Below are 51,075 nucleotides of genomic sequence, written 5' to 3'. Positions count from 1 at the left end.
GGCCGGATGTGCGGCCGCACTTCGAATTGCGCTGTGAGGCCGGATCCGTTCGCCGTCACAGTTTCCACGGCGCGGTGCAGCGCGCGGCTCGTACCATAGGTGAACGACAGATAGTCGCCGGCGGAGATGACCTGGCCAGCGGCGAGCCCCGAGAGCGCTAAAGCCTTGTTGTTGGCGTTCACGGATGCCAGGGCGCCATTGTTTGCGCCGGTGCCGTCCGGATACTGCCGCGGGTTCGGCCGGCGTACGTCGAACGCCTCGAACGTGTTGATCACGCCATCGAGCGCGTCAAAGGCGGCTTCGTAGGCGAGGGCGTCGTCGTTGGCGATCGGACCGGTGGTGTAGGTTGCCACCCACAGCGCACTGCCGAAATCCTTGCCATAGGCCTTGCCACCGGCGGTCCGGCTCAATTCCTGGCGCGACATCGGTTGAAACACTTGATCGGCGAAGCCGGGCGCCATGAGCGTGGTAAGCGGGAAGGTGAGGGCCATTATGCCAACCTCCGCGCCTTGGCCTTCATCGCAGCCGCGCCGAACGCCGGGCTCTGCGCAAAGCTGGAAATGCCGCTCGCTGCCTCACGCTGCGCCACATCCTTGACGTAGGCTTGCAGATTGCCGTTCTGGTCGACCTCGACGCCGACGGTCACATGAACACCTTGCTGACCGCCGCCGCCCGCGCCCGAGCCGTCGACGTAGCCGCCGGACGCATAGCCGCGCATGCGATCGAGGTTGCGCACGCCGATGCGGCGGGTGGTCACCGCGTCCATGACGTATTCGCCCTTGTGGACGATCCCGGCCGGTTCGAACTTGCCACCGGGGCCAGTGAAACCGCCGCCGGCAAAGCCGGGACCGTAAAACGCGCCGCCCGTGTTATTTGCCAGGGTGCTTGCCGACGCCGCCTGCGCGGCCGCCCCGCTGCCGCCGCCACCGAACAGACCGCCGAGAATGCCGCCAAGCCCGCCGCCGGATCCGCCGAACGCCGCGCCCCAAAGGTTTTGCGCGGCCATGTCAGCAAGCTTACTAGCGATCGAATTGAGCGCGCTTTGACCAGCCTGCTTGAACGCATCCCATGCCTTCGCGCCGTTGCCGATAGCGGACGTAAAAGTCTGAATCGGACCCTGTACCAGGCTCGAATAGGCGAACCGAAGATTGTCGGTGTTCTGCGCCGCCTGCCCGAGCGCCGCGGCGTTCGCTCTGATCGAGGCAATGTCCGCTTCCGAAAGCACGCGGCCGTTGCGCTTGGCTTCATTGAGCGCGTTTTGCATGGCGGTATATTCGGCCGTCGCGCCGGCCGACATGCCAATCGTCGCGGCATTGATCTTTTCGGCGTCCGTTTGCGCCTTGATCTGCGCGACGCCGTTCACCTGCTCGCGGGTGAGTTGCTTTATGACGTCGATGCGCTTCTGATCGACCGACACGCCCTGCAAGCGCGCGGACTGCACCGCCAACTCGACTTGGCGAACGGCTTCGCTTGCGGTGATCGTTTGACCGTAAAGGGCGAGTTGCTGTTGCTGCAGCGAGATTTGCCGCTGCACGACGACGGGGTCGACAGTCTTCGGACCGGGCGGCGCGGTCGTTCCACCCGTGATCATGACACGCGTAGGAGCCTGACCCTGTCCGCTGAAATTCGCGCCGTTCAACGCTAACCCGGCGCCGATACCTGCCGCTCCACCGACCGCTGCGCCGATTGGACCGGCGATTGCGCCGCCGATCGCGCCGGCACCGCCGAGCAACAAGACCTGCAGCCACGGCGGAATCTTAATGTCCGAAATGGCATTGGCCACGTCGAGCATGGCGGACTTGAAGGTGTTCACGAACTTGGTAGTTGCGCGGTTCCACTCTTCGTCGAATTTACGCGCCGACGCGATCAGTTTGCCTTCGGCGCTCTCATTGAACTGGACCGCCGCTTGCTGTGCCGCCTTGATACCGTCCTTGCCTTGCGACAGGAACCGAACCCAATCCATCGTCGCGGGCAGGCCGGCGCGCTGCAGGAGTTGCAGCCGTTCCGTGTCGTTGCCGGCGTTCTTGATCAGCTCGGCGACGTTCTCGAAAATGGATTGGAAATCCTTGGCAGACTTGCCATTCGCGCGCAGGAACTCGCCAAGCTGACCCATTCCGTGCTGCGCCTGGTAAACATCGCCGCCGAACTGGCCCATAGCCTTAAAGAAATCATCTTGACCGATACCCTTGAACGACGCGGCTTGTTGCAGTGTGTGCAGATTGCCGGTCGTCGTGCCGATCGCGCGGGACACGTCGTCGAACTGCTTTGCCATATTGGCAAGCGATTGAATGGCGACCAGACTTCCGGCACCGAGTCCGATGACGCCCAAAGAGAGGAGTCGCACCGGCGTCAACACGCTGGCGATGCCGCCGGCGATCTGCTTGAACGCGCCGCCGACGGTCCCGGTCTTGCTCGAACCGAATATGTCGGCGATCTGCGATCCCTGTTGAAACAGAACGGTCAGTGGCGACTGTCCGCCTGCAAGCGACACGCCGACGTCCTGCAACTGACGGGACAGGTTGATCATCTCGTGCCGTGCCAAGGCGCCAGATTTAGCGATTTTTTCGCTGCTTTTACCAATGCCGTCCGATGACTTGCCGAACTCATCACCTAGGCCCTTCGCGGCCTCGCCTGCACCTTCGATCTGTTCCTTAAAACCTTTCCCGGCACCCGCGATGAAACGTCCCTGCGCATCCCGCAGTTTTTCGACTCCCTTCGCGGCAGCATCAGCGGATTTTTGCACTGCGTCCGTCGCGACCGCCGCCGGCTTCGCAGACGCCGCCAGCTTGTCGCTCGCCTGTGCCGCGGCATTGGCTGATGCCTGAAATTTATTGAGCGCCGTCGTTGCTGCAGTTGCCTGCGAGCTGTCAATGGCCAGTCCTAATCGTGCGACGTCAGCCATTGGAGAACAACGCCTTGAACAAAGCGGGGGTCACTTCATGCGTCGATTGAGGCACTGCGGGCGCTTCCGGCTCGTCCTCGCCTCCGAAGAACTTGAACAGAGCATTCCACGGCGCGTAGTCGTGTTTATTGCGGGTGTTGATCGCACGGGCGAGGGCTTCCATGGGCATTTGCTGCACTTCGTCGTAGGTGTAGCCGCACACACCCATTCCCTCGTTTTCCAGCCACTCCCAATAATCGGAGTGGCTTATGCTTCCCCCGCGTCGTCGCCGTCCTTGGCGGCTTCGACCGGCTTGCCGCCGTTCGCCAGATAGGTGACGAACATGGTCAGCGGTCCCGTCAGATTGACCGTGCCGGTGCGGTAAACCTTGTCCTCGACGTCCACCGGCTTTTTGCCGGAACCGAACGCCACGACACCGACATAGGTTTCGAGGTCCAGCATGCCGAGCTTGGCGATGACTGCCTGATAGCCGTTGCCGAGCGCGTTGATGCTTCGCGCCGCCGGCAAACTGCAACGGAGCGTGACTGGCTTTCCGTCGAGAACGATTTCGACTTCACCCACCGCAGCATTTGCCATTACAGGGAAACTCCCGGCGCGAACGGCCGCAAATTGAGCACGGTCGTCGACACGGCAATGCCGAGCTGCACGACCGTTTCGCCGGCGCTGAGATCGGCCGACGGCTGGATCCCGCCGGGTGTCTCCGAGAGGTAATAGGCCGTGCCCGGAACGAGAGTTGCGCCAGGAACGAACGCGGGGTCGCTCTTGACCACCGTCAACGGCTGGCCATTGGACGACGCATGCAGTGCGATTCCGTAGTAGCTCCTGACTTCGCTCGGCGTGCCGTTGCTATCGGACAGCTTGAACAGGCCGGTCGCCGCTTCCTTGTACACCGGCTGACCGGCGGTAATGGTCGCGCCGGCCTTGCCGGTCTCGGTGATCGCTTGACCGCTGGCCGCAACGTTGGCTGCGGTAATTACGAGGTCCGCCATGTATCAGGCTCCTATCGCGGCTGCGGCTTACGCCGCGGCCTTCTCGACGATGTTCGAGTTGATTTCGAGGGTGGCGTTCAGGTTGCGGATCGTGTTCGCCGCGCCGCCGGCCGCCTCCGCACTCATCGCCAGTGCGACGAAATAGTGCTGCGTCGGATTGGTGCCGCCGGACGGCATGTCGTTGTAGTCGATCCGGAACGCGTAGTTGTTCTTGTTCGACGGCGCGGCGGCCGCGATGAGCGCGATCTGGCCGGGATCGTTCTTGATCTCGGCGAACACGTTCTGCATCGAGCCGGCGTTGCTGGTGCCTTTCTGCTTGGCGTCGCGGCCGCGGTTGATCAGGCTGGTGGTGATCACCTGCGCGGTGTCGCCGTGGGCGCCCATCTGCGACCAACCGTCGATTTCGGTCCAGGTCTGTCCGCTGAAATCTGCCTGCACGAAGTCGGTCGACTTATCGGACAGAACACCGCCGATGTAGATGCGGCAACCAGCGACGGGAAAGAGGGCCATGGCGACTCCTACTGCGTGAAGGTCCGGTAGCGAACGCTCACCGGGATTTTGATGTATGAATCGTCCTGACGAACGGACGATGCGATTTGCGGCGGCTCGTAGACGTCAACCTGCACCGAGCCGTTCAAGAGGCGCGTCCCGCGCTTGAACCAAGCTGCGACCGCATCGGCGATCTGCAGCGGCTTGATCTCGCCATTCTGCTGCTTGTAGACGACATCCACCTGCAAAATGCCGGAATGCTCGTCCCAATCCGAAATCCCGATGCCCTGCGTCGGCGCGCGAAGCAGCCACGCTTGCAGGTACGTGTCCGGCTTGTCGGTAGCGGGCGGCGCCGGGAATGGAACGTTCGGCCACGCGACTTGCAGGGGAGGCGAGAGCGTCAAACCTTGCAGGCGCGTCTGTAACGCCTCTGCAATTTGCGCTTCGATACCCACTGCGGACATACGAGGAATATAACACAGGAATGTTGACTGTCAACATAATGAAACGCAATGAAGTGGCTGTGCAGGGAGTTAGTCCGGCAATTCCGCAGCCGCCTTGTTCACGATACCGTTGAACTCGGCGATCGTGAGCCTCACCATCCCATTTGGGCTCTGCTTCGACCAACCGAATTCTAAACGGTTAATGTAAGGTAAATTGGCAACGAGGTACACGACGTCACCAGCCTTCGCCGGCGCGACACCGACGTTGATGCGCGCAATGGTCTCCGCGCCGGTCTTGTCCAGGTGGTTGACTTGTCCGCTCGGGATCGAGCCAATTGCGCACTGCCAGGCACCGCGCGCACGCCCTGTATCGACAGGCGTCTTAATGACCACGCGCGAAAACATGTCGAGCGCTACCTTGCGCAAAACTAGGTCGGCGTTGCCCTTAGCCTTTTCAACAAACGCTGCAATCTGAGCAGTAAAGACGTTGCTCGTGCTCACTTTCGCGCCTGTACGTCAAACACAACCACCAGCCCGGCCGGCGCGATTGGATCCGCCTTGACCACCTGGCGCTCGACGCCGCCGACCACAATCGCATCCGGCGGTGCCATTGACGTGATACCGACGCCCGACAGCGGCCCGGCGGCGATCAGCCAGCGCTCATCCGTGTCGAGCACGGTCCCACGCTGCATCTGCTTCATGGTAAATTCGACCTTGGCGCCCTTGGTCGCGTAATCGGTCGTCGTGGTCGTCGGATCGAAGGGCGGGCCGCTCGTGGTCGTCCGGCGCAGAATGACGGCCTGGCCGAACTTGGAGATAAGCCGGTCCGCCGTGTCGCGCTTGGCGCCATAGTCGAACGTGTCGCTCACGCCGCCGGCTCCCACGGTTTCAACTGCACTTCCGCCTTGACGATGGCGCGGGCGTCTTCCTTCGAGCGCTTTTCCACGTGAATCAAATGCTTGAGCCGATCGAACGTCCATTGGATTTCGGCGGCGGACAGCCCGGAAACATCGGCAAGCAGCTTCACGCCGTTGAACGTGCCGTCACCGTTCGCGTATTTGTCCATGGCGCTCACGACCGCACCAGCCGCACATTGCCGGCCGCCGAACCCGGCGTGCTCGTCACCAGTCCGCCCAAATAGCCTTCAATGGCCAAATAGCGGTCGATAGCCGGAGCGCCGTCTGCCCAAGTCGTGCTTGTGGAAATCGGCCCGACCGTTTCCGAGAGACTGCGAATCTGGCCGCCGCGCACCAACTGCGGTTCCAACGTCACACCCGACAGCGACAGCAGCGCGGCTTCCATGGCGGCGCGCTTCACCTGAACAGGAACGGTCGTCTGATCAATTTGCCACCCGTTCTCGTCGTAGAGCGGATACAAAACCGCCGCATAACGATACCCACCGCGAGCGCCATCGATGCGCGGCCAGGCGAGCGCCTGTGCCTGTGTCGCGGTTATGCCGCGCCAGCGTTCGCGATAGGCGTTGTCGAGATACTGCGTACCGAGCCGCGCCGCGGCTTCCTTGGCAGCGTCGGTGCCGGTCCAAGCGGTAATACCGCGCGCGGAAAAATATGTGTCGGCTTCGGCGATCGAGAAATAGGAGTCGGCGTTGGGATCGCCAGGGTTGCTGTTCAGGCTCATGTTCTGCAGCCCTCCGAAACCTGCGCGATCATCCAATCTTCCAGTTCGAAATCGTCCGCGAAATCGAATTCTTCGACGTCGATCATGTACGACCGGCGCCGCCGCCGTTGGCGAAGAATGCGGGGACGCGTAGCAGTGCGCCGCGCCCGCATGGTCGTTACTTCTTCGCGGCCGCCAGGGCCTTCTCGATTACCTGAATCGCCTGCGCCTTGTTCTCGACGGCGCGGCCGCCGGAAACGACTTCGGCGATCTTGCGCAACTCGGCGCCGTCCTTCTCGCGCCAGTTCTTCGGCAGATCGAGCGGATCTGCGGGCGGCGGCGGCAGAGGTGCGGCGGGTGGCGGGGGGAGCGGTGCGACCGGATCGGCGAAAAGCTCGTGTTTCTCCGGATCGAAATCATCCTTATTGATCTCGACGAAATCACCCTGCGACTCGGGATGGGTCGACTTGATCTTGACAGTCGGTACGAACATCAAAACGGGGTTCCTTGGGTAAAACGGGGCGCACATGTTGCATGCGCCCCGTTGGATCGGTGGATTAGCCGAGCAGGATGCCCGAGTGGCGCGGAGCGATCATCTTGACGCCCCAAGCCAAGTTGACCTCGTACCGAACCTGACGCTTCTGCTTGTACACGCAGAACTCGAACGCCAGACCGGACACGGGATCCGCAATGACCATCACGTCGTCGGCCGCGTCGCCGCCTTCCGGCATGGCCGGCGCGCGGGTGGCGAGCTGGATTGCCGAACGGGCGAAGAACATGTTGCGGGTCGCCGCACCGACGATGGTGATCGCGGTAGCCGCCGCCGGAATGGCCTTCTGCAGGCCCGGCTCGGCGATAACGATCGTTCCGCCGTTCGACGTGTCGGTGTCGCCCGTCACGACCAGATACTTTTCGGCGTCACCCGCGAACGAAATGATATCGCCCGCCAGGATGGTGCCGGTACCGGCCGCAGCCAGAGTGATCGACGTCGCGCCCTTCGCATAGCCGGCGTTGTTGGTCGTAGCCGCCGCACCGGTACCCGGAACGAACGTCTTGACCACCTGCGCCGACTCGTGGACCGCCCAATTCTCGACGGTGCCGATCGAACCGGTGCGCAGCAACACGTCGCTGCCGGCTTCGTTCGCCTTGAACAGGGTCGACTGCTTGCCGCGGATGTTGGCGGCCGCGAGCGAGCCGAGAACCATGTGGCGATCGGACTTCGGGGCGCCGTTGTCGTCGAGAATGCGATAGGGCTGCGCGAAGTCGGAGAGGTCGCCGGCAGTGCCGAACGGAGCGGTTCCGGCGACGCCGTAGGCGCGGCTGGTGTTCAGGTGCAGCGCGGCCAGGTCGCTTTCCACTTCGTTGGTCAGCGTGCGGAGCGCCTGCGCGATACGGTCGCGGTTGATCGTCGCGAGCGTGCCGGCATTCTGCAGACCCTTGGTTTCCTCGCCGGTAATGCCGAACGGCACCGAGCGGGCCTTGGTAATCTGCATCTGCACGTTGAGGATCGTCTGCGCGGGCGGCGAAGCGGCAACGTTACCGACCGTCAGGTCTTCCGCTGCCATCGGGCCGACGACCGGCGAAGTGACGTTCTCGCCAACCGCGGCGCGCTCGGCCGAAGAATCACGAGAAACGGCCGGAATGAAACCGACATTTTCGCGGGAAACCACGTCCATCGCCGCATAGATGTCCGGCACAAGACCGCTAAGAGTGAGAATAGCCATAGTGCGTCTTTACTCCGTAAAGGGTATGCGGCCGATGCCGCGGGGTTGCCTCAGTCGACGACCTTGAACCCTTCCTTGATCTTGTCGGCGCGGGCCTGGTGCCCGAGCGCGTCAAAATCCTTCCGGGAGATCGTCTTTCCACCGGCATCCCGCCGCTGGCTCGGATCCTTCCCGGACCCGCCGCCCGTGCCTTCGAAAAGGGACGGGAAACTTTTCTGCGCCTCTTTCACGAGGTCGTCGAACGTGGCCAAGCCACCCGAACCGCTGCCGACCATCGGCGTCTTGCCGTCGGCTTCCAGAATGGTCGCGGTCGCCTCGCCGGCATCGTCAAACTCGATCTTGACGCGGTCGCCGATCAATCGCGGCAGCGCGGTCAAGCCTTCTGCGGACGCCTTCGCCTTGGTGAGCGCGGTCGTCAAACTCGTGTTCACGATGGCCCGTTTGGCGATGCCGAGCGCGCCCTCGCGCTGCTTGGTCGCCGTTTCGATGTGACCGTCGTATTCCTTCTTCTGATCGCCGAGTTTCTTCGCCAAAATCTCGTCGAACTTCCCGGCCTTCTTCAGCGCTTCTTCGGCCTTGACCCGCTCCGCTTCAAGCATCTGCTCGATTTCGTCCGGCGACTTGCCGAGCTTTTCCCACGATGCGATCTTGTCCTTGACCGCCTTGTTCAGTCCTCGCTCCGATTCGAGGGCCTTTTTCAGTCCGCCAACATCGGGCACATCGAAGTCGAGAACGTATTTGCCTTCTTTTTCGACGTAGGCGCCGCGAGCGGTTTCGGGAATTGCGTCAAGAGAATCGTAAGATTGGGCCAGAGCCATCAAGCGTCTCGCTTTAGGAAATCCTGCATCCCGCAGGCAGGGAAACGGCCGACGTCGCGCCAGCCTGAACATTTAGCGTCCGCGACTATATCACAACGCAATGTTGACTGTCAACATTACCGGCGTAAGGCTTTTTCGCGGAGCTGTTCGGTGGTAAGAGGGCGGCCGGACTGGTCGAGCAGATCGCGGAAGGTGATCTTGCCGCGGCGCCAGAGGTCGGCTTTTTCGACACCTAACGCTTCGTCTTGTCGAGCGCGGGACTGTTTTCGCAGCCATTCCTCGTAGTTGGTTTTTGCCGGGACTTGGCCATCCATACTTGCGCGGGTCGTCTGCGGAATTTCGTCCGCATCGATGCCTAGTTCACGCCATGACTTCAGAACCGGAACGCTCGTGCTGCGGCATTGCCAATGGGCGGCGCCCGGACCTAAGCCCCATGGCGGGCCGCCGTCCTTCGGCTTGTGTTCGTCGTCGTTCGTGTAGACATGACCATCGTGCGCTTTGCAGATGTCGGACGTGCGCAGATCGAGCGTGGCGTGCCACTGCAACCCGCTGATGATGTCGTCGTTCTTTTCGTACATTGCCGTGCGGGCGGCATTCGCGGCGGTCTGCACCGACGTTCGCACCAGGCGTTCCGCGGAACTGCGCGAAACGTCCATGATGCCGGGTTGACCGTCCTTGCCGCGGACGCGCGCGATCAGGTCGGCGTTCGTCTCGCCAGCGGCGACGCCGATCCGCATCTGGTCAGCGAACCGGTCGACGAGCCCCGTCGCTTGGCGGGACCACCAGTCTTTCGACGGCGCGCCCTGGATAAGGACATCACTGGCGAGCGTCTCCAAGCCCTGGCGCGTAAGCCCGCCGGTGACAAGGTCGATCTGCACCGCGTCGTTGATCGCGTGGCCGGTCCAGACCGCTTCCTGGTCAATAATCTCGCGGATTTCCTGCGCCATGAGCACCGACGCGCCGCGGTAACTGGCGCGGACCGCCGCGCGGACGGAGTCGAGTAGCTTTTCCAGTCGGCGCCGCTGTGCCGACGTCTGCCCGACGCCGGTCGGATCGGTCTTGGCGATTGCAGCGACCAATTCGCCTTCCAGATCGGCCAGGATCGCAAGCACCTTGTTTCGGGTACCGGCTTCTAGCCGCAGCAAGTCGACCGCCCGTTCGATATAGAGGTCGACCAGCGTTTCATTGGCAGAGGGTAGGGTGGTGGTGACCATGGCTTATTCGGCCGCCTGTGCGGCCGGCGACGAGAGGTCCATTCCCTTGCCGGGCGGGACGCCGTTCGATAGGTCCGGCGCCTCGCTTTCAATGCGGCTTGCCACGGTCTCCGGATCAACGTCCTCTGCGAAGATACCGCGCCGCTTTCCTTCGTTGACGTAGGTTTCATTGTCGATTTTGCCGGCAATGCGGGCCTGCGTGATCGATTGCCAGGTGGCGAGATCTCCAGTGATGCCAAACTCTTTGTTGACGACCACAGACCCGCCGGCCAGTGCGGGAAGCCCGGCAAACTGCGCCATGAACCCCAACGCCGCTTCGAGCGCGTCCTGCAGCGCGGTCGCCATCATGGCTAGGGGGCTGTTTTCCTTCGCGTTGTCGCGGATCTCGCCCGTGGCTGTCTGTCCCGGCTTGTCGATGAGCAATTGCAAACCGAGATTTTGCATTTGCGCTTCAAGATTGGCCAAGTCCTTGTCGCCCGCACCAATCGCCGCGCCGGTATGCTCGACGTAAGTCAATTTGGCGTTAGGGTCGGTTGCACGGATCATTTCCGACACACCAACGACGATTTTGTCATCCGTGCTGAACCCCGCACCGAACAGGATCGGCACGCGTGCGACGTGGAGAATGTTCCGTTGATCGCTGCTCGATTGCCAGTGCGTGATGTTCAATTCCGCCATCTTGGCGAGCGGCGGCGCACCGGTCATGAAGCCGGTTCGATTGATGTAGATCGGCACAAGCGTGATGGAGGGAATGGAAATATCGCCGGACTCGTGAACGATCCAAGTGCTGCTGTTTGCTGGCTTGCGATAGGTCTGCCAGATGCAACCGGTACCGAGTTCATTCAGCGAGACGACGCGAATCTGATCGATTTCTTTTTCACCCCATTCGCCGTCGTCTTCCTTCGCGCATTCTTTGATGCGGATTTGCGTCAGCTTCACCGCACCCTCGTCGATCGTCGTTTTCCAACCGATCAAATTCTCGACGGGAACATAGGTTAGATAGGGGCGCCACTTCGCCGCTTGGTAGTCAGCGAGCGTCGGTGCCGCGCCGTCTTTGCGAGTCGGGGCCGGCGGCGCGTCGACGAAAATATACCCTATGCCAGGTTGCAGTGCGTCCTTGAAGGCATGGCACGCGAACACGTTGATATGCTGTCCGGCGTTGTCGATGTTTTCTGCCCATTCCTTCAGTTGCGGTGCGACGTCATCCTTGAGAATGACGGGCTTAACAAACACCTTGCCGGCCATGTCTTCGACGGTCTTTCCGACCGCATTGAAAAGTACGGTGCGTTTCAGGCGCGCGTCATATGCGCCTTGCGACTCGGCTTCCTCTTTCGGGAGATGTTTTTCGCCCGCGGCGCGCATCGCCTTCGTGCCGGCGACGAGCGTGCGGATCGGCTCGGCACATTCGACCATGTCGGTCTGCGCCTTGATAGGTGTGGAAACATCGGCCATTAGATTCGAAGCTCCTGACGGCTGGTGGTGCGAGCGCGACGCACGTTTTCTGTTGCGTACCTAGCTGAGTCGATCTCGTGATTTTTCTTATCCTCAAGCACATTCGTAATCTCGCCCGTGTGCGGGTCGATCTTGAAGGAATAATGCTCGAATTCATCGACGGTGTGCTTGCACTCGGGATGAATCACGATGTCGTATTGCTGTAGAAACGTGATGCCTTCCTCGACGGAGCCCGGCCCTTTTATTGCCGGCTGCACGTTGAAGCCGTGACGCTTCATGTACGAAATTGTTTCCGGTCGCGCGCTGTCAGCAATGAATGGCACGCGACGTGCGAGTGATCGCCAGTTCGGGTCCTTTGCCTTGGCTTCGCTCCAATCAGGATCAAGCTTATCGAACAGCGCAGGCGTGCGATCGATTTCGCAACCAATCGCCCAAACCTCGCGCCAGATGTAGAGCGTACGCCCTTCGATGAAACAGATCAGACCGACGGTGGGATCCTGAGAGAAACCCCAATCAGCGCCGCCGTAGAGAATCGTTCCGGGCTTCGGCGCAGGGAAATCATCGGCATCAGCAACGCGCCAGTTCTTGAAGACGCGCGCCTGACTGTTCTTTTCGTACTCGCCGCCCCAAACGTGCGCGTACATATCGCGATCACGCTTGAAATCGTAATCCTTGTCGGCCGCCATCTCGGTGCCGTAGAACCATGGATTGTCTTGCCAGTTGGCCTCAACAACGATTGCCCCCGGCGGCGGGGACCATTTATCCTTCGCCCGCAACTCGTGTGACTTTTTCGAGTTGCCGCGCAGGAAGTCGTCGACCGGGTCGTCGGCCTTCCGCGGGTTCCAAGTGAACCAAATTTCCGATCCGGTCTTGCGCATTGTCGGCCGCAGCGTGCGCAGGGACGTTTCCGAAAGCGTCTGCGCTTCTTCGACCCACGCCACGTCATAGCTTTCCAGTGACTTCAACGAATCGGCCGTGTGGTTCTGCATGCCCGAAAAGATGATCAGGCCGCCGCCCGGCGTCTTGATTTCCGCCTTCTGGATCTCGAATAGATGACCAACGCCGAGCGCCTGAATCTTAGACTCGATGACGCGCTTTGCGGATTGCGCTAGGGACTTCTGGATTTCGCGAATGCAGACGGCATGTGTGCCTGGCTCGGCGACGCATTTTTCCACTAGCATTTCAGCAAAACCCCAACTCTTACCGGAGCCGCGGCCGCCGTGGGCACCCTTGTAACGCGACGGGCGCAATAGCGACAGCATCCACCGCGGCGTGGGGATTTCCACAGTACGGCCGCACCGCATCTTGAGGGGACCGGCGGTCATTCCGCCGTCTCCATGGCGGGCTCGGGTGCCTTCGGGTCGATCACGCGACGGACGATCTCGCGTATCGGTTCATCACCTTCACCTGCAGTCGGCAAAGCCGCGCCCCTAACAGAGGCTTTCGGCGCGTACGCTCCGGCCTGTTCCTTTGCAACCTGTTCGTAGAGTTTGGCCGCCAGTTCATGCGAGCCCTGGCCACCGCGATCGCGTACCGATTCCGCCATGAGCAAAAGGTTCACCTGACGACGAATCGGGTTGAGCGCCGGCGCGATTTTCTCGGGGTTCTGCGTAAGGTCATCCACGGCCTTAGCGAAAATCCCGTGTTCCTCCGGAGAGAGAACAACGATGCTCGGGTCACACGAATAGACATCTTCGGGGCGACATGCAGTATCGCGCCAAGCAATGGCGAATTTCGCGCAAATGTCAGCGACCGAATATCCATATGCCAGACGAGTAATTATAAATTCCCGCTGCGCGCTCGTGTGCTTGCTGGCCATGCTCCTTTAACGCTGGCCGAATACGTAGCGGCAAGTATATAGCAGAAGTATGTTGACTGTCAACAATCCGCATCGATGGTCGGAACCGTCCCCACACCCAACATGACGGGCGGGTGGCGCGTTCCGTAAATCCACAACTTCACCGGAGCGCCGGCGGCGATGGCCTGCAGTTCTTCCGGCGTCGGAAACCAGACGGACGACATGAGCAGAGCGCCAGATTCGGTCGGCTCCGCCAGGATGGAGAGCGACGCGCAATTGCCATCGCGATCCTTGTCCCAATTCTCGGGAGCGGCGAGGGTGCAGTTCGCGCCTTCGATGCGACCGGGGATCATGAGTCGCGCAGTTTCTTTAGCCAGCGATCGCAATTGCGCTGGCGCAGATAGGCGCGGTCCCATTCGACGGCGACGCGCACACCTTCCGGTGTTAGCGAAGCATAACCATGGGCGTGCCACGCTAGGCCGGCCCTGCACAGATCGCCGCGACCGTTCTTGGAGCAGATGTTACCGTCCCACGTCGGACCATTGACGTAGAGTTGCCCGAGCACTTCGATTGCGGCGGACGACAGCGGGGTCGTTTGAAATAGTTGTGTGGTGCTCACGCCGTCACCGCCCTTGTCCGGCGCCGGGGCGGGAATCCCAACTCGCCGATATTGCTGCGAATGAACCAGAAGCCCGGAAAGTTCGGGTCCTGGTAGCGCTGCACGGCGATGCCGTGATAGCCGCGGTCACGCCAATGTTGCGTGATGATGTCGACTAGGCGCGATGAGCCTTTGTTGGTGTAGGTGTCAGATTCGAGTCGGGGCATTGCACGTCAGGGGTTTGCTTCGATGCGCAAAGAGTGCCTGACGTAATGTTGACTGTCAACATAAATTATTCGGCGGTCTTTCCGGTTTGATGCCACCGCACGATACGCTCGCGCTCAGCACCATCGATCCCGTTCAACCAGAGTCCAGCTCTCAACGATGTGTTGTCGGCGGCTCTCAAGATCGGTCCGGCGACCAATAACCAGATTCCACCGACGAGCAGAACGACTCCGAAAAGCCAAATCTCGCTCACTGTCCATTCTCCGCCAGGACGCGGTAGGTGTATGCGCGACTGACCCCCAACACTACAGCAATCCGCGCCGGCGCGATGCCCTGCTTGGCCAGCCCGACAATCATCCGCGGCTTGTCGCTGGTGCAGGTGCGCGGCTTGCGCTTCCGATTGGGCCGGTGTTCGCGCAAGATGCCGTAGACGTAGCCGGGTGAGACGGAGAGGGCGCGTGAAATCTCGGCGACCGATTCGCCGCGGTCGGCCAGGGCGAGAATTTGGGCGAGGGTGGTGGTCACGTCAGTCCTTCCACGGGTCAAATTCGCCCTCTCCGGCCATCGCAACGGCGAACGGTCGCAATGTATGCAGCACCTTCACCGTACCGGCATGCTGCGCGAGCACTTCCGGCAAACGGCGATATGCCATCGGACTTTCGTCGAGGTCGGCACCGATCAGCGTCACACCGCGTTCGGTAAGCCAGCGGTCCATTTCTTCGCGAGCGAATCGGCGTTTGGCTTCCTTGCGACCGAACAATCGACCGGCTCCATGGACGGTCGAATAGAGCGACGCTTTCGCCTCCGGACTGTCCATGCCCTCCAAGATTACGGCATCATCGCCCATCGAGCCGCCGACGAACCCGCGCTGACCGGGAAAAGCGGGTGTCGCGCCCTTGCGAACGACCCACAGGTCTTTTCCATCGTGTGTCTCGCGCCAGGCGTAGTTGTGGTGGTTGTGAACGGTCTCGGTGATATTTCCACCGATGATCTGGCGAACGCGCTCAACTACCCATTCGCGACCAGCGTAGGAATAGCGGCCGGCGAGTTGCATCGCCGCGATGTAGCGTCGTCCGAGTTCGGAATCTTCGTCGACCACTGCGGGCGGAACATTCATTCCGTCTTTGCCGCCGGCCGCCTTCAAGTAACGCGTCGCGCTCGTGTGCCCGAGCCCGCGGCTGCCGAAATGGACACCGATCCAAACGAAGCCATCTTCGTCGTGCATCAGATCGACATAATGGTTTCCGGAACCAACGGTGCCGAGTTGACCGACGGCTTTCTGGCGATAGGTTTCCATGTCCGACTCTCGCCAAGCATCTGCGTCATCGAACAACTCGTGTTCTACGCGCTCGACATTGGTGCGACCGACACCGAAGGAAATCGCCCTCGCCACGTCGCGGATGATCGTCGGAACAATGGCGCTGATTTCGTCGAACGGAACGTCGAGCCGCGCCGCCATGTTGCCACAGCCGATGTCGAAGCCCACACCCGAGATGCTGATTTGCTTTTCATAAGCGATCACGCCGCCGACCGGCTGCGCATAGCCTAAATGACCATCGGCACAGATGACGCCCGACACGACATTTCCAACCGACATGCAATTGCGCATTTGCGCGATCGTTGCTTCGTCATGTTCGCCGAACACCTTAAGCGGGGCATTCCGAAAACGCGCTTCCTGCGGACGCAGATTGACGATCTCGGCCGCCGCCGCTTCTGTTTCCCGTGCGAGATGCTCTTTACGTGCAACGTCACGATACAGGCACCAAGCAGGCTGTCCGCGACTCTCACCGACGCGCGAATCGGGGTCAACGCCAGCAGCAAGGCACAGTTCACGCGCTCGGTCTTGATAAGGGTCTTTTCTCATGTGTCACCTGTTCTCGAATTCTGTCACCCTAGCATCCCAATACTGACTGTCAACATATATTTACACTACGCAGCCGCTGCCGGCATCGGCACCGGCAGCACCACGCCATCAACCGTCACCTGCAGCGCACTGGTCAACGACGAGCCATTGCGCTTCAACAGCGCCGCGATCTGTCCAGCCTCAGTGCGCAGCCATCGCGCGTCGATCGCATGGCCAGCCAGCGCCGCAGGCAATTCCCATTGGTCACCGTTGATGTCTGCCAGGATCGCCGTTCCCTCTTTCGAGGACCACGCCTTGCGAATGGGGATCCACCCGCCGGCCTTCTCGCCGAGCGGCCGGAACGCCGCGATCAGCGCCGCGCCGCTCGGGGTCTCCAAGAGTTTCGCGGCTGGTTTCGCTTCGCCCGCGCCGCCGGTCCGCATGTCGTGTTTGCAGTGCGGGCAATCGAGCGTTCCCTTGGCGATGTCCACCAGGCACGCTGGGCACAGCTTGGTCATGACTGCGTCGCAGGACCAGCAAGTGCGTGCGGCGCTCGGAACGCGGGCGCTGCAAGCTTCACACGAAACCAGCTTTAGCTTGGTGTCTTTGGGGCGGATGAAGTCTAGCGGGCCGTGTTGACTGACGAGGTCTGCAAAATCATAGAAAAGACAATCCCTCTTTCCGGCCGCAATGCTCGCCTCGATGTTCCCGCCGATCGTCCGGAGCCCGCGGCCGGCCATCTGAATGAAAAGACCTAGCGACATTGTCCGACGACGGAAGCACACCAAATCAATGCGCTGCGAATCGAAACCCGTGGTGAGCGCTTCTACATTGACCAGGGCACGCAATTGCCCGCGGTTGAATGCGTCGATGATGGCTTCGCGGTTTCGCGTTTTGTCGATGATGGCGGCGGCAGGAATTCCCCATGCGGTGAGACGTTCCGCCATTGCAAGCGCCGCCTTCTGTGACGCTTCAAAAATCAGCCACGCCTTACGGTCTGCTCCGCCGATTTTCATCTGCGCTATGTGAGAGTCCATCAGCGCAATCATCTGATCGTCTTGTGACGCTGCCGTATATTCTCCCGCGTTCTTTTTCAGTTTTGAGACGTCGACTTTATCGCAAGCCTCTGCTGAAAAGGCATTGACCAAATATCCGTCTCCAATTCCGTCAACGATCGAGTATGTGTAAGCGACCGCATCGAAAGGTGCGTCCTCACCTTCGGTCAAGGAGCCGCCCTGCAGACGGAACACTGTTCCAGAGAACCCGGCGATGCGCGCGTGCGGAAAACCACGCAGAAATTCGCGATACATCCCGGACGATGCGTGCGGGATCAAATGCGCTTCGTCTATGAAGATGTTGTGGATCGGACCAAACGCGTGAGCGCTGCGATAGACGCTTTGAATCATGGCACTGATTACAGGCGCTCGCCAGGTGCGCTCACCTAGTTTAGCCGCGTTGATCCCACATTGTAGACCCAAGGTCGTACACGCCTTCCAGTCCTGTTTCGTCAACTCTTGCCGATGAGTCAGAATGAGGCTTCGCTCACCACGGACACAACCGCGCCGAGCCAATTCCGCTATGGTGAGTGACTTTCCGGACCCGACACACATGTCGTCCAACGGGCGTTTGATTCCAGCTCGCCAGGCGTTCTCAATGGCATCAGCAGCCGCAGTTTGATGCGGGCGAAATTGAAAGTTGGTCATTGTCAGATTCCGCCTTTACGCCTCTGTCGCGATGCGAGCAGCGCTGGCGGAATCGCATCGCGCTGCGCCTGACTCCACTTCTTTCCTTTGTGGGCGGCACTCATTCGCGCCCGTTGTTCCGGTGTTCTTTTCTGCCCTGTGCGGGCTGCGGCGGATTTTGCGATAGCTTCCGCCGACATTTTCTTCCCGGTGTTCGCAATGCGTAACTTCTCTATTTCTTCGGGTGTGCGCCTTTTACCTAGCTTCGCGGCGCGCTGTCTCTCACGTGTTTCCGCTGAAGCTTTGACGCCTCGTCTACGAAGCCCCATCGCTAAGCGCAATTCTTCTCCCTTTTCGCCGACGTACCTAGCGCCTTGGACAGCGCGCATCTTGGCGATAGATTCGGGAGAGTGCTTGCGCCCAAGCATCTTTGCTCGACCTTTCTCAACCGACTCCAATGAACGCTTGCGACCCATACCGATAGCGCTCAGCTTCGCCCGCGTTTCTTCGGTGTGCATCGGTCTGCCTTTGAACATCGCGCTCAATTTCCGGCGCGTTTCCTCCGAAACGATGCGACCGGGTACACCCTGACCGCCCGACGTCACATTGACGCACTTGGGATTGATCGATCGAAGAATATCGATATGAACCCGTTCGTAATCCCACCAGGGACCGCCGGCAGGGACGACATCAATCACATGAAGGCTCACGCCGCCCGTACATTCGCGAATGCGGACATATACCGGTCGATCGGTTTCTTTCGAAGATTCGTACAGATGAACCTTCAAACGCTGATGAGGAAGAATAATCGTCTTTCCGCAATAGAACGGTTCGCCAGTAGCATTATCAACGAGCCAATAAATCAGCGTCGGTCGGTCGTCCTTTCGCCTACGCATCTCACGCCGCCGCCCGTTCCCGCTCCGCAATCAGCTCGCCGCGGCGCTTCTCGTTATCGATCGCCATACGCGCGTGTTTCCGGTGCGACGCAAACCGATCCCAAAATCGATCGGGCTTCGCCGTGAGCCAGGACGTAATCGGTTGCCACCGGTAGCGCACACGGGAAAGCGGCCGGAAGTAATATTGCATGCTCACACGACCGGTGCTGCTGTGCTTCGTGACGGCCAGGTGCCACTCATGATCGTCGAACAGGAGGTTAGGGGAGCGATAGAGTTGAGTCATGAAAGCACCACGAGTTGGCCAGCAATTCCGGAATTGCGCAATGCGTCGACGTTCGTCGCGCCGTATGCGACAAGACACGACGGCGCACCCGCGTTCGCATCGGCTCGACGCCCATCTGGATGATGGAAATGGATTCGCCCCTCAAGAAACAGAACAGCGTCGGCCGCGCGCCAAATCGTCTCAAAGAACCATGCTGTTTCGGTCCGCGCGAATGTCAACGCGATGCCGTTGCCGTGCTGCACGAGCTTTCGCAACCAAATTACCGCGTCACGCGAGTAGGGTGGATTGCACCAAACTCGTCCGAACCACGGTTGCGCTAGACCGTCCTGTTCCTTCGAATAGTTCACCGTCGCCGTTTTCCACGGCATGACTGGCGGACAGCACGGGTCCAGATCGAACGATCCGAGTGCGCGGATGATAGATGGGGGCGTAAGCCACGTGTCCGAAATCATCGCCGCGCTCTGGTGACTTCCCATGCCCATTCGTCACCACACCAGCATGTCACCGAACGCGGCGTGCGCCACAAGCGCCATGGCGGCGATCTCGACGCATAGGAGCACGAGCCACCTAGCCACGGGCTTGCTCCGTCGCGATCGTGTGCGCCTCTGACCAAGGCAGTCCGGCATTGAGCAGCAGGTTCAGAATGTATCGATACGATCGGGCTTTCACGTGCTCACCGTTGATGTTTCAACTTGCCGACGCTCGCGCGCTCGATGAGCGACTCGGTCATGATGCGCGCGACTTCCGCCTTGGTTTCCGCGTGCGTCGGCGCTCTGCCGAGCCTGGCCGCAAGCTTCGCGTAGATCGTGTGAGGGCCGGCGTTGTGCCATGTGACCGTGACTTGCATGACCATGAGAATAGCCATGCAATGAGGACTGTCAACATAAATGTATAGCGGCGCGTTGAATTTTCCACCCGCGCCTATATCTTCCCGTCATGTCGCAGTCCCGAGACGCCCCCAAGCCGTTCTCCAAGCCCTGGCGCATCGTCGAGCACGCCGAGTCATTCGAGGTGCAGGATTCCGCCCAACGCAACCTTTGCTTCGTCTATTTCGAGGATGACCCAACGCGCCGCGGGTTCATGCGTCGACTGTCCAAGCACGACGCGCGCAGGATGGCGGAGCAGATCCTGCGATTGCCCGAGCTGGTGCGGATTGAGCGGGAAGCGCGCAACCGATGAGCGGTTGGGATCGGGAGTTCGAGACGGCCATCCCCACGCCGTCGGGCGATCTGGTCACGCTTGGCGACGCCGGCCGCTACATCGATGCGCTACCTGCCGACCAGAAAGCACATGAGCACTGGCAAGCCGCCTGCGAGGCGCTGCTACTGGTTGTCGAGACTGACGGGCCGACGATGCTTGCGCGGATCGGGATGCTGCGAGCGCTTCACTATGGGGAGGCTCGGGAGGTGCGGCGCAGACACGCGAAGAAGTATCGGATTATTGGCTCCCCCTGAGAGAGTGGACTACGCCGCCTTAGCGTATGTCGCCAAGATCTGAGGCTGTGCCGCTGCGGCGCCCGTCCAGAACGGCTCGAAGGTCGCGTAGCGCCCGCCATAGGTGAGAAAGAGATCATTGACGACCGATGCTTCGTTGCCGTCAGGCAAGAGCAGGTTCATGGCGTTGCCGTCGATCCGCCAGCCGATCCGGTATGGCGTTCCGTCCTTCGCAAGCGTGAAATCGTAGGGGATTGAGACTTTTACCGGCACGCTATTGAGATACGTCGCCACATCCACCTGATTGTCGATGAAGATGATGTGCAACGTCGGTCCTAATACGATGTCCGCCGCGCCTCCGAGACCATTCGGGTTTGCGATCAAACCAACGCTGCCGTTGTTCGCCGTGCCAGCTCCGAACTTGATGATTGCTCCCATCTCGATGACGCGCTTTCCGGCTCCCAAATCATAGCCAGGATAAGCTGCTGTGTTGGCATTGCCACTGTCAGCAGCCACAATGGCGTTGCTGGAAATCGTCGGAGTAACGACCGCGCCACCGGTCGGCGGGGCTGTAACCCACGGCTCGCCTGTCCACAGTGATCCAAGCGCGCCGTCAGGCCGCATGAAGTCGTCAAACGATACAACATTGCGCGGCAAGATGACTTGGACGCCGGGCCAGACAGCAAAAGTCGAGAGACGACCATTCCACTGGTCCGAGCCATCGGCTTTGCAGCCGAGATAGGCCGTCGCGTATTGCACGCCGCCGGCAATCGAGACGACAGGTTTTCCGTTATAGCGCAGATCGACGTTGCCGCCCGGCGCCGCCGCAATGGTCGCGGTGCCGACCATCCTATCGGGCCACCGACCAAGCAACTGCGGAGAACCTTCGACCCCAGCGGCAGCAACCGCCGCATATAGCTGGCGGCTGCTGCGGTATAGCCGAACGCCATTGCCGCTGCCGTCAACGAGGTTGAGCAATGTGCCGTCGTTCAACCCGCCCACGGCCTGAATTTGGAACGTGTTGCAGTTGGCAGGAATCGGCGTCGAATAGGTATCCGCTGGCCGCGTTGCGGCCGAACTGAACGACAGTACCTTGCCGCTCTTGAAGCAATCCGGCTTCCCGATCAGGAACGTGATATCAACCGCGTTTCCAGCAGTGAAGACAAACCCGAAATATGGACAGAGCCGCGCGCCGACCGTGACGGCAGCGATGTTGTATTGCCGTGTTTCCGCTGCCGATATTTTCGGCGTGATCGATTTGATCTTCGTGTTCGAAAACGTTCCGCCCGATGTGCGCTCGACGTAGCCGACGCGAACCGAGCTGACATTGATCTTGCCGCCGGCAGCAATCGCGACCGAGAGCGCGGAAGTCCATGTCTCCCCTACATTACAGACGATTTGGGTGATAGATTCCCATTGCAGCAGATATTCGCCGCTACCAGATGGCGTGCCAGAAAAGCGCAACGTCATGCCCGGTGACCCGTCCGCCATCGTACCGGCCCCGACCGTGATCGTGAGGCCCGCAGTGCTGCTGCTGTTGCCCGTCTGACAGTTGGTCGGAAGCGCGCCGCCGGAACCGAGAACGCCCGGCACCAATCCTGTCATTGTTGGATTGCGTACAGCGTTGCCATAGGCTTCTTCCGAGTACGCGCCGGACAATCCGCCAGCCGCAACCCGTAGACCGGCGATGGCCGCCGTGTTCAAGTATCTCGGAATGGCGAAATCAATACCGGCTGATGCGCCGGGCGCAAAAGGCAGCCCGTTCACTCCCCCAAGGGGACCAGCCGCCACCGACGCCGAATAATCCAGCCCGAACCCAATGCCGAGTCGCTGCATCAGGTCACGGCCTTGACGTTGACCTTGTCGCCGGTCTTGGGGTGGATCGGATAGGAGACTGCGCCGGCACCGACGCACACGCCCGCGCTCGTGGTCGGGAAACTCTCGGCGGTCGCCGCAGCGTCGGGCGTCGTACCCCAAGCGGCCGCAACCATGCTCGTTTCACCGTTGCCAATAATGACGATCTCACCGTCCTCGCGAGTCGCCGTGGTCGTGCCCGGCACCGTGATATTTTCACGGACGCGAACGCGGCCCATCCCGACGACTCCGGCGCCCTGCGGCCTCACGAACGAAACGACGACGGTCATATCGGAATCCTTTCAAAGCAAGCCGAATCAGTTTGGGTCGACTGGCGCCCCGTTCGTGAGCTGGTTCAACGCATCTTCGGCGACCGCTACGCCGGTTTCGACATCGGTCAAGATCGCCTCGTGACCATCGAAAGCAGCGCCGCCGCGCGCCTCAATCGCGTCCCAACGCGCGCTTACGGCATCGGCTCGGTCGCCAAGGGCGACCGGGACCGTCTTGGAGCGCTCAGCGAGACGCTTGAACTTATCCTGCAGCACGGCGGGTCTCCTGGTGATGCTGGTCGCAATGTTGGCGGCGGTGGCGACGATCTCGGTCGCGCGCGGCAGCGTGTCTTGGAGGGCGGCGACCGCCTTGGACTCGACGGTGTGGGAAATGGTGCCGGTAACCGTCTCGATCCGGTAAAGCCCGGCGCCGAGCCGCAAGGGCGACTTGGCGCTCACCGTCCATTGGCCGTTGCCGTCGCCGAACACGGTCCCGTAGCCGCCGACCGAAGCGGAAACGGTCAGGATCTCGTCGGCGGCGACGCGAATGGAAATCGGTTCGGGCATCTACATGACAGGCTCGGGCACGGAACGGGCGAGGTTCCGCCGAACTTATCATTTGCGACGTTGACTGTCAACAAAAGCGTCGGGCGCGAGACCGGAGGCGAACGGTTCGCGCGGCGCCAACGGCGGTGACTCGCGCAAGCGTCGAATATACCGGTTCGACCTTTCCAAGCTCTCATCCGCCGCCCTGGTCGCCACGCTCAAGCCGCATGCCGGCGGCTCGGGGTCGTTCGTGTCCCAACGCAGCCGGCAGCGCGGGCAATGCATCTCGTCGGAATATTGGATGGCGTGGCAGGTTGTGGTCATGGAAGCGGCTCGGCAAGCAACGCGGCGATTACATCAATCACCGTCGCGTTTTCCACGGGATGGAGCTTTTCTATCGCGGCAATTAACTGTCGCTTCTTTCGATATCGGTCCAGGTAGTGGCGTGCGCGTGTTTCGCGGTCGTCTTTACTCATCATCGGGGTCCCCGGTGCGGAAATCGTGAATAAACCCGATCGCCTCGATGTCGCGCTTTTCCTCGCGCAACCGCGGCACGTTCGACTCGCTATCCGGAATTCGCCAGATCGAACGCCCCTTGATGATGCGCTCGCGGATCGGCTTGCCACTCGGGTGCGGGCGTCCCTTGGGTTGCATCATGCGTCGCGCTCGAACTCGAAACGCTGGTGGATGATTTTCTTGCCGTTGATTTCCTCGCCGAACGCAATCTGCTTGAGGAAATCTCCGAGATTTCGCGTGTAAAGCGGCATCGTCTGCGCTAGCGACCAGGTATAGGGCGAGTAGATCACCACGACGTTGCCGTCCTCATCATGACCCGTGCCGATAATTCGATAAAGGCTCTCGAACCCGCCCTTGTAATGGCGCCAACCTTCGCCGGGTTGGGGAATGCGAATGTCCTCTGGCTTGCTCACGCCGCAACTCCATATCGTCGCGACAATTCGAGATATTCGCCACCCGTAATTTCTTCGCAATGACCGGCGTCGACACCGCCGCCACGCTCCGCAGGATGCGAACCGTCAGCGGTAAAGAATACCGATCCGCTTTCGGGATGGTGGAAATAGCGGCGCACGGAAGGGGCGAGCTTCGCCAGGGCCGCCATAAGCGCCCGCGATTGGCCCAACGCGTCATTGAGCGCAACATGCGGCGGCGGGACGGCGTAGTCTTTCGGGTTCACACCGGCGAGGTTGTAAGCGGTGCGCGTGCATTGGACTTGCCAATAGCGCCAGGGCGAGGCGACGCCGGCCCGCCGGAACAGCTCGTCGAGCAGCGGCGCGTCAAACGTCGCCCCGTGGCACCAGATAAGCCAATCATCCGAGCCGCCGGTCGCCCAATTGATCCACTGGCCGATATAGGGCAGGGCGGTGGCGAGCGGCAGCGGGTTCTCGGTCACGCGCGCCCAAATGCCTGGCGTCTTGGCTTCCTGCTCGCCCCACCAGGCATGCGTTTGGGGATCGATCTCCATGCCCAAGGCTTGCTGTTCCGGAATATCGAGGTTCAGCACCATATGCGCTTCGTCGGTGCAGCGGACGAAGGCGGCGGAGATGACAACCGCGCCGGGGCGGGTCGCGAGGGTTTCGATGTCGGTCATTAAGTGAACTGTCATGCATCAAGCTCCAACATGGCATCGGCGATGTCGCCGAACGCTTTCGTGACGACAAACGTCTGCTCGGGCTCGGTGAGGTCGTAAGCCCAACTCAAAAAGACGGAGGCAAGCCACCATCGCCAGTTTCGCTTGCAACGCTGCCAGGTGGTCATTGGCCGAATATCTCCGTCTTGTCGCGCATGCATCGCTCGAAATGCTGACTTGGATAACGCAAGCAGTAAGCCGCCATCGTCGCGGTTTCTTCCGCGCTCAAATGCTTTTCATGGGCCGGCTGCGGGGCAGGCGATGGCGTGGGCGCGGTAATCGCGATCACAAGCGCGAACGCTATCAGACCCCATACGACTTCGTTCACGCTCGAATTCCTTCCCATGTCTTCGACGGGCGTTGCACCCATCCTTCGCCGCGCCGAAAATCGAGCGCGCCCGCATAGACCTCATCGCAGAGGAACATGGACATCGCTTCGCCCGGACAATCGGTCGGCAGTGCGCCTTCCAATGCGCCGCACGTCTCGCACAGAGCGAGTCCGCCATGGCAAAGCATGCAGCCGCGACATTCGCGATCCGTGCAATGCTTCCATTTGTGGCCAGGAAAGACGATGACGGTCATAGTCCTAGCACCTTTCGCACTTCCGCCGCCTTGGCGTGCTTCCCCGCCTCATATGCGCGTTCGAACGCCCACAACCAGCGGTCCAATTCCATTTGCTGTTCCGGCAACTTGAATTCCGCGACGCTGTGCACGCCACGTTGCCCGTTCTGCTTCAACTCTACTCGATCAGCGCCGACCCGCCCCGAAGCATGACCCTTGCACCAGAACACGAGCGCATGTGTCGGATGGTGTTCCCAATGCGGATTGTTGTCGGTCGGCATGCTCATCCCAACACGTCCTCTACTTTGCGCAAGATCGCGCGCGGATCCGAAACCAATCGATGGTGAACGAGACCATCGTGCAGCCAGTATTTCACGTCGGTCAGGACGTCGACCATCGCGGGAGTACCCTGCAAGTCATCCAATTCGGATTGCAGAGCATTTCGCTCGTCCTGCATCGACTCAACATCTTTCCACGCTGCGTTGCGCTCCGCTTCAAGGTCTTCGACTTCGGTTCGAAGATTGGCGACTTCCTCACGCAAGCCTTGCCACTTGCTCAACAGAAGCCGCTTCTTTGTTTCGCTCGACGCCATCGCAATCCCCGTGCACGACGGTCCGACCGTGGAGGTTTAGTGACGGCTTGGAGGGCATTCCGCGGACCGTCGTGCATCAAACAACATAGCGATGCAACGAGGACTGTCAACATAAAATTAAAACTGTGACGCAGATTTTTCCGGCAACGGCACAGGGCAGGGCGGCAACGCCGCGCCACCGACCAGGCGCACCAGTTCGGCGAGCTGCGACGCCGAGAGCAAATATTGCGTCTCGCTCACGCCGTCGAGCACCATCGCGCCGCACGACAACGCTAGCTCGTGGATTTCGTCAGCCATTGGATTCGCCCCGGTTTACTCTGCCCCGCCTGCAGCCATCGAGCCGGACGCGGACGCCGCGATATCGCCCGAATGCAACATTGGTTCGAGCAGAACTTGCGTTCACGATAGTCCTCGAACGGCGTTCCGCATTCCTGACACCGGAAAAGCCGACGTGCCTTCCGATTGGCATGGTAAGACGCGCTGCACTTAAGCGAACAGAATTTCTGACCGGGCTTGTCCGAGAACCACCGAAACTCTTTGCCGCAATGCAGGCAGTTCCGCTTCCGCGCCGCTCGCCGACATTCCTTGGAGCAGTAGAATTCACGATCGGTCTTGGGCTTGGTCCGTTCGACTGTGGCTTTGCAGTGCAGGCATGTTCGGAGCATGCCTGTGGGGTAGCACCTACCGCCGCTCTTTGGAAGCCTTCCTGCGAGCCGCCGCAAGCCGCTTCCGCCGGCGGATGTCCGCGCCGAGTTCGATCATGGCGTCGAGGGCCTTCGTATTTCGGTAGCCCGTGACGACGCGGTTCAATGCCTGCAACTCGTCGCGGATGTCCATCAGGACGGCGAGCATCACACCGTCGCGCATGTGGCTATACAGTTCACCTGACGGATCGGTGGCGTACCAATTTGCATTTTTTCGGCGTCGGTCTGCCATGGTCACAACTCGATCACTTCAAGCCCGAGCGCAACGGCCGTCGCGTGCTCGGCAGTGGCGCCCTTGGAGTTTCGCCAGCCGGGGAGCAGGGCGATTGCGTCGGCCTTGTCACAAATATACGCTAGATCGGCCGCCAACGCCGCGCGCAGATTGAACCCGTGCTTTTCCTTGGCAATCACAGGATCCCCGGTCGGGTTCTCTTGCCACAGCCGATCGCCGTAGCGCGCGACGTCGTAGGACGCCGGATTAAAAACCTCGTGACCATCGCCGCGCAATCGTTCCGCCGCCTCGAAGAATGCCGGGAAATTGAAAAACGGAAGGCGTGTCATTGGCCCCGCCAAATATATGCGCTTCGTCGGTCGCGGATCGCCGTAAAAGTCGCCGACTGTGGTCTCGACGCTGCACATTATGAACTGTGTCACCATCTCGTTCCACGATACTCTCGGACCGTGCATATTCAGCGGGTCCGTATGTTTGAGGTCCGGCAAACCCGGCACAAAATCCGCGTCGCCGAACAAGCGTTGGCTCGCCTTCTGCTCTGGCGTCATACTACATCCCCTTCGTGGTTGATCCTGGCGCCGGCGAGGCGGTTGGGTACGCGCGTCACCATGTGCAGCGTCCCGATGCGAATTATCTGCGCCGGTTCGGAAAACGACGGCGGCGGAACGGGCGGCTCGGCACGTAAGACGCACTGCGCGGAGCAATCGCACCGTGGCCACGTGCAATATTTGCGCTCGGTAGCATTCATTTCAGCACGCATACCGCTTTGATACCGGTCCATTCCGCGCGCCCCTGCGTGGCTGCAATTGCGGCCGCCTCACATCGTTCCTTGCTTGTGAAATCGTGCACGGCCAGGGCGTTTCCGTCGTTGCTGCCATACGCCCAAACCGTGACGATCAGAACCCAATTTGCGATCACACCTTCGCTCCCAATTCCGTCACACAAAACGACCCACCATGGCTCGGCGCGAGCAGCCCCGCGCCGATCAGACTTTCCAGCTCGTCGAGGCGCACCGTTGCGGCGAGTCCCTGATCCGATCTGGCGCGCACCATGGCACCTTGGAAAACGGCGCGGGTCTCGGCGACCAGGTGGCGTTGATGGAGGCGAAGGAAGCGGAGGGCGTCGTCACCGAGCGACATTGCGATCCCCCTTCGTTTCCCACGCCACATGCGCGTAGGTCCACGTCATCCACTTCCGTTGCGTCTGATGCTCGCCGTACCGGTAGCCGATCCAACCGGCGGCGACCGTAAACAGCAGCACGACAAGCCAGCCCCGGCGGTTGATCATGACACCGGATCCATCGCGATCAGTTGCCAGGGCATTGCCGGCGCTAGTTTGGCCCATGTGAGCCTCCATTTGCCGGGATACATCAGCGAACCGTCGGGGCGGCGCGAATGCAATTCTGTGATGGTGTGACGGATCACTTCTGCGCACTCCACTCCTCAAACGTCGCCGGCTCGAAACGCGACTTGGTGAGCCATTGACCGCGGACCAGATAATTCCCGTAGCGATCCGCTCCGCCACACCCGTAGATGCGACCGACGTCGAGCAAATCGCGCTGCAGGCTGTTGTCGATGCACCGGACGAATGCGGGAGTGTCAGCCATGGTTAGTAACCGGCGCCGGCGAAGATGTGACGTTCGCCCGTCAAGGCGTCGATGCCTTCGCGGATGCATTGCGTCTCGCCACGCTCCATCGCGGATAATTCCAGCTCACCCCGAACCCACGATTGCCGTTGTGCCTCGCGCATCGCTTCCTTTTCGGCCGGCGTCATGCGCTCGACCACGGCAACGGCGCGTTTCAGAAGGATATCGAGTGACGGACGGGAAGGGGCTTTAACGCGGACGATCGGCTTGAAGCGCGACGGTATGAACGCAGTCTTTCGCAGTCCCGAAATATCATCTCGCGATTCGACGGGGTCGACGGCCACCAATTCGTCATCTGCGACGCGCACGCGATATTCCGCGCCGAGCGTGAGCATTTCGCCGAACCCGCCCTCGTTGTTCACACACCGCACGCGCATTCCCGCCGTTAGCTCAATCTTTGACATGGAAGCCCCACCACAGCGGCCACGAAGCCGCGATTGCGTACCATCCGCACCACATGAGCATCACGCCACCAGCCCATTCGCCGCCGTGAGGCGACCCGCTGCCATCTGCTTCCGCCGGCGCTCGCATTCGCGTTGTCCGTTGATGCGATATCGCGCCGCTGTACGAGGCGCCTTGCGTTCCTCCGGCGGCATGTTGTTGGACACGGCCGCCTGCAGCATCCGAGCGCGAAACATCGCTTGTGCTTCTCGCATGGCGATCAATTTCATAAGACCAGTGTCGAGAAACATGCCGAGACCTTCCCAATAGGAGCGAACGCGTCTGCAGTCCCGACCGTCGCCGTGTTGAGAGCTTTTGCCACTAGCACCGGGTAACTAAGACCGGTCCGGCTTCCCTAGTGGATGCTGCGCTCTGAGTCTGACGTTATCCGAATGCAAAGCGGACTGTCAACAATAATTACGGCAGAAGGCGCACAATTTCCACCCGGTACACGGGCAGGCCGTCGACCGTCACGACGTCGCCATCGTCGGATTCAGCACACCCAACCATCTCCTCCGCGCATTCCAGCTCGCGCGAGACCGTATCGAGGATCCACGCCCACGGGGCGCCAGGATCGCACGGGCCGGACGTGGGGAAGCCTGCTTCGCAAAAGGGGCGGCCGTCGAGATGCACGAGGCGCACGGTGCGGTGAGTTGGGCGTAAGGCGTACAGGGTGGCGGTGGTCATGGTGTGGTGCCTCGTTGGGCTTGACAATGCGGCCCGTTAGTCTCAACTTCCCCGGAGTGGGGCGGCTGCGCGAACAACCGCCCCTGTCGTCACGTTAGCGGCGTTTTCGGAGGGTCAGGCGAAGCCATCGCTTGACCCTTTTCCTTTTTCGCCACCCCCGGACGACCAGCCAAAGGATCAAGAGGATCATTTGACTTACTCCGGTTAGGTTTGCCGATTGAGCGTTCCGCACGCTCTGCTCCGTTAGTGGGCGGGTAGGTCGGCGACCAACCTTGATCGCGATAATAGCGATGCAATGTTGACTGTCAACATATAATTGAGGTTGGCGGGAATTATTTCAGCAAAGGCACAGGACAGCGCGGCAGCACGCCGAGCTGATCGTTCAATTTGCCCATGGGGTTCGCAGGATTGAAGGGCAGGGAGCACGTGCCATGAGGATCAAACCACGTTCGAGGATCGATTTCGTAAGCCAGTTCCTTCGCGCGATCCACGTTTGCCAGGGCCTCGTGGTGACTCGCGAACGGACCAGCGAGCAGGGATGTCCGTTCGCCGCGTCGGAGGGAAACGTAATAGTCGCGAGGTCCAATGTGCGGCATGTTACGCAGCCACCAGATTGTCAGCGTCGCCGAACGCGGTGATCTTGCAACCGTTGATGCAATCCCAAGACTTGCCGCGCTGCACGTAGACGTCCTTGCCGATGATCTTGAACATATCCTTGTGCTTCGGCTTGTAGTTGACCGACTTGGTGTAGGTGGTGACGGAAACCGAGTTGCCGGCTTCAAGGTTGGAGATGATGAAACGGAACATGCGGCGAGCCTTGTTCAGTGCGAGGAACCGGCCGGCCTTCATCTGTTCGTTGGTCATTGTCTCGTCCTCGTTGTGCGTTGTTGATGCAGCCAACATAGCATTGTAATGCGGACTGTCAACATATAATTGAAGCACGAGCGAATTATTTTCGGTCGTCCCACATCTGATCAATGCACGTTCGGCAAAGCGCCAACTGTGCATATTCCTGCTCGCTCGTGTCGATCACCATTACAGTTTTGACTTTCTGGCACCGATCGCACTTCTGCTCGCGACGGAAATCGACGGTTGCGCAATGGCCGTATGCGCCGTGAGTGGTTTGGAAATCGGTCATTTCCGCCTCACGAACCCAAGCGCAACTGCTCGATTGGCATCGGTACAGGGATTTTTCCGGTTGGCCAGGGATAGCGCCGTGACACGTACAAACCTGGTTACCTCCGGAATGAGGTTCGAGCGATCGTAGTCCATGCCCTTAGCAGCCATGATGGCTGTTAGCGACGCTAGAGCGAGCCGCCGACCATCTACTCCGATCACGTCAGCGTTCTTGGTCATCCCCTCAACGTCCAATTCGTATCCGGTGCACTTGTCCACTATGATCGACGCGCCGAGAAACGCCTCGATAAATGCTTTCTCCTCTGCCGCTAATTCAGCCGCTCGGGCAGATGACGCAATGGCGAGAGCAGCAACAACAAAAACAAATCGGTTCATCTCAAATCAGTCCTTTCTCGTGCGCGAGCCAATAGGGCAGGCGAACGATGCCGCCTTTCCCATCGTCATGGTACTGCACTTCCGACTTAGGCAACCAGATCGGATTGCGCTCGCCGGCGTCGACCAGGTACGCCTTGGGCGTCTCGTGCTTCAGGATCACGGCAATGTCGAGTGTGGGTTGATTGGTCATTTACCAAGCTCCCCGGTTGGTCGACGCGTGCGGCTTACACTCCGCGACGCTGGCGGACATCTTGCTGCCGAACAACAGACCACGGAATGTGAAGCACTCGCGCATGAACGATTCGGCTTCCTTGTAGCTCCGGAACGTCTTGGGCCACACGAGCCATTCGCGGTAGGCTCGCCAATCATCGACGGAGTAAAGCCCATTGTATTCACAGCGACGCTGAATCCGGATATGCCAGAGCTTTGCGACGGATCGCGCCGGCCGCCGATGCGCGTCCCTGCGGTGCTGCTTCAATCCCGACTCCGGGCACTGTTTCTTGACGGGTCGACCGTCACCACCGCCCCATTCACACATCAGGCGCGCGCTCTACCGCCACAAGCGCGTGCGTGTCCGGCACATCATCTCCGAACACGGCGACATAATCGAGCCATGACATACCGTCGTAAAGATCCACCTCGACCTCGCGCCATTCGCCGTCGGCATTCGGCGTTGCCTTCGGAACAATCTTGATGCGCCACAGGGCACGGTGCGCCCATTCGGCCGACGTACAACCGAGCGCGAGCACTTCGGCGCGGATATCCCGCATCTGCGATTCGGTCAGGTTCGGAAATTCGGCGCTCATGTCACGCTCGTCAGAACACCATCCGCTGTCGGCATGTTCGCCGCCGTAACGCTTGATGATGTCCGCGAACGGAACTTCTATGCTGTCCCGCGGCTCGCCGGGATAGACGCAGTTGAGGATATGAGCGACGGTCATTCGGTGCGGTCTCCATTGTTGATAGGCGCACCTTAGCGATGCAATTCGGACTGTCAACATAAAATTGCAGCGCTGAACAGTCCGAACAGTCCGAACACCAGTCTAATTTCGCGAAAAGCGTCGATTTTCCAATAGGTTGAACACAAAGAACAGTAAGAACACATAGATATAGATACTAGAAATGGAAAATGGTGCATGTGCAAAAATGTTGGTGGGGCTCCATAGGATTCGTCTGTTCTTTGTGTTCTTTCTGTTCTTATCAACGAAATCAATGGCTTGCGCTGTTCTCTTCTAGTGTTCAGAACTTATTTGTTGACATCTCGCGAAACAACAATGCGCCGCAGTGATTTTTGACGAAATAATAATTCGATGCGCTCCAAATCGGACCAAAATTATAAGTTTATAAATCAACCGCTCGGAATTCCCGACCACGGAAGATCAACACGAAATTGCACTATTCCGTCTCAGTAGGCCCAATTAGAAACGATCTCGGAACAACCGGACCGGGACCAAGCACACACATGAGAGCGCTAACTGCCGTAATTGCCACGATGTCGATACTGTCGACGTCACCTTGTTTCGCCTGGACCGTCACGAGCGAAAAGGACCGCATGACCGACCGACAATTGACATGGGCGAGCGCAACCAGCGGCGACGCAACGCTGCTCGTGGGCTGCTTGAACGGCGAGGTGCAGCCGCGGCTTACGTGGGGAAGACGGATCGGTTGGGGCGATGTGGGCGTGTCCTACAGGTTCGACGATGGCCCGGTGAGTTCGCACATGGCAATGGTCAGCCAGTCGGGCGATGTGCTCTATCCGTGGCTCGCGGACCCGAGCGGTACGGTCGGCAAGCTGCGGAAAGGGAAACGCCTGCGTGTCAGCGTGGGGAAAGCCTTCTACGACTTCGACCTGGTGAAAGGTGAAGGCATGCCGGCGATCAGGTGCGGGAAGTGACGGCACGGGCACCAAGCGCATGCCTGATCGGCTGGCCAGCCGCGCATTCGCGCTCGCCGCTGATCCATCACCACTGGTTACGGCACTACGGGATCGAGGGCGGCTACGTCATTGAGGCGGTCCCGCCGGAAGAACTGGCGGAATTCGTAGGCAACATGGCGCGGTCGGGATTCGTTGGTGCGAACGTCACGATCCCGCATAAGGAACGGGTGTTAGGACTGAGCGCGCCGGACGATCGGGCGAGGGCAGTCGGCGCCGCCAACACGCTATGGTTTGACGAGGCAGGGACGCTGCGCGCGACCAACACCGATGTCGAGGGGTTTCTAGCGAACCTGGACTCGGACGCGCCAGGCTGGGACAGCGCAGGGGAAGCGATCGTGCTCGGCGCCGGTGGCGCTGCGCGTGCAGTGGTGTTCGGGCTGATGGAACGGGGTGTGCGCCAGGTGTGGGTGGTCAACCGAACCATGGAGCGGGCGTCGCAACTGGTGGGGCAGCTCGGCGGTACCGCGGCGGAATGGGGTGCGTTAGCCGATCTGCTGCCGCGCGCGGGGCTACTGGTCAACACGACGTCGCTCGGAATGCATGGCCAACCCGCATTGGGTGTACCGGTCGAGACGCTGCCGGCCGGCGCGGTGGTGGCGGATCTCGTCTATGTGCCGTTGCGAACGCCGCTACTGGCGGCCGCGGAGGCGCGCGGATTGCGAACAGCCGACGGGCTCGGGATGCTTCTGCACCAGGCGGTGCGCGGCTTCGAGTTGTGGTTCGGGCAGCGTCCGGAGGTGACGGCGGAACTGCGGGGCTTGGTGGAACGGGATTTGGCCGCCTAAAGTCCGAACACATGCGCTACAGCGCGGCAGAATTCCGTCGTCGCTTCGCCGTCGACCGCGTTTCTGTAGGCGCGCAATCGTCCCACACGGGAGGAAGCCCCATGAGCCAGCGGGAATGTGCCGGGTTCAACTGGCCGCCATTTTCCATCCCGGCAGAGGAGCCAGTCACAATTTGACCAGAAACCGTTAGTCGGGCCGGACCGCTCCAATTCGGGTCTGGAATTATGCCCGAGCCCCGGATATCCGCCCCGCACAGCGCCGCCGTCTTGCGACTGGAGTCCGTCGACCCCGCTTCGTTGTAGCCCTTCTGTGCTGGCGTTCCTGCCATTGGCGTCGGCCAGGATGCGAATATCCTCGACTCTGCATAAGGCTGTCGTGCTTCGCTGTTGCCGGCCGTCATAGCCTGCGCCACGTCTTGTTCTGTCACCATGCTGCTCGTCGGCGTCGGCCAACTGGCCAACCACGCTACGCGCCCCAAGAGGGCGTTCAACGGGACATTTGGGCATTCCGCCCCATCCTTGTGATCCCGCGTCGTGGGAGTCGGCCAACTGGCCATTGCAGATGTGAGCGCCAGATTTGGAAATGGCGTCGTCTCGAACTTGGCTTGCTTGTAATCCAGACTGCCGCGGTCTAGGTTCACGTCGGCCGTTTGCGGCGTCGGCCAACCACTCCGCGGAAGCGTAGGCAATTCGCAGTCGCTGCCGGATGTGCGGCGCGCCGAAGCCCGCAGAGCAGGTATCGATCGCCCCGCCGGCGTAATCCGCTCCTTCCATGTCAGATTGAACAACGTCGAGCCAAGCAAGTCCGTCGCTGCTCGCGACTTGCTCGCCAAGGCAGATTGCAGGGCGGCACTGGTCGACGAGATGGTGCGTGTAGGGGCGCAGGTATCGCTCGTCAGCAAATCGAAGTCTTTTGCCTGCCGCGGAGAAAGGTTGGCAAGGCTCGCTGAACGTCCACACGTTCGCAGAATCATCGACTCCCGCACGGCGGAGTGCGTATGACCAGACCCCAATGCCGGCGTAGAGATGGACCTGATTGTATCGCGCCAAATCTTTCGGTCGGCAGTCGCGAACGTCGCCGCAATAGACATCGCCTGGTGCAATGACGTCGCGCGCAATAAGATTTTGGAGCCACGCCGCAGCGTAAGGGTCGATTTCAACATAGAGGGCTCTCGGGGCCGTCACAGCGCAACAAACCGAACGCGCATCCCGGCTTCCGCAAACAAGGTGCCGACGCGTTTGAAATCCTCGCCCCAACGCGGATCGGTCAAATCCGGCTTGATTGCGACCAGCTCGACAATGCCCACCTGTACTAATGCGCGGGCACAATCCATGCACGGAAACCACGGCAGATAGGCGCGACAGCCTGACAACGATATGCCGGCACCCGCGGCCGCATAGATCGCATTGCGCTCGGCGTGCTCGGTCCAGAGGTACTTTTCCGGGCGCTCGTGCCGTTCGGGCGCATCGTCGTTGATACCGCGCGGGAAGCTGTTATAGCCGGTGCTACGAATCTCGTTGTCCGGTCCGACGATGATGCATCCGACCTTCGTCGAACGATCCTTGCTGCGCTTGGAGACCTCGCGAGCAAGGTTCATGAAATAGCTATCCCAATCCATTTTTGCCCTCTCAAACAACACGCGTGCCGACGAATTTTTCCGGGATGCCAATCTGACCTAGCACCCAGCGCGCTGGCACGGTCCACACCGGGAATCCTCCGAGCGGACACTCATTTTGTAGCACAATGAGTCGCTGCAGTTTCTTTTCTGATATGTCGTTCTTGTGAACGATTTCGATCGCGGCGCTGATGTTGCCTTTGTGTGTTACGACTAAGTCTAGAATCACAGCGGGCGGCTTTCCGAGCGCGTTCAATTCGTCGTAGGTCGGAACGGATGCATGACCGATCTCATCCCACAGGACTGTCAGTCCGGTTTCGGTGATGTCCCCGGCAACCGCTTCCGTAAGGATTGGATATTCGAGGAAAACTCGACCTTCGCCGAGTTCAGGCCAGCGGCGCGGAAACGGTTCGATCCAGCTTCTGAGCAGTTCCTTAGCGAGCCTGTGCGCGTGACTTTCCATCGCCTCACACTATGCGTCGTAATGTGGACTGTCAACAATAAATCAGCGACCAGGAATCGGAGGAGGTGGCAATCCGACGGCACCAGTCACGATATCCTGGCGCAAGCGCATCTCGACCACGCCGTTTGTCGAATGCTGAGCAGGGATCAATTGTAGGCATTCTGCGATGTCGTTGTTCGAATGCTTGATCCACACGCGTTCGCGGTGCGGCCCGACCTGCGCGCGGCGCCAGCCTAGCTTTTCCATGAAGATGCCGGCACGCACGTTCGCACCAAAACCAGCCATGCGGAACGCGTTCGAGAACTGCTGCGACGTGATATAGAATTTGCCATCGCGGTCGAACCAATCGTGACAAGCCTGCTCGATCGGCGATAACCCTCGCGACGCTTCCTGCACTTCCCTGGTGAGGGTCCATGCATCGCGAGGGATAGCAAACGATTCGCCATTCTCATCGCGCACGGCCGCTTCACCAATGATCTGTTCGACATCGCGGCGGAGGGATTCGAGGTCGATCTCGCTCGCGATATGGACCGGAAGGAACCGGCGATTGCCCGACACATCGCTAAGGGGCTGGCGATTGTTCGACGTGCCGACAAAGACGCAGCGGCGCAGGTTCTCGGTCGGCTCGGACTCGTACTTCGCAACGTATTCGTCTTTAGTCTCGGTCAGGAACGTTTTGACGTCCTCGACGTCGGTCTTGTTCAAACCGGCCAACTCGCCCAATTCCACAACCCATTTTCCGGCCAGCTTGGGCAAGGTGTTCTGCTCGGTCCCGCCGAATTTGAACGACCCGAGAAACCAATCTTCTTTCAGTGCCAGGATCTTGCAGAGTGTCGACTTGCCTTGTCCCTGATCGGGGCTGATCAAAATCACCGTCTCATCGTGCTTACAGCCGGGATATCGCGCGCGGCGCACCATACCGCCGATCAGATTGCGGCCGACGACTTGATGATATCTGTTGTTCTCGACGCCGAGATAGGTTGAAAGCCAGGTGTCGAGCCTTTCGACGCCATCCCATTTGCGCGCGAGCGTATCGACCATGTCACAGAGGGAGTCGTAAGAGTTGCGCTTGGCTTCAACCTTGATTTGGGACCGAAAGAAATCCTTCGCAGGATGGAAATTGTAGTCGGCGCTCTTGGCTAAGCCGTGCAGGCGATCAAGTTCATCCTGATCGAACCTGCTGAATTCGTCCTCGCCGTGCGCCACTTCCGCACGCTTGACGAAGGAATCGAAGCGAAGACGATGGTTCGAGAGGTTCAGGAAAATTCCGACGTTGTCCGAAATCTGCGAGTCCGGCTTGCCCTTGCCGTCGGCATGAAACGATGTCCGTTTGCTGCCTTGAACCTGATAAACAATGTCAATCTCAAATTGTTTGTTCTGCTGTTCCAATTTGCCAGGCGTGAGCGCGCAGCCGTGCCCGTTGATGCGATCGACAACCGCTTGGTACGTCACCTGATGCATCTGATTCAGCAGCGCCAGGACACGCAACACGCGCTGTTGCCGGAACGACCGCGGCACTTCAGCCATGGCGATGATCCGCCGAATGGCGATGTTCATCTGATCGAAGATGGCGGGGTAGTTTTCCTCCGCGGCGGACGGCAATTGCGGAAAGTTCGAGCTGACCGGGTTCAGCGGAACGTCTTTGGTCGATTCGAAGAAGGTATCGAGGACGGGTTGTCCAAGATCGGCAATCACCTTCGCCGTATTGCCGGCGAGGCTCTGCGCGCCGGGCGGTAGGGGGAGCGCGGCACCGGCGTCCGCGGCAATCTGCGCCACGGTAGTAGCCGCGTTCGTGGACGTAGCGGTGCCGACTATACCCTCAAACATCGCCTTGGCCGATATGCCGATTCCGATTGGGCAACCGTCCTGCTTTGCCCATGTCCGCAGCGTGCCGATCTTTACGTCGTCGCTTGTCGCGGTCGGCGAGAACGATTGCCATTTCGACGCCTCCTGCTCCGCGCTCACGGTGCCGTCGTTCGTGACCTGCCACAATGCGAAGCCGGGATCGTCGCCGAACTCACTGCGCAAGATCATCCCGACTTTGTACCATCGATCATAGGACGCGAAGCCGTCGTGCTCCGCCATCCATTCGAGAACGCGTCGAGTGTCGTTCGGATCTGCTTTGCCGGCCGCAACCGCCACGCTACCGGAGTGAGCACGACCGAGCGCGGCGACCAGCGCGTCGGGAGCCGGATGGGGCGCTGTATCGGATAGGAGCTGGTAATGGCCGGACTGTTTACCGTCCGGTGTGCCGTCATAGTAGCTGCCGGCCGCGACCACGTAGCCATTGCCGATTCGCATGTCGACGATCGGCTTTTTCGAGACACCCTCAATGACGCCGATCAACGGTACCTGGCGCAACTTCGCCATATCGTCGACTTGAAAGAGCACATGCCAGCCGCCGCGGGCGCTTTGTGCGTGGGGCATCGGAACAGGTAAACCGCGCGACTGCCACCAGTTCGACCAAGCTGCCCATGCGGCGTCGCGGCCGATCTCCGACACGTCAATATCAGCAATGATCAGCTTGGACGGACCGGAGACCAGGCCGAAATTGCAGGCAGGATGAGCGGCACGCCAGGCGGACCATTGCGCGGGGTCGCGCGACCACTCGCGGGAAAAATGCTTGATGATACCGGTCCCGTCCTTCCAGCCCGGATCTTCTTTGAAGCCGGCGGGGAGCGGGAAAAGGGCGCAAGAATGACGCGCGTAATAGTCAAGGGGCGAGAGGGTGACGGGTGCGGTCATGCGGACAGCGCCACCGGACAAGGCGGAAGCGCGATCGGACAGGGCGGCAATTCCACCTCACCAAGCCCAAGCCCCAACACAGCCGCGATAGCCTCCGCGGGCGTCGCCTCTACTCGAATTCGGAATGCCCCGCCGACGGAGCGCTGCAGTGATGCTTGCCAGCCCGCATCGGTCCGGCACAGGTTCAGCGCATAAAAATCAGCGCTATTCAGCGTTTCCGCGATGTCGAGCATGCGCCCAACATACGTAATGCAATGCTGACTGTCAACAATAATGCAAAAGGCGCAACGAGGGCGCCGAGTAAGTCTAGGTCTTGTATCTCACAGCAGGCGGGCGCGTGCCGCACACGCAATCCTTAGTGCTCGCGTTTGTTCATTTCGAAGGTCGCCAGGCGACACCGTCGCGCTGCAGTTCGCGGATCAAGCGACGCCGAGCGCCTTCCTGCGGATCGATTCCGTTCAGCGCGAGCTTCCGGACTGTCTTGGTCAACTCGCGCGCCTCTGCTAACGACATATGCTCGGGGTCGTTCTTCGGCGCAGTCAACTCGCCGAGCTTCATGTCATATCGACCTTCACCATAGGTGTAGTTCGCTGACATAGTCACGCGACCGTTCGTCGAGATGATGAACTTGAGACCGAACACCATGTCGTCGTTTAGACGGAGGCGTTCGGGCAGGCGCCCGGATTTCACGTCGTTCGCGAAATTCAAAAGCGACTTCTCTGTAAATTTTGAAGGCTCGTCTGGAAGTAGCGGTTTCCGTCTGGCCATTGATATATGCACCCTGTTGTGAATTAGCGACCGGGAAAGTACGGGCAAGAAACAGCACATGTCAAGCAATTTAATGTTGACAGTCAACGAATCATGATGTGCCGAATCGAAAGGTGACGGTCAGCCAATAAAATTCGGCTCACTTATGTATTTTATGTTGACAGTCCGAATTGCATCGGTATCGTGTGCGCCGTTGCAACCAACTAGGGGTTACCCACAAATGACAATGACTGTGACGTTCAAACGCCCATCGATCCAAGTGGCGTTTGAAGTCGGCTCGCTCGAAGAACTGGCCGGCTATATCGGAGAGAAGGGCACCGAACTTTCGCGCATCTTCGGCGATGACATGGAAATGGTCGTCAAGACCGTGGCCGGCGACACGGCTATTTCCACGGGCACCGTCGCGACGGGCGAGGGTGACACCACGGAAGCGGACAAGCCGAAGGGCAAGCGCGGACCGAAGCCCAAGAACACCGCTCCCATTGTTGCCGAAGCGCCGGCGCCGATCGCGATCCCGCCCGCTGCCGCTCCGCCGACTGTTCCGGCTCCCGAACTGGTCGGGCAGGTGCAGCAGGCCGCCACGACCGGCGACATTCCGGACTTCCTCAAGAACCAGGCAGCGCCGTCCGCACCTGCACCAGCGGCTCCGCCTCCGCCACCCCCGCCACCGGCTCCCGCAGTGCCGCCGTCCGGCATCCTGGCGGGCAAGGTGATCGGCGCGCTCGACGCGCGTGCGACCGACGATGCAAACAAGAAAGTGCTCGCTGATTGGCTGGCTGCTTACAAGGTCGTCAACGCCGGGTCGACCTACGACGAATGCGTCGCGGCGATCCGTCTGCTGCGTGATGACCAGTTAGGCCAGGTGGCCACGGCGCTGGCGGTCTCGTAGCGCGCGGGGAAGGGACGGGGACCGTCGCGAATGGGCGCGGCGGTCGAGGCAGGGAAGGGCAGGGACGATGGAAAGCACACTAGCAAACATGCTCGATCCGAACTGGTGGACGGTCTCGCGAATGATCGTCGCGTTCGTGATCGTACTCGCGGGCGTGGCGGCGACCCGTTCAGTGCTGAAGGACGACTAGGATGTTCACAACGGTAGTCGCGGTGATGTGTCATCTGGTCACGTCCGAAGTCACCATCGCGCCGGACCGCGACTGCACGGCGGAGGAAGCGAGGGTCGAAGAAATCGTTACGTCCAGCGATCTCGACGACACGGTTACGTTTCAGGGATGCATGATCGGCCAGGCGAATGTCGCCGACTGGAAATTTCACCATCCGATCTACGCGAAGTCGGGATGGCGCATCGGTCGCATCAAGTGCGTACCCGGTCACTACGAAATCAGAGGACAGGCATGAACGCATACCTGCAAATCCTCCTGGCGATCGTGCTTGCGGCCTTGGCGATTGTGGCCAGTTGGTTTCTTTTCCGATGGTTCGTAGCGTTGCCCTTGGATGTCGTGATCGCCGCCGTGGCGTTCTATTACATCATGGACAATGACAGGCTTGGAGGGGTGAACGCATGAGCCCGTGGCCAACAAGCGTCGGCGTCTCGCCGAGATCGTCGCAGCCTTACTACGCGAAAGACTGGCCCGAGCAGCGCGAGCGCATAAAGCGCAGCGAGCGCAATTGGAAGCGGTTTGTGTGGAGCATGCGCGCGGCGTGGTACGGCGTCGTTGTGGTGCTCATTGTTGCCATACGGAGTTTCTGAGATGACCATCCACACCGATCCGAACGCAGCTCACGCCGTCTATTCGCCGAGTTCGAGTCACGTGTGGGCCAGCGAAGGCGGCTGCACGGCTGCGCCAGAAGCAGTTGCCGCGGTAAATCGCGTGATCGTACCGGAGGAAGGCAAAGAAGCAGCCAAGGGTACGGCGGCGCACTCCGAGTTCGAGCGATGCATCGGTCCGCTCAATGGCGAATTCGTCGACCCCGCAACGATGCCGATCAAGCCTGTTGACCCAGATCATCCGTCGGCGATCGGTGTGGCGAGGGCGATTGCATTCATTCGCCAGCTTCCGCCAGGGCGCATTTGGGTTGAGCAGCGCGTGGCGCTCACGCCGCAGATTTGGGGCAGGGCGGATTTCCAGCACTGGCACGCCGAGAGCGGCACGTTCACCACGTTCGATTTGAAAGACGGTTTCATCGGTGTTGACGCCGACGCCCCGCAACTTCGCATCTACGACGCGGCGGGGATGTTCACCTACAATTTGCCGGTGAAGTGGTTCCGCAACGCCATCGGGCAGGAAAATGATTTCCGGCCGGTCCCGCGCATCAAGCAGCACATTGAATCGGCCGAGTCGGTTCACGCATGGGCCAGCAAGATCGCGCTTATTCCTGCGCAAGAGAAGCGGTTCGTTCTCGGCGAGCATTGTGCATATTGCCCGCTGTTCGGCATCTGCGACGCCAGCAAGGACATCCTGGCGAACGTCGGCGCGCTCGTGAACGGGCTGATGCGACCGGAGGACGTGACGCCGGAACAGCGCGTTTTGTTCAAGGCGTGTGAGAAGCCGATTTCCGACGCCTTTAAGAAGGCGGACAAGGTGTGGCTCAAGGAAGCCCTGGCGAAGGGTGCTCCCGAGGGTCTTGGGGTGTTCACATCGCAAAAGCATCGCGCTTGGTCGGATCTGAAAAAGGCTCGCGCCTTGGTGATCGAGCGGCTCGGCGTCGATGCGCTCGACCTCCCCACGCCGGCGCAGGCGATCGAGCGCGGTATTCCGGAAGATGTCGTGAACGAGATTGCGCCGCGTCCCGAAGGCGGACCGGTGCTCGGGTTTGCGTCGGATAAAAGGAAGCCGTGGGCACCGAAGACCGCGCAGGAAATGTTCGCGGGCGTGGTGGTGCCGAAATGAGAACCGCACACCCCGCCATCGCTCAACTTTTCCATGAGATGCAAGCGCGCCGTTTGACCGCTCGCGCCGTTTCCGTGCGGGCGGGCGTGACCGATCGATCCATGCGCAAATGGAAAGCCGGCGCATCAGCCAGGATGGCAGACGTCGAGGCGGTTTTGAACGCGATGGGTCTTCGTTTGACGATTGCGCCGATTTCCACGAATGAGTTGTTGACAGTCAACGAAACATAGATATTCTCTCGCTCGATACGTCACGCCTCACATCGTTTTCAACTAGGAGTCCACGATGAACGCCCCCGTCACCACGAAGATCAAGAACCAGCGCAGCCAGAGCGCAAACAGCCCGAGCGAAGTCCGTACCGCTTATCCGTATTTCCACGAAAAGCGCACGAAGAATGCCGCCGGCGTTCCTTTCACCAAAAAGGACGGCACACCGAACCCGCGGCACAGCGGAACGTTTATGTTTCCGAAGCTTCACGCCGATCCGTATCAGTGTCCGAATTACATGTTCCTGTGGGGACTGGCTGTCGAAGCGGCGCAGAAGATGTGGCCGCAGAATGTCGACCAGTCGGGCCAGTGGGTGTGGCCGGCGGGCGCGCTCTTTGCCGTCAAGGACGGCGACGTGCCGTTCGTGTCGAAGCCGAAGCCCGGTCAGCCTGTGCCGTCACCAGAGGAAATCGCGAAGAAGAACGCTTGGCGCAAGGGATATTGGATCGTCGAGGCTGAGCACTTTTTGGATCCGGGTCCGAGTATTGCGAAGATTGTCAACGGTCAGATTCAACCATTGCCGGCTAAGGTCATCAACGGAATCGAGCAGTACAAATCGGGCGATTGGGGTTACCCCAATATCCATGCTTGGGCGTATCAAAACGAAACTTTCGGCGTGAACTTCGGATTCGACGGATTCCTGTTCACTCGCGAAGGTGAGCGGATCGGAAACAATTCCGGTCCCCGCTCGGCGGCGCAGATGTTCGCAGGTGTGGCCGGGACGGCCCCGCAGGCGGCCACTGCAGCGCCGGGCGGAATGCCGCCGCTACCAGGTGCGGCTCCGCAAGCGCCGCAGCAGACTTACACTCCGCCGTCACCCGCCGCCCCGCCCGCACCGCCTGCGCCCACAATTCCCACCGTGGCCGCTCCGCCCGTTGCGCCGCCGCTTCCCGGTGCGCCGCCCGTGCCGCAGGCACCGGCAGGGCTTCCGCCGATTCCGGGTCGGTAAGAGTTACGGCGGCGCGGGCTTCTAGTTCGGCGTACCCGCGCTGCCGACCTAATCCGCTCGCTCCCCCAGACGAGACGGTAGCCGCAAACTGAACCCACCCCGTTCCGTTGTTGAACCTGGCCCAAGGGAGCCAGGGCGGCGAAATCCCGACTTATTTGGAGCAGTCACCATGGCAAAGCATCAGTGCCCGAACAGGTTTCAGGGCGAAGGCGCAAACGGTGGCTGCTATTTCGAAATCGAACCTGGCTGCACCGATGAGGGAAAGGTGCATCTCGATGTGGGCTGGTCCTGCGTCATTGTCCATCGCGGCGAGATCCCGGTGACGTGGCTGTCGGAGGTGATCGCGATTGCCAGTGGTCACAAGGGTGGCATTGCCGGCTTTCTCGCTGAACATAATTACGGCGGCGGCTATGCGCTGCAGTGTGATCCGCCTGTCGCGCCGATGCCGCCGGCGCCTGCAAATAGCCCGCTGCCGGAGGGATGGCGGAAGTGACCCCCCACCGAGTCCTTGTCTGCGGCGGTCGCAACTATAGCGACGCAGCGCGCCTGTTCGCCGTGCTCGACCATTACCAGCGAGAGACGGGCGGTTTTGCATGCGTCATTCAGGGCGCGGCACGTGGCGCGGACACACTCGCTGCGGAATGGGCTGACGCTCGCGGTGTGCTCGTTTTGCCATTTCCGGCCGATTGGGAACAAGGGCGCGCGGCAGGACCAAGGCGAAACGCACGCATGATTGCGGAAGGAAAGCCGACGCTTGTCATCGCTTTCCCCGGCGGCGACGGTACGGCCGACATGATGCGCCAGGCGAGGCGAGCCGGCGTCCCGGTGTTGGAGATACCGGCGTGACGATGCTTGCCGAATTGCTGCCATGTCCTGTGCCGTTGTCGTCGATTGCGACTAGGGTTTGCACTAGGTGCAAGACTGAGAAACCGTTATGCGAATTCGGCGAGAACAAGCGAAGTCGTAACGGGAAAACACCGAATTGCAAAGAATGTCGCAATGCGCAAATGCGCGAGCATCGAGTCGCACTGAAGAACGGCAAAAAGCCGCGCATATATGCGCCATTCGATCCGAACGCCACAACCAAATTTTGCAAGAAATGCGATACAGAGAAAGACCTATCTGAATTCTACGACAATCCTGATCGGCGAGGTGGAAAGGCGCCTTATTGCAAGGATTGCACTAATAAATACATGAGGAATCGATACTATAGCGATCCTTCCGTTAAACAAAAAATCCGAGCACGTCTCGTCGTTCGGAAGAAAGACCCGACGTTCGTTGCGAAGTTGAAGAAAAACGGACGGAAGCATTATTCCAGTATCGAAGGACGCGCTCGATCAATGTTGAGGAGTGCACTTCGATCCTCGGATGGGTGCTCTCTGACACTTGAGTGGATCATTGCTCGGATTGAAATCGGCCATTGTCCTGTGACCGGAATCATCTTTGATCTGAGCTACGATCATCAGATGGCGACCGGTCGCGTCAAGAATCCCTATTCGCCATCGCTCGATCGAATCAATCCGAAAGGCCCTTATTCTCCCGAGAACACGCGCGTCGTGATCTGGCAATACAATATGATGAAGGGCGAACTGACGGATGACGAAGTCGCCGAGATTTGCCGTCGTGTCTTGATGCGAAGAATGGCGACCGCGGCATGACGATCGATGTCGAAAAAGCAGTTATTTGGGACGTGGAAACGCTACCAAACTGTTTTACGTTGAGCGCTACCGGCCTGCGTGAGGATTGGGAAGCTACTTTCGAAATCTCAGAATATCGCGATGATCGCCAGTTTCTGTTCGCCTGGTTCGAGCATTGGCGAGCGAACCAAATCCCCCTCATCGGCTACAACACTCTCGAATTCGATTATCCAGTCATTCATTTCCTATGGCAAAACCCTGGTGCCACGTTCGACGACATTTTTTGGAAAGCGCAAGAGCAGATCAACGATCATACGATTTTCAAGACCGTGCGTCCGTCGGAATGTTTCGCACCTCAGATTGATCTTCTGAAGCTGTGGCACTTCGATAATCCCAATAAGCGGACGAGCCTCAAGGCGTTGCAGTTTGCCATGCGATCGGAAACGGTGTTGGAAATGCCGCTGCCGTTCGACCAACCGATCGCGGCGGCAGACATCGACCGTGTCCTCGTGCCATACAACTTGCATGATATTCGTGAGACCAAGCGTTTCGCGCTGATCTCGCTCGATGCGATCAAGTTTCGCATCGAGTTGATGGACATGCTGGAAGGTGACGTTCTCAACTGGAACGACACAAAGATCGGCGCGCAGATCGTCGAACAACGGTTAGGGCGTGAGGTCTGCTACACCTGGGAAAATGGATACCGGCAGAAGCGGCAGACCAAGCGCAGCCAGATTCGTCTCAACGACATCATCTTTCCATTCATCCGGTTCACGCACCCGGAGTTCAATCGCGTCCTGTCCTGGTTGCGCCAACAGGTGATCACTGAGGACGAAGTTACCGGGAAGCTCAAGACGAAGGGCGTTTTCCATGGTGTGACAGCGCAGGCCGGCGGCATCGAATTCGTGTTCGGTGTTGGCGGCATTCATGGATCCGTTTCGGCGCAACGGTTCGTCGCCGACGATGAATGGGCTATTGTCGACATTGACGTCTCGGGTATGTACCCGGCCAACATGATCGCGAACAAACTCTATCCGGAGCACCTTGGCGAGCGCTTCGTGTTCGAGTTTTCGCAGATTCCGATTGAGCGATCGAAGTATAAGAAGGGAACGCCGCGAAACAAGGCGTTCAAACTCGGCGGAAATGGGACATTTGGCAACACCAACAACCCTCATTCGATCTTCTACGACCCTCAGGTGACCATGGCGACGACCGTGAACGGACAACTCGTCATCTGTATGCTCGCAGAATGGCTGCTCACGGTCCCGTCGGTTTCAATCATTCAAGGGAACACGGACGGCATCACCTATCGCGTGCGTCGCGATCAGCTCGAACGAACGCGTGAGATTCGCAAGGCGTGGGAAGCCTACACGCGATTGGCACTAGAGGAAGTGCTTTACAGCCGCATGTTCATCCGCGACGTAAATTCGTATGTCAGCGAGACCACCGCGGGGAAGCTGAAACGCAAAGGAGCGTATTGGTATCCGGTCGAGTTTCCCAACGACATCACAGAAGAAGCGGCTTGGCACAAGGATTTTTCGAACATCGTTTCGACGATGGCCGCTGTCGAGCACATGGTCAACGGAACACCGATTGAGAAGTTCATCTACGATTGCGACGATCCATTTTTGTTCATGATGCGAGCGAAGTGTGATCGATCGGCAAAGCTGTTCATTGGAGAAAAAGAGGTCCAGCGCATCACCAGATATTACGTCGCCAGGGAAGGCGGACCGCTGCGCAAGGTGATGCGCCCGAAGGGCAAACCGGGCACCTACAAGCGTAAGCAGAAGATATCCGACTACGAGTACCATTCGATCCTGCAAACGTTGCCGCCGGACACGTGGGATGAGCGGATCCACATGAAGAACAAGGCCAAGTATCCGGAGAGCACGGAAACGAGCTTGCAATCTGGCTGGCTTGTCGCGGACTGCAGCGAAGCAAATCGATTCGACTGGAACAATGTCTGCTACGAATTCTACATCAAGGAAGCTGAAAAGCTGGTAATCTCCTGATGCCCGTCATTGAGGAATTTCACGTCCAAAGGGCATACGTACTTTGGCTAACCGGCAACCCCGACAAAGACGGTCGCCCGCGCGTGCAACCTGCCTTGGCGCCAGGCGTCGAGTTCTGGCACACGCCGAATGGCGGCACACGCAACGCGATCGAAGGCAAGCGCCTGAAAGAAATGGGCGTGTGGGCCGGAGTTCACGATATTTTCCACCTGCGTCCGACGAACTTCCCCGGCTTTGGTGTATTCGGTCTTTTGTTCGGCATGGAATGGAAAAAGCCGGGCGGACCGCAGCCGCCGGAACGTCAGCTCTCAGCAGCGCAACAAGCTGCACACCCGCGTCTCATGCGTGCCGGGATGGCCGCGTCGATCGTCGTCGACAACCTCGCAGACGCCAAAGAGTGGGCAATTCTGCACCACCTCGCAATTCGCGTTTAAAAAGAATGTTGACAGGCCACATTGTATAAACGATAGTTACCGGGACGCAAACAAGCACAGGACCGCAACGAATGTCCCGTCCCGCTCTCCATTCCACAACCGACATCGTTACCGTGTTCGCGCGGCAGGGTATCGCGCTTGCCACGATCGCCAGGGCAATGGCGCTGCCGATTGATCGCGTGCGCAGCATGTGCAAGCGGGCGCGCGAGGATGGCGAACTTGCCATGGTCCCGCCGGACAATCCGGACGATCCGCGTCACGCCTTGGTGGCGGAGGTGACCAATCTCCGCGCGCAGCTCGACGACGCGCAGGAAGAAATCCGCGCCTTGGTGGATCGCAAGGAAACGGTCGCCGAAGCGATCATGGGCGTGGCCGGCCTGACGCGTGCGGAAGCCAAGGTGCTGACCGCGATTGCGCGAGGCAGGGCGACCAAATCACACATTTACCATGCGCTCTACGGCGGCGACACCGAAGGTCGAGAGCCGAAAATCGTCGATGTGCTTGTGTGCAAGGTCCGAAAGAAGCTCAAGTCGCACGACATCGAGATCGGGACGATTTGGGGCACCGGCTACAGCATGAGCGAGGAAAGCCGGGCGAAGCTGGCGCACCTGGCCGGGCTCGCGACGCTCGACACGGTCAAGGTGCCGCGACTGGACTCGCCCGGTGTGGCGCCGACGTTGGAAGAAATGCGGGGAGTGGCTTAGCGATGTGCTGGTGCACTCCCAACATCAAAACGCCGTGGTGCGGCAAGCCCGGCTGCGAGCGCCCGGCGCCGCATGTGGAGGTTTACGGCACCCTCCGCGTCGCCAACATTCACCGCGACAAGGAATGGTCGGCCGGCGCCACCCTCGATCCATCGTTCCGCGGCGTCGAACTGGCCGGCGAGGTGGGCGAAGCCTGCAACGTGGTCAAAAAGCTGGAACGCGAACGGCTCGGGCTCAAGGGCTCGCGCGACACGGTTGAGCACCTGGCGGAGGAATTGGCCGACGTCGTGATATGCGTCGATCTGCTCGCGATGCACTACGGCATCAATCTCGAACAGGCTGTGGCGCGCAAGTTCAACGCGACGTCGGAAAAGGTCGGGCTCAAGACGCGGCTGGTGGTGCCGAATACAGGAACGGCCACGGCGGACAAGGCGGATATTTGCGCCGCCGGCTATCCGATTACTTCGGAGCGCTGCGAGATTTGCGGCGCGACCGATGACGATCTGTGCGGGCGGCTACCGTGACCATCCCCCTCTATCCCTCCGAGTCCGAAATTGCCATGCTCGTGCTCGGCGCCTCGCGCGCCAAGCAGTGGCCGGCGATTGCCAAATTCCTTGAGGACAAAGAGGGGTTGCCGCGTATCGACAAGCAAATGGGCGGCCGTTTCTGGCCGGCTGTTGACGCCTATTTCCGCCAGCGTCACAATGCGAAGCCTGTTGCGAGCAGCGTCCCGGCCGCACCGGTACCGCGCGCGTCACATATTACGATCGTCCCAACACCGGACATCAAGAGATCTCGACATGGCGAGAAAGCATAAGCCGATTGTCGTCAACGGCGCTCTCGTCGAAATCCCAGCAACTGCACAAGGTTTCAGGATCATCGCCCGTGACAGTGGCGAACGGCAAGCCTATTGGTATGCTTCCGACACGGCAGTAAGTCGCGGTTACGCGCCAAAGACGGTCCGCCTGCACGGCAATCTCGACAGCCAGCCGGACGTCGAAAAAATGTTCGCCATGTGCGCGTCATATCGCCAGGAAGAATTGCTTTGGCTGGAAAACGGCGGGAAGCGAAATCTTCAGTTTACCGGATCGGTTCGGTCGCTGTTTTCGCTTTGGCAACTCGACCCCGCGTCAACTTTCCACGAAAACCGCCTGAGCACTCAAGAACTCTACATCAACCAGGCAAAGCCATTGATCGAGATCGCCGGCGATCGCCAAATATCGGCGCTGAAAGGAACGGATCTTCGGGAGTATTTCCGCGATCTGTGGGCACCCGTCGCCGAAGGCAAACCGCGGCGCGAACGGCGCGCCTTCGGTGCCATGGACATGCTGCGAGACGCTGTCCGCTACGGCTGCGAAGCCGGGTTACAGGACTGCATCGCCTTCGCCCCCATTCTCCAAGGGATGAAATTCCGGGTCGATCGCAGCGAAACCGTCGTGGCCATGCCCAAAAAGAAAAAGGTGGCGATGGAGTTCGAGCATGCCGAAGCGATCGTGAAGAAGGCGAAGGAAATCGGATCCCGACGGGCGCGAGCCGTTGCGCTCGGCGTCGCAGCGCAGTTCGAGTTTACCCTGCGACAAATCGACGTGATCGGCTATTTTATGCCGCGCGACCGGGTGGCGATCGAGCCAGGCATGATCCCGGTCGGAAAGAAGGTCTGGCGACCAGGATTGAGGTTCGAGGACATCGCCGGCGGGGTGCTCGATCTGAGCACGACGAAGAACCAGACGGACGCCGTGTTCGACGTCACCGCCTATCCGCTTTTCCAGTTGGCGCTTTCCATGGTGCCCGAGAGCGAGCGGGCCGGCCCACTGGTCGCTGTGACGCCCGGCGAGCCAGTCCGGCGCCGCTTCTATGCGGAAATCTATCGGGAGGTGGCCGACGCCGCCGGCGTGCCTGAGACCGTCTGGAACGCCCGCGCCAGGCACGGCGGCATCACGGAAGGGCAGAGCGCCGGCGCGGACATCGTGGACGTCTCCAAGCACGCGCAGCATGTTGACGTGGCGACCACCGTCCGTAACTACGTCGTGCCGAATATCGAGACGAGCCGGCGCGTGGCCAAGGCCAGAGTCGCCAAGCGGAACGCCGCGAAAACAGGAACAGACGGCGAAAATTGATTCCTTACAGAATTCCTTACAAATTGCTTACGGCGTTTCGAGGTGTTCCGCTAAGTAACTGTAATTGCTTTAAAAGTTTGGTCGGAGCGAAAGGATTTGAACCTTCGACCCCTAGTCTCCCAGACTAGTGCGCTAACCGGGCTGCGCCACGCTCCGATGCCGTTCCATTAGCTGCGATCAGGGCTTCGCGCAAGGCGCGATCGGATTGAACTCGCCAAGTCCAGTCCTGCCCCCGCGATACGCCCTCAATCTTAGCCGCGAGCGCCAGCTTTTGGAACGCTACCGCAAAAACCGACCCGACGAAGCCGGTCAGCCCAGATTGAGGCAGATCAAGCTGAAGTTCCCGTCGGCGCCATAGCGTGGAGGAGCCTTTCGCCACCCGCCTGCGCCACCAGATCAGAGGCAAACGAACGTGCAGACCTTCTATTTCGACCGGAAAGACGGTGTTCCGATCCGCGACCGGATCGGGAAGCAGTTTTCATCGGATGCCGAAGCCATCGAATACAGCAAGATCCTCGCCGCACATTTCCGCAAAGAGGCTCCCACCGAACCGGACCTTGCGATCGTGGTCGTCAGCGAGTCAGGGCGCGAGATCCATCGCGAGCCGGTGCATCCGGCGGGGGCCTCCTAGGCTGTGTGGACTCTTGGGATTCTCAAATCAGACGGAACGTGATTCAAGGCTTTCTTTTAGGAGGAAGCCTTGG

Annotated in this window: 78 protein-coding genes, 1 tRNA gene and 1 pseudogene (1 of these 80 only partly in view); 21 read left to right on the top strand and 59 right to left on the bottom strand. The window is 60.0% G+C overall.

The window, feature by feature from the left end; all coding sequences use genetic code 11:
* From AC5ZG1_RS32335 to AC5ZG1_RS32200, 28 genes are all read right to left on the bottom strand, one after another.
* On the bottom strand, positions 1–491 hold the 5' portion of the coding sequence (locus AC5ZG1_RS32335; RefSeq protein ID WP_496135253.1) for a hypothetical protein. 139 nt of this gene lie to the left of the window's left edge; only the first 491 of its 630 coding nucleotides appear in the window; the start codon lies at positions 489–491; its stop codon lies off the left edge, out of view.
* Positions 491–2,902 (bottom strand): phage tail length tape measure family protein, encoded by a 2,412-nt coding sequence (locus tag AC5ZG1_RS32330; RefSeq protein ID WP_496135252.1) that lies wholly within the window; start codon positions 2,900–2,902, stop codon positions 491–493. Before AC5ZG1_RS32330 ends, AC5ZG1_RS32335 begins: the two co-directional genes overlap by 1 nt.
* Complete coding sequence (locus tag AC5ZG1_RS32325) at positions 2,895–3,110, bottom strand: hypothetical protein (protein WP_496135251.1); 216 nt, start codon at positions 3,108–3,110, stop codon at positions 2,895–2,897. The genes AC5ZG1_RS32330 and AC5ZG1_RS32325 overlap by 8 nt, the downstream gene beginning before the upstream one ends.
* Before the next feature lie 38 nt (positions 3,111–3,148).
* Entirely contained in the window at positions 3,149–3,478 is a 330-nt protein-coding gene (locus tag AC5ZG1_RS32320) for a hypothetical protein (protein WP_496135250.1), read from the bottom strand.
* Positions 3,478–3,891 carry a hypothetical protein gene (locus tag AC5ZG1_RS32315; protein WP_496135249.1) on the bottom strand — a complete coding sequence of 138 codons (414 nt, stop codon included), beginning with the start codon at positions 3,889–3,891 and terminating at the stop codon, positions 3,478–3,480. Before AC5ZG1_RS32315 ends, AC5ZG1_RS32320 begins: the two co-directional genes overlap by 1 nt.
* Positions 3,892–3,918: 27 nt before the next feature.
* Positions 3,919–4,401, bottom strand: a complete 483-nt coding sequence (locus AC5ZG1_RS32310) for a hypothetical protein (RefSeq protein WP_496135248.1) — start codon at positions 4,399–4,401, stop codon at positions 3,919–3,921.
* Between the two features lie 8 nt (positions 4,402–4,409).
* Positions 4,410–4,844, bottom strand: coding sequence for a phage tail terminator-like protein (locus AC5ZG1_RS32305; protein WP_496135247.1), 435 nt, complete (start codon positions 4,842–4,844; stop codon positions 4,410–4,412).
* Positions 4,845–4,913: 69 nt separating this feature from the next.
* Positions 4,914–5,324 carry a hypothetical protein gene (locus AC5ZG1_RS32300; protein ID WP_496135246.1) on the bottom strand — a complete coding sequence of 137 codons (411 nt, stop codon included), beginning with the start codon at positions 5,322–5,324 and terminating at the stop codon, positions 4,914–4,916.
* Positions 5,321–5,692, bottom strand: a complete 372-nt coding sequence (locus tag AC5ZG1_RS32295) for a hypothetical protein (RefSeq protein WP_496135245.1) — start codon at positions 5,690–5,692, stop codon at positions 5,321–5,323. The genes AC5ZG1_RS32300 and AC5ZG1_RS32295 overlap by 4 nt, the downstream gene beginning before the upstream one ends.
* Positions 5,689–5,889, bottom strand: a complete 201-nt coding sequence (locus AC5ZG1_RS32290) for a hypothetical protein (RefSeq protein WP_496135244.1) — start codon at positions 5,887–5,889, stop codon at positions 5,689–5,691. The genes AC5ZG1_RS32295 and AC5ZG1_RS32290 overlap by 4 nt, the downstream gene beginning before the upstream one ends.
* Positions 5,890–5,894: 5 nt before the next feature.
* Positions 5,895–6,461, bottom strand: a complete 567-nt coding sequence (locus AC5ZG1_RS32285; protein WP_496135243.1) for a DnaT-like ssDNA-binding protein — start codon at positions 6,459–6,461, stop codon at positions 5,895–5,897.
* Positions 6,462–6,618: 157 nt separating this feature from the next.
* Complete coding sequence (locus tag AC5ZG1_RS32280; RefSeq protein ID WP_496135242.1) at positions 6,619–6,933, bottom strand: hypothetical protein; 315 nt, start codon at positions 6,931–6,933, stop codon at positions 6,619–6,621.
* Positions 6,934–6,997: 64 nt separating this feature from the next.
* Positions 6,998–8,137 (bottom strand): major capsid protein, encoded by a 1,140-nt coding sequence (locus AC5ZG1_RS32275; protein WP_496135241.1) that lies wholly within the window; start codon positions 8,135–8,137, stop codon positions 6,998–7,000.
* 77 nt (positions 8,138–8,214) lie between these two features.
* Positions 8,215–8,982 carry a hypothetical protein gene (locus AC5ZG1_RS32270; protein ID WP_496135240.1) on the bottom strand — a complete coding sequence of 256 codons (768 nt, stop codon included), beginning with the start codon at positions 8,980–8,982 and terminating at the stop codon, positions 8,215–8,217.
* A 116-nt stretch (positions 8,983–9,098) separates the two neighbouring features.
* Positions 9,099–10,196, bottom strand: a complete 1,098-nt coding sequence (locus AC5ZG1_RS32265; protein WP_496135239.1) for a phage minor head protein — start codon at positions 10,194–10,196, stop codon at positions 9,099–9,101.
* A 3-nt stretch (positions 10,197–10,199) separates the two neighbouring features.
* Positions 10,200–11,648: a DUF4055 domain-containing protein gene (locus AC5ZG1_RS32260; protein WP_496135238.1), complete on the bottom strand. Its 1,449-nt coding sequence runs from the start codon at positions 11,646–11,648 to the stop codon at positions 10,200–10,202.
* The gene (locus tag AC5ZG1_RS32255) at positions 11,648–12,973 is read right to left on the bottom strand and encodes a PBSX family phage terminase large subunit (protein WP_496135237.1); all 1,326 of its coding nucleotides are present in this window, start codon (positions 12,971–12,973) and stop codon (positions 11,648–11,650) included. The genes AC5ZG1_RS32260 and AC5ZG1_RS32255 overlap by 1 nt, the downstream gene beginning before the upstream one ends.
* Positions 12,970–13,467, bottom strand: a complete 498-nt coding sequence (locus tag AC5ZG1_RS32250; RefSeq protein ID WP_496135236.1) for a hypothetical protein — start codon at positions 13,465–13,467, stop codon at positions 12,970–12,972. The genes AC5ZG1_RS32255 and AC5ZG1_RS32250 overlap by 4 nt, the downstream gene beginning before the upstream one ends.
* 59 nt (positions 13,468–13,526) lie before the next feature.
* Positions 13,527–13,799 carry a hypothetical protein gene (locus AC5ZG1_RS32245; RefSeq protein ID WP_496135235.1) on the bottom strand — a complete coding sequence of 91 codons (273 nt, stop codon included), beginning with the start codon at positions 13,797–13,799 and terminating at the stop codon, positions 13,527–13,529.
* Entirely contained in the window at positions 13,796–14,065 is a 270-nt protein-coding gene (locus AC5ZG1_RS32240) for a hypothetical protein (RefSeq protein WP_496135234.1), read from the bottom strand. Before AC5ZG1_RS32240 ends, AC5ZG1_RS32245 begins: the two co-directional genes overlap by 4 nt.
* Positions 14,062–14,271 (bottom strand): hypothetical protein, encoded by a 210-nt coding sequence (locus AC5ZG1_RS32235; protein WP_496135233.1) that lies wholly within the window; start codon positions 14,269–14,271, stop codon positions 14,062–14,064. The genes AC5ZG1_RS32240 and AC5ZG1_RS32235 overlap by 4 nt, the downstream gene beginning before the upstream one ends.
* A gap of 247 nt (positions 14,272–14,518) precedes the next feature.
* Positions 14,519–14,794, bottom strand: a complete 276-nt coding sequence (locus AC5ZG1_RS32230; RefSeq protein WP_496135232.1) for a hypothetical protein — start codon at positions 14,792–14,794, stop codon at positions 14,519–14,521.
* A gap of 1 nt (position 14,795) precedes the next feature.
* The gene (locus tag AC5ZG1_RS32225; RefSeq protein WP_496135231.1) at positions 14,796–16,133 is read right to left on the bottom strand and encodes an RtcB family protein; all 1,338 of its coding nucleotides are present in this window, start codon (positions 16,131–16,133) and stop codon (positions 14,796–14,798) included.
* A 65-nt stretch (positions 16,134–16,198) separates the two neighbouring features.
* Entirely contained in the window at positions 16,199–17,815 is a 1,617-nt protein-coding gene (locus AC5ZG1_RS32220) for a DEAD/DEAH box helicase (RefSeq protein ID WP_496135230.1), read from the bottom strand.
* 2 nt (positions 17,816–17,817) lie between these two features.
* A complete protein-coding gene (locus AC5ZG1_RS32215; protein ID WP_496135229.1) occupies positions 17,818–18,690 on the bottom strand; it encodes an NUMOD3 domain-containing DNA-binding protein in 873 nt (290 codons plus the stop codon).
* A gap of 1 nt (position 18,691) precedes the next feature.
* A complete protein-coding gene (locus AC5ZG1_RS32210; protein ID WP_496135228.1) occupies positions 18,692–18,973 on the bottom strand; it encodes a hypothetical protein in 282 nt (93 codons plus the stop codon).
* Positions 18,970–19,449, bottom strand: a complete 480-nt coding sequence (locus AC5ZG1_RS32205; RefSeq protein WP_496135227.1) for a DNA N-6-adenine-methyltransferase — start codon at positions 19,447–19,449, stop codon at positions 18,970–18,972. The genes AC5ZG1_RS32210 and AC5ZG1_RS32205 overlap by 4 nt, the downstream gene beginning before the upstream one ends.
* 197 nt (positions 19,450–19,646) lie before the next feature.
* Positions 19,647–19,826 (bottom strand): hypothetical protein, encoded by a 180-nt coding sequence (locus AC5ZG1_RS32200; protein WP_496135226.1) that lies wholly within the window; start codon positions 19,824–19,826, stop codon positions 19,647–19,649.
* Between the two features lie 83 nt (positions 19,827–19,909).
* On the opposite strand from AC5ZG1_RS32200, the gene AC5ZG1_RS32195 reads away from it, so the two are divergent.
* Positions 19,910–20,152: a hypothetical protein gene (locus AC5ZG1_RS32195; protein WP_496135225.1), complete on the top strand. Its 243-nt coding sequence runs from the start codon at positions 19,910–19,912 to the stop codon at positions 20,150–20,152.
* Positions 20,149–20,427, top strand: coding sequence for a hypothetical protein (locus AC5ZG1_RS32190; RefSeq protein WP_496135224.1), 279 nt, complete (start codon positions 20,149–20,151; stop codon positions 20,425–20,427). The genes AC5ZG1_RS32195 and AC5ZG1_RS32190 overlap by 4 nt, the downstream gene beginning before the upstream one ends.
* A 9-nt stretch (positions 20,428–20,436) precedes the next feature.
* Here AC5ZG1_RS32190 and AC5ZG1_RS32185 read toward each other — a convergent pair whose 3' ends face one another.
* The 24 genes from AC5ZG1_RS32185 to AC5ZG1_RS32070 all read right to left on the bottom strand — a co-directional run bounded on the left by AC5ZG1_RS32185 (position 20,437) and on the right by AC5ZG1_RS32070 (position 32,035).
* On the bottom strand, positions 20,437–22,242 hold the full coding sequence (locus AC5ZG1_RS32185; RefSeq protein ID WP_496135223.1) for a hypothetical protein: 1,806 nt from the start codon (positions 22,240–22,242) through the stop codon (positions 20,437–20,439).
* Positions 22,242–22,550, bottom strand: a complete 309-nt coding sequence (locus AC5ZG1_RS32180; RefSeq protein ID WP_496135222.1) for a hypothetical protein — start codon at positions 22,548–22,550, stop codon at positions 22,242–22,244. The genes AC5ZG1_RS32185 and AC5ZG1_RS32180 overlap by 1 nt, the downstream gene beginning before the upstream one ends.
* Positions 22,551–22,577: 27 nt before the next feature.
* On the bottom strand, positions 22,578–23,096 hold the full coding sequence (locus tag AC5ZG1_RS32175) for a hypothetical protein (RefSeq protein WP_496135221.1): 519 nt from the start codon (positions 23,094–23,096) through the stop codon (positions 22,578–22,580).
* Positions 23,097–23,395: 299 nt separating this feature from the next.
* Positions 23,396–23,551: a hypothetical protein gene (locus AC5ZG1_RS32170; RefSeq protein ID WP_496135220.1), complete on the bottom strand. Its 156-nt coding sequence runs from the start codon at positions 23,549–23,551 to the stop codon at positions 23,396–23,398.
* A complete protein-coding gene (locus AC5ZG1_RS32165) occupies positions 23,544–23,732 on the bottom strand; it encodes a hypothetical protein (RefSeq protein ID WP_496135219.1) in 189 nt (62 codons plus the stop codon). Before AC5ZG1_RS32165 ends, AC5ZG1_RS32170 begins: the two co-directional genes overlap by 8 nt.
* On the bottom strand, positions 23,729–24,004 hold the full coding sequence (locus AC5ZG1_RS32160) for a DUF1653 domain-containing protein (protein ID WP_496135218.1): 276 nt from the start codon (positions 24,002–24,004) through the stop codon (positions 23,729–23,731). The genes AC5ZG1_RS32165 and AC5ZG1_RS32160 overlap by 4 nt, the downstream gene beginning before the upstream one ends.
* Complete coding sequence (locus AC5ZG1_RS32155) at positions 24,001–24,696, bottom strand: 3'-5' exonuclease (protein ID WP_496135217.1); 696 nt, start codon at positions 24,694–24,696, stop codon at positions 24,001–24,003. Before AC5ZG1_RS32155 ends, AC5ZG1_RS32160 begins: the two co-directional genes overlap by 4 nt.
* The gene (locus AC5ZG1_RS32150; protein ID WP_496135216.1) at positions 24,693–24,848 is read right to left on the bottom strand and encodes a hypothetical protein; all 156 of its coding nucleotides are present in this window, start codon (positions 24,846–24,848) and stop codon (positions 24,693–24,695) included. Before AC5ZG1_RS32150 ends, AC5ZG1_RS32155 begins: the two co-directional genes overlap by 4 nt.
* 196 nt (positions 24,849–25,044) lie before the next feature.
* A complete protein-coding gene (locus AC5ZG1_RS32145) occupies positions 25,045–25,302 on the bottom strand; it encodes a hypothetical protein (RefSeq protein ID WP_496135215.1) in 258 nt (85 codons plus the stop codon).
* A complete protein-coding gene (locus AC5ZG1_RS32140) occupies positions 25,299–25,568 on the bottom strand; it encodes a hypothetical protein (protein ID WP_496135214.1) in 270 nt (89 codons plus the stop codon). Before AC5ZG1_RS32140 ends, AC5ZG1_RS32145 begins: the two co-directional genes overlap by 4 nt.
* A complete protein-coding gene (locus tag AC5ZG1_RS32135) occupies positions 25,565–25,873 on the bottom strand; it encodes a hypothetical protein (protein WP_496135213.1) in 309 nt (102 codons plus the stop codon). The genes AC5ZG1_RS32140 and AC5ZG1_RS32135 overlap by 4 nt, the downstream gene beginning before the upstream one ends.
* Before the next feature lie 117 nt (positions 25,874–25,990).
* Positions 25,991–26,170, bottom strand: a complete 180-nt coding sequence (locus AC5ZG1_RS32130; protein WP_496135212.1) for a hypothetical protein — start codon at positions 26,168–26,170, stop codon at positions 25,991–25,993.
* A gap of 384 nt (positions 26,171–26,554) precedes the next feature.
* Entirely contained in the window at positions 26,555–26,740 is a 186-nt protein-coding gene (locus tag AC5ZG1_RS32125) for a hypothetical protein (RefSeq protein WP_496135211.1), read from the bottom strand.
* A gap of 71 nt (positions 26,741–26,811) precedes the next feature.
* Positions 26,812–27,357, bottom strand: coding sequence for a DUF4406 domain-containing protein (locus tag AC5ZG1_RS32120; protein ID WP_496135210.1), 546 nt, complete (start codon positions 27,355–27,357; stop codon positions 26,812–26,814).
* Positions 27,358–27,553: 196 nt separating this feature from the next.
* Positions 27,554–27,727 carry a hypothetical protein gene (locus AC5ZG1_RS32115; RefSeq protein ID WP_496135209.1) on the bottom strand — a complete coding sequence of 58 codons (174 nt, stop codon included), beginning with the start codon at positions 27,725–27,727 and terminating at the stop codon, positions 27,554–27,556.
* Positions 27,724–27,948 carry a hypothetical protein gene (locus tag AC5ZG1_RS32110; RefSeq protein WP_496135208.1) on the bottom strand — a complete coding sequence of 75 codons (225 nt, stop codon included), beginning with the start codon at positions 27,946–27,948 and terminating at the stop codon, positions 27,724–27,726. The genes AC5ZG1_RS32115 and AC5ZG1_RS32110 overlap by 4 nt, the downstream gene beginning before the upstream one ends.
* Positions 27,935–28,153, bottom strand: coding sequence for a hypothetical protein (locus AC5ZG1_RS32105; protein WP_496135207.1), 219 nt, complete (start codon positions 28,151–28,153; stop codon positions 27,935–27,937). Before AC5ZG1_RS32105 ends, AC5ZG1_RS32110 begins: the two co-directional genes overlap by 14 nt.
* A gap of 76 nt (positions 28,154–28,229) precedes the next feature.
* The gene (locus tag AC5ZG1_RS32100) at positions 28,230–28,415 is read right to left on the bottom strand and encodes a hypothetical protein (RefSeq protein ID WP_496135206.1); all 186 of its coding nucleotides are present in this window, start codon (positions 28,413–28,415) and stop codon (positions 28,230–28,232) included.
* Between the two features lie 2 nt (positions 28,416–28,417).
* The gene (locus AC5ZG1_RS32095; RefSeq protein WP_496135205.1) at positions 28,418–28,858 is read right to left on the bottom strand and encodes a hypothetical protein; all 441 of its coding nucleotides are present in this window, start codon (positions 28,856–28,858) and stop codon (positions 28,418–28,420) included.
* Positions 28,859–29,312: 454 nt separating this feature from the next.
* On the bottom strand, positions 29,313–29,582 hold the full coding sequence (locus tag AC5ZG1_RS32090; protein WP_496135204.1) for a hypothetical protein: 270 nt from the start codon (positions 29,580–29,582) through the stop codon (positions 29,313–29,315).
* Positions 29,583–30,179: 597 nt separating this feature from the next.
* Entirely contained in the window at positions 30,180–30,446 is a 267-nt protein-coding gene (locus tag AC5ZG1_RS32085) for a hypothetical protein (protein ID WP_496135203.1), read from the bottom strand.
* Positions 30,447–30,716: 270 nt separating this feature from the next.
* Positions 30,717–31,094: a hypothetical protein gene (locus tag AC5ZG1_RS32080; protein WP_496135202.1), complete on the bottom strand. Its 378-nt coding sequence runs from the start codon at positions 31,092–31,094 to the stop codon at positions 30,717–30,719.
* Between the two features lies 1 nt (position 31,095).
* Entirely contained in the window at positions 31,096–31,284 is a 189-nt protein-coding gene (locus AC5ZG1_RS32075) for a hypothetical protein (protein ID WP_496135201.1), read from the bottom strand.
* A gap of 340 nt (positions 31,285–31,624) precedes the next feature.
* Positions 31,625–32,035 carry a hypothetical protein gene (locus AC5ZG1_RS32070; RefSeq protein WP_496135200.1) on the bottom strand — a complete coding sequence of 137 codons (411 nt, stop codon included), beginning with the start codon at positions 32,033–32,035 and terminating at the stop codon, positions 31,625–31,627.
* Positions 32,036–32,646: 611 nt separating this feature from the next.
* On the opposite strand from AC5ZG1_RS32070, the gene AC5ZG1_RS32065 reads away from it, so the two are divergent.
* Both AC5ZG1_RS32065 and AC5ZG1_RS32060 read left to right on the top strand, forming a co-directional pair.
* A complete protein-coding gene (locus AC5ZG1_RS32065) occupies positions 32,647–32,988 on the top strand; it encodes a hypothetical protein (RefSeq protein ID WP_496135199.1) in 342 nt (113 codons plus the stop codon).
* Complete coding sequence (locus tag AC5ZG1_RS32060) at positions 32,985–33,815, top strand: shikimate dehydrogenase (protein ID WP_496135198.1); 831 nt, start codon at positions 32,985–32,987, stop codon at positions 33,813–33,815. Before AC5ZG1_RS32065 ends, AC5ZG1_RS32060 begins: the two co-directional genes overlap by 4 nt.
* Here the strand turns inward: AC5ZG1_RS32060 and AC5ZG1_RS32055 are convergent.
* The 6 genes from AC5ZG1_RS32055 to AC5ZG1_RS32030 all read right to left on the bottom strand — a co-directional run bounded on the left by AC5ZG1_RS32055 (position 33,812) and on the right by AC5ZG1_RS32030 (position 39,346).
* On the bottom strand, positions 33,812–34,774 hold the full coding sequence (locus AC5ZG1_RS32055; protein ID WP_496135197.1) for a DNA cytosine methyltransferase: 963 nt from the start codon (positions 34,772–34,774) through the stop codon (positions 33,812–33,814). The two genes, AC5ZG1_RS32060 and AC5ZG1_RS32055, sit on opposite strands and share 4 nt — an antisense overlap.
* 221 nt (positions 34,775–34,995) lie before the next feature.
* Complete coding sequence (locus tag AC5ZG1_RS32050; RefSeq protein WP_496135196.1) at positions 34,996–35,433, bottom strand: deoxycytidylate deaminase; 438 nt, start codon at positions 35,431–35,433, stop codon at positions 34,996–34,998.
* 10 nt (positions 35,434–35,443) lie between these two features.
* Positions 35,444–35,893 (bottom strand): toprim domain-containing protein, encoded by a 450-nt coding sequence (locus AC5ZG1_RS32045; protein WP_496135195.1) that lies wholly within the window; start codon positions 35,891–35,893, stop codon positions 35,444–35,446.
* A 42-nt stretch (positions 35,894–35,935) separates the two neighbouring features.
* Positions 35,936–38,638, bottom strand: a complete 2,703-nt coding sequence (locus tag AC5ZG1_RS32040; protein WP_496135194.1) for a VapE domain-containing protein — start codon at positions 38,636–38,638, stop codon at positions 35,936–35,938.
* Positions 38,635–38,871, bottom strand: a complete 237-nt coding sequence (locus AC5ZG1_RS32035; RefSeq protein ID WP_496135193.1) for a hypothetical protein — start codon at positions 38,869–38,871, stop codon at positions 38,635–38,637. Before AC5ZG1_RS32035 ends, AC5ZG1_RS32040 begins: the two co-directional genes overlap by 4 nt.
* Positions 38,872–39,010: 139 nt before the next feature.
* A complete protein-coding gene (locus AC5ZG1_RS32030; RefSeq protein ID WP_496135192.1) occupies positions 39,011–39,346 on the bottom strand; it encodes an integrase arm-type DNA-binding domain-containing protein in 336 nt (111 codons plus the stop codon).
* A gap of 280 nt (positions 39,347–39,626) precedes the next feature.
* On the opposite strand from AC5ZG1_RS32030, the gene AC5ZG1_RS32025 reads away from it, so the two are divergent.
* From AC5ZG1_RS32025 to AC5ZG1_RS31950, 16 genes and pseudogenes are all read left to right on the top strand, one after another.
* The gene (locus AC5ZG1_RS32025) at positions 39,627–40,295 is read left to right on the top strand and encodes a hypothetical protein (RefSeq protein ID WP_496135191.1); all 669 of its coding nucleotides are present in this window, start codon (positions 39,627–39,629) and stop codon (positions 40,293–40,295) included.
* Between the two features lie 67 nt (positions 40,296–40,362).
* The gene (locus tag AC5ZG1_RS32020) at positions 40,363–40,485 is read left to right on the top strand and encodes a hypothetical protein (RefSeq protein ID WP_496135190.1); all 123 of its coding nucleotides are present in this window, start codon (positions 40,363–40,365) and stop codon (positions 40,483–40,485) included.
* Between the two features lies 1 nt (position 40,486).
* Positions 40,487–40,759: a hypothetical protein gene (locus tag AC5ZG1_RS32015; protein ID WP_496135189.1), complete on the top strand. Its 273-nt coding sequence runs from the start codon at positions 40,487–40,489 to the stop codon at positions 40,757–40,759.
* On the top strand, positions 40,756–40,926 hold the full coding sequence (locus AC5ZG1_RS32010; protein ID WP_496135188.1) for a hypothetical protein: 171 nt from the start codon (positions 40,756–40,758) through the stop codon (positions 40,924–40,926). The genes AC5ZG1_RS32015 and AC5ZG1_RS32010 overlap by 4 nt, the downstream gene beginning before the upstream one ends.
* A 414-nt stretch (positions 40,927–41,340) precedes the next feature.
* Entirely contained in the window at positions 41,341–42,252 is a 912-nt protein-coding gene (locus AC5ZG1_RS32005) for a PD-(D/E)XK nuclease family protein (RefSeq protein ID WP_496135187.1), read from the top strand.
* Complete coding sequence (locus tag AC5ZG1_RS32000; protein ID WP_496135186.1) at positions 42,249–42,482, top strand: hypothetical protein; 234 nt, start codon at positions 42,249–42,251, stop codon at positions 42,480–42,482. Before AC5ZG1_RS32005 ends, AC5ZG1_RS32000 begins: the two co-directional genes overlap by 4 nt.
* A 55-nt stretch (positions 42,483–42,537) precedes the next feature.
* Positions 42,538–43,467 carry a hypothetical protein gene (locus tag AC5ZG1_RS31995; RefSeq protein WP_496135185.1) on the top strand — a complete coding sequence of 310 codons (930 nt, stop codon included), beginning with the start codon at positions 42,538–42,540 and terminating at the stop codon, positions 43,465–43,467.
* A 169-nt stretch (positions 43,468–43,636) separates the two neighbouring features.
* Positions 43,637–43,960, top strand: a complete 324-nt coding sequence (locus AC5ZG1_RS31990; RefSeq protein WP_496135184.1) for a hypothetical protein — start codon at positions 43,637–43,639, stop codon at positions 43,958–43,960.
* Positions 43,948–44,151: pseudogene (locus AC5ZG1_RS31985) on the top strand (DUF2493 domain-containing protein); the annotation flags it as partial. The gene AC5ZG1_RS31990 and the pseudogene AC5ZG1_RS31985, both read left to right, overlap by 13 nt.
* A 158-nt stretch (positions 44,152–44,309) precedes the next feature.
* Positions 44,310–45,125 (top strand): hypothetical protein, encoded by an 816-nt coding sequence (locus tag AC5ZG1_RS31980; RefSeq protein WP_496135183.1) that lies wholly within the window; start codon positions 44,310–44,312, stop codon positions 45,123–45,125.
* Positions 45,122–47,116, top strand: a complete 1,995-nt coding sequence (locus tag AC5ZG1_RS31975; RefSeq protein WP_496135182.1) for a hypothetical protein — start codon at positions 45,122–45,124, stop codon at positions 47,114–47,116. The genes AC5ZG1_RS31980 and AC5ZG1_RS31975 overlap by 4 nt, the downstream gene beginning before the upstream one ends.
* Positions 47,116–47,550 (top strand): hypothetical protein, encoded by a 435-nt coding sequence (locus AC5ZG1_RS31970; protein ID WP_496135181.1) that lies wholly within the window; start codon positions 47,116–47,118, stop codon positions 47,548–47,550. Before AC5ZG1_RS31975 ends, AC5ZG1_RS31970 begins: the two co-directional genes overlap by 1 nt.
* 158 nt (positions 47,551–47,708) lie before the next feature.
* The gene (locus AC5ZG1_RS31965) at positions 47,709–48,254 is read left to right on the top strand and encodes a helix-turn-helix domain-containing protein (protein ID WP_496135180.1); all 546 of its coding nucleotides are present in this window, start codon (positions 47,709–47,711) and stop codon (positions 48,252–48,254) included.
* Between the two features lie 2 nt (positions 48,255–48,256).
* Entirely contained in the window at positions 48,257–48,778 is a 522-nt protein-coding gene (locus AC5ZG1_RS31960) for a MazG-like family protein (protein ID WP_496135179.1), read from the top strand.
* Positions 48,775–49,071, top strand: coding sequence for a hypothetical protein (locus AC5ZG1_RS31955; RefSeq protein WP_496135178.1), 297 nt, complete (start codon positions 48,775–48,777; stop codon positions 49,069–49,071). The genes AC5ZG1_RS31960 and AC5ZG1_RS31955 overlap by 4 nt, the downstream gene beginning before the upstream one ends.
* Positions 49,055–50,371 (top strand): hypothetical protein, encoded by a 1,317-nt coding sequence (locus tag AC5ZG1_RS31950; protein ID WP_496135177.1) that lies wholly within the window; start codon positions 49,055–49,057, stop codon positions 50,369–50,371. The genes AC5ZG1_RS31955 and AC5ZG1_RS31950 overlap by 17 nt, the downstream gene beginning before the upstream one ends.
* A gap of 78 nt (positions 50,372–50,449) precedes the next feature.
* Here AC5ZG1_RS31950 and AC5ZG1_RS31945 read toward each other — a convergent pair.
* Positions 50,450–50,527: transfer RNA gene (locus AC5ZG1_RS31945), tRNA-Pro, on the bottom strand.
* 256 nt (positions 50,528–50,783) lie between these two features.
* On the opposite strand from AC5ZG1_RS31945, the gene AC5ZG1_RS31940 reads away from it, so the two are divergent.
* On the top strand, positions 50,784–51,002 hold the full coding sequence (locus AC5ZG1_RS31940; RefSeq protein ID WP_130232029.1) for a DUF6894 family protein: 219 nt from the start codon (positions 50,784–50,786) through the stop codon (positions 51,000–51,002).
* Positions 51,003–51,075: the final 73 nt, after the last annotated feature.

This window comes from Bradyrhizobium sp. Leo78 (assembly GCF_059512425.1).
Note: the sequence above shows the minus strand (reverse complement) of the source record. Positions and strands in the feature narration are given on the sequence as shown.

Excerpts from the sequence above, each read along its gene's own strand:
- AC5ZG1_RS32310 (WP_496135248.1), bottom strand. The coding sequence starts at position 4,401 with ATGGCCCTCTTTCCCGTCGCTGGTTGCCGCATCTACATCGGCGGTGTT.
- AC5ZG1_RS32015 (WP_496135189.1), top strand. The coding sequence starts at position 40,487 with ATGTTCACAACGGTAGTCGCGGTGATGTGTCATCTGGTCACGTCCGAA.
- AC5ZG1_RS32325 (WP_496135251.1), bottom strand. The coding sequence starts at position 3,110 with ATGGGTGTGTGCGGCTACACCTACGACGAAGTGCAGCAAATGCCCATG.
- AC5ZG1_RS32315 (WP_496135249.1), bottom strand. The coding sequence starts at position 3,891 with ATGGCGGACCTCGTAATTACCGCAGCCAACGTTGCGGCCAGCGGTCAA.
- AC5ZG1_RS32185 (WP_496135223.1), bottom strand. The coding sequence starts at position 22,242 with ATGCAGCGACTCGGCATTGGGTTCGGGCTGGATTATTCGGCGTCGGTG.
- AC5ZG1_RS32175 (WP_496135221.1), bottom strand. The coding sequence starts at position 23,096 with ATGCCCGAACCGATTTCCATTCGCGTCGCCGCCGACGAGATCCTGACC.
- AC5ZG1_RS32045 (WP_496135195.1), bottom strand. The coding sequence starts at position 35,893 with ATGGAAAGTCACGCGCACAGGCTCGCTAAGGAACTGCTCAGAAGCTGG.
- AC5ZG1_RS32285 (WP_496135243.1), bottom strand. The coding sequence starts at position 6,461 with ATGAGCCTGAACAGCAACCCTGGCGATCCCAACGCCGACTCCTATTTC.
- AC5ZG1_RS32215 (WP_496135229.1), bottom strand. The coding sequence starts at position 18,690 with ATGCGTAGGCGAAAGGACGACCGACCGACGCTGATTTATTGGCTCGTT.
- AC5ZG1_RS32080 (WP_496135202.1), bottom strand. The coding sequence starts at position 31,094 with ATGAACCGATTTGTTTTTGTTGTTGCTGCTCTCGCCATTGCGTCATCT.
- AC5ZG1_RS31975 (WP_496135182.1), top strand. The coding sequence starts at position 45,122 with ATGACGATCGATGTCGAAAAAGCAGTTATTTGGGACGTGGAAACGCTA.
- AC5ZG1_RS32145 (WP_496135215.1), bottom strand. The coding sequence starts at position 25,302 with ATGACCGTCATCGTCTTTCCTGGCCACAAATGGAAGCATTGCACGGAT.
- AC5ZG1_RS32140 (WP_496135214.1), bottom strand. The coding sequence starts at position 25,568 with ATGAGCATGCCGACCGACAACAATCCGCATTGGGAACACCATCCGACA.
- AC5ZG1_RS32150 (WP_496135216.1), bottom strand. The coding sequence starts at position 24,848 with ATGACCACCTGGCAGCGTTGCAAGCGAAACTGGCGATGGTGGCTTGCC.
- AC5ZG1_RS31960 (WP_496135179.1), top strand. The coding sequence starts at position 48,257 with ATGTGCTGGTGCACTCCCAACATCAAAACGCCGTGGTGCGGCAAGCCC.
- AC5ZG1_RS32005 (WP_496135187.1), top strand. The coding sequence starts at position 41,341 with ATGCCGATCAAGCCTGTTGACCCAGATCATCCGTCGGCGATCGGTGTG.
- AC5ZG1_RS32040 (WP_496135194.1), bottom strand. The coding sequence starts at position 38,638 with ATGACCGCACCCGTCACCCTCTCGCCCCTTGACTATTACGCGCGTCAT.
- AC5ZG1_RS32205 (WP_496135227.1), bottom strand. The coding sequence starts at position 19,449 with ATGGGAAGTCACCAGAGCGCGGCGATGATTTCGGACACGTGGCTTACG.
- AC5ZG1_RS32235 (WP_496135233.1), bottom strand. The coding sequence starts at position 14,271 with ATGCCCCGACTCGAATCTGACACCTACACCAACAAAGGCTCATCGCGC.
- AC5ZG1_RS32250 (WP_496135236.1), bottom strand. The coding sequence starts at position 13,467 with ATGGCCAGCAAGCACACGAGCGCGCAGCGGGAATTTATAATTACTCGT.
- AC5ZG1_RS32035 (WP_496135193.1), bottom strand. The coding sequence starts at position 38,871 with ATGCTCGACATCGCGGAAACGCTGAATAGCGCTGATTTTTATGCGCTG.
- AC5ZG1_RS32155 (WP_496135217.1), bottom strand. The coding sequence starts at position 24,696 with ATGACAGTTCACTTAATGACCGACATCGAAACCCTCGCGACCCGCCCC.
- AC5ZG1_RS32305 (WP_496135247.1), bottom strand. The coding sequence starts at position 4,844 with ATGTCCGCAGTGGGTATCGAAGCGCAAATTGCAGAGGCGTTACAGACG.
- AC5ZG1_RS32105 (WP_496135207.1), bottom strand. The coding sequence starts at position 28,153 with ATGGGCCAAACTAGCGCCGGCAATGCCCTGGCAACTGATCGCGATGGA.
- AC5ZG1_RS32165 (WP_496135219.1), bottom strand. The coding sequence starts at position 23,732 with ATGATGCAACCCAAGGGACGCCCGCACCCGAGTGGCAAGCCGATCCGC.
- AC5ZG1_RS32010 (WP_496135188.1), top strand. The coding sequence starts at position 40,756 with ATGAACGCATACCTGCAAATCCTCCTGGCGATCGTGCTTGCGGCCTTG.
- AC5ZG1_RS32195 (WP_496135225.1), top strand. The coding sequence starts at position 19,910 with ATGTCGCAGTCCCGAGACGCCCCCAAGCCGTTCTCCAAGCCCTGGCGC.
- AC5ZG1_RS32225 (WP_496135231.1), bottom strand. The coding sequence starts at position 16,133 with ATGAGAAAAGACCCTTATCAAGACCGAGCGCGTGAACTGTGCCTTGCT.
- AC5ZG1_RS32290 (WP_496135244.1), bottom strand. The coding sequence starts at position 5,889 with ATGGACAAATACGCGAACGGTGACGGCACGTTCAACGGCGTGAAGCTG.
- AC5ZG1_RS31990 (WP_496135184.1), top strand. The coding sequence starts at position 43,637 with ATGGCAAAGCATCAGTGCCCGAACAGGTTTCAGGGCGAAGGCGCAAAC.
- AC5ZG1_RS32085 (WP_496135203.1), bottom strand. The coding sequence starts at position 30,446 with ATGACCAACGAACAGATGAAGGCCGGCCGGTTCCTCGCACTGAACAAG.
- AC5ZG1_RS32255 (WP_496135237.1), bottom strand. The coding sequence starts at position 12,973 with ATGACCGCCGGTCCCCTCAAGATGCGGTGCGGCCGTACTGTGGAAATC.
- AC5ZG1_RS32220 (WP_496135230.1), bottom strand. The coding sequence starts at position 17,815 with ATGACCAACTTTCAATTTCGCCCGCATCAAACTGCGGCTGCTGATGCC.
- AC5ZG1_RS31965 (WP_496135180.1), top strand. The coding sequence starts at position 47,709 with ATGGCGCTGCCGATTGATCGCGTGCGCAGCATGTGCAAGCGGGCGCGC.
- AC5ZG1_RS32120 (WP_496135210.1), bottom strand. The coding sequence starts at position 27,357 with ATGACGCCAGAGCAGAAGGCGAGCCAACGCTTGTTCGGCGACGCGGAT.
- AC5ZG1_RS32020 (WP_496135190.1), top strand. The coding sequence starts at position 40,363 with ATGGAAAGCACACTAGCAAACATGCTCGATCCGAACTGGTGGACGGTC.
- AC5ZG1_RS32130 (WP_496135212.1), bottom strand. The coding sequence starts at position 26,170 with ATGGCTGACGAAATCCACGAGCTAGCGTTGTCGTGCGGCGCGATGGTG.
- AC5ZG1_RS32320 (WP_496135250.1), bottom strand. The coding sequence starts at position 3,478 with ATGGCAAATGCTGCGGTGGGTGAAGTCGAAATCGTTCTCGACGGAAAG.
- AC5ZG1_RS32170 (WP_496135220.1), bottom strand. The coding sequence starts at position 23,551 with ATGAGTAAAGACGACCGCGAAACACGCGCACGCCACTACCTGGACCGA.
- AC5ZG1_RS31995 (WP_496135185.1), top strand. The coding sequence starts at position 42,538 with ATGAACGCCCCCGTCACCACGAAGATCAAGAACCAGCGCAGCCAGAGC.
- AC5ZG1_RS32200 (WP_496135226.1), bottom strand. The coding sequence starts at position 19,826 with ATGGTCATGCAAGTCACGGTCACATGGCACAACGCCGGCCCTCACACG.
- AC5ZG1_RS32330 (WP_496135252.1), bottom strand. The coding sequence starts at position 2,902 with ATGGCTGACGTCGCACGATTAGGACTGGCCATTGACAGCTCGCAGGCA.
- AC5ZG1_RS32075 (WP_496135201.1), bottom strand. The coding sequence starts at position 31,284 with ATGACCAATCAACCCACACTCGACATTGCCGTGATCCTGAAGCACGAG.
- AC5ZG1_RS32070 (WP_496135200.1), bottom strand. The coding sequence starts at position 32,035 with ATGACCGTCGCTCATATCCTCAACTGCGTCTATCCCGGCGAGCCGCGG.
- AC5ZG1_RS32180 (WP_496135222.1), bottom strand. The coding sequence starts at position 22,550 with ATGACCGTCGTCGTTTCGTTCGTGAGGCCGCAGGGCGCCGGAGTCGTC.
- AC5ZG1_RS31950 (WP_496135177.1), top strand. The coding sequence starts at position 49,055 with ATGGCGAGAAAGCATAAGCCGATTGTCGTCAACGGCGCTCTCGTCGAA.
- AC5ZG1_RS32270 (WP_496135240.1), bottom strand. The coding sequence starts at position 8,982 with ATGGCTCTGGCCCAATCTTACGATTCTCTTGACGCAATTCCCGAAACC.
- AC5ZG1_RS32265 (WP_496135239.1), bottom strand. The coding sequence starts at position 10,196 with ATGGTCACCACCACCCTACCCTCTGCCAATGAAACGCTGGTCGACCTC.
- AC5ZG1_RS32210 (WP_496135228.1), bottom strand. The coding sequence starts at position 18,973 with ATGACTCAACTCTATCGCTCCCCTAACCTCCTGTTCGACGATCATGAG.
- AC5ZG1_RS32190 (WP_496135224.1), top strand. The coding sequence starts at position 20,149 with ATGAGCGGTTGGGATCGGGAGTTCGAGACGGCCATCCCCACGCCGTCG.
- AC5ZG1_RS32245 (WP_496135235.1), bottom strand. The coding sequence starts at position 13,799 with ATGATCCCCGGTCGCATCGAAGGCGCGAACTGCACCCTCGCCGCTCCC.
- AC5ZG1_RS32135 (WP_496135213.1), bottom strand. The coding sequence starts at position 25,873 with ATGGCGTCGAGCGAAACAAAGAAGCGGCTTCTGTTGAGCAAGTGGCAA.
- AC5ZG1_RS31970 (WP_496135181.1), top strand. The coding sequence starts at position 47,116 with ATGCCCGTCATTGAGGAATTTCACGTCCAAAGGGCATACGTACTTTGG.
- AC5ZG1_RS32050 (WP_496135196.1), bottom strand. The coding sequence starts at position 35,433 with ATGGATTGGGATAGCTATTTCATGAACCTTGCTCGCGAGGTCTCCAAG.
- AC5ZG1_RS32090 (WP_496135204.1), bottom strand. The coding sequence starts at position 29,582 with ATGACCACCGCCACCCTGTACGCCTTACGCCCAACTCACCGCACCGTG.
- AC5ZG1_RS32065 (WP_496135199.1), top strand. The coding sequence starts at position 32,647 with ATGACCGACCGACAATTGACATGGGCGAGCGCAACCAGCGGCGACGCA.
- AC5ZG1_RS32100 (WP_496135206.1), bottom strand. The coding sequence starts at position 28,415 with ATGGCTGACACTCCCGCATTCGTCCGGTGCATCGACAACAGCCTGCAG.
- AC5ZG1_RS32110 (WP_496135208.1), bottom strand. The coding sequence starts at position 27,948 with ATGTCGCTCGGTGACGACGCCCTCCGCTTCCTTCGCCTCCATCAACGC.
- AC5ZG1_RS32260 (WP_496135238.1), bottom strand. The coding sequence starts at position 11,648 with ATGGCCGATGTTTCCACACCTATCAAGGCGCAGACCGACATGGTCGAA.
- AC5ZG1_RS32095 (WP_496135205.1), bottom strand. The coding sequence starts at position 28,858 with ATGTCAAAGATTGAGCTAACGGCGGGAATGCGCGTGCGGTGTGTGAAC.
- AC5ZG1_RS32125 (WP_496135211.1), bottom strand. The coding sequence starts at position 26,740 with ATGCGCGACGGTGTGATGCTCGCCGTCCTGATGGACATCCGCGACGAG.
- AC5ZG1_RS32025 (WP_496135191.1), top strand. The coding sequence starts at position 39,627 with ATGACAATGACTGTGACGTTCAAACGCCCATCGATCCAAGTGGCGTTT.
- AC5ZG1_RS32000 (WP_496135186.1), top strand. The coding sequence starts at position 42,249 with ATGAGAACCGCACACCCCGCCATCGCTCAACTTTTCCATGAGATGCAA.
- AC5ZG1_RS32280 (WP_496135242.1), bottom strand. The coding sequence starts at position 6,933 with ATGTTCGTACCGACTGTCAAGATCAAGTCGACCCATCCCGAGTCGCAG.